52 protein-coding genes, 1 tRNA gene and 1 pseudogene (2 of these 54 cut by a window edge) are annotated in these 57671 nt (G+C 56.6%); 17 read left to right on the forward strand and 37 right to left on the reverse strand.

What is annotated here, in order from left to right; translation table 11 throughout:
- The 13 genes and pseudogenes from ACO08A_RS00335 to ACO08A_RS00395 form a co-directional block, all read right to left on the reverse strand.
- A protein-coding gene (locus ACO08A_RS00335) for a LamG-like jellyroll fold domain-containing protein (protein WP_422039306.1) crosses the window boundary here: on the reverse strand, window positions 1–1065 show its start. It extends 1923 nt beyond the left edge of the window; the window shows 1065 of its 2988 coding nt (coding positions 1–1065); its start codon is at window positions 1063–1065; its stop codon lies beyond the left edge, outside the window.
- 1105 nt (window positions 1066–2170) lie between these two features.
- Complete coding sequence (locus tag ACO08A_RS00340; protein ID WP_422039307.1) at window positions 2171–3541, reverse strand: O-antigen ligase family protein; 1371 nt, start codon at window positions 3539–3541, stop codon at window positions 2171–2173.
- The gene (locus ACO08A_RS00345; protein ID WP_422039308.1) at window positions 3538–4245 is read right to left on the reverse strand and encodes a sulfotransferase family 2 domain-containing protein; all 708 of its coding nucleotides are present in this window, start codon (window positions 4243–4245) and stop codon (window positions 3538–3540) included. Before ACO08A_RS00345 ends, ACO08A_RS00340 begins: the two co-directional genes overlap by 4 nt.
- A gap of 72 nt (window positions 4246–4317) precedes the next feature.
- Window positions 4318–4941 carry a sulfotransferase family protein gene (locus ACO08A_RS00350; protein ID WP_422039309.1) on the reverse strand — a complete coding sequence of 208 codons (624 nt, stop codon included), beginning with the start codon at window positions 4939–4941 and terminating at the stop codon, window positions 4318–4320.
- Window positions 4942–4945: 4 nt separating this feature from the next.
- The gene (locus ACO08A_RS00355; RefSeq protein ID WP_422039310.1) at window positions 4946–6526 is read right to left on the reverse strand and encodes an oligosaccharide flippase family protein; all 1581 of its coding nucleotides are present in this window, start codon (window positions 6524–6526) and stop codon (window positions 4946–4948) included.
- Between the two features lie 3 nt (window positions 6527–6529).
- A complete protein-coding gene (locus tag ACO08A_RS00360) occupies window positions 6530–7495 on the reverse strand; it encodes a glycosyltransferase family 2 protein (protein ID WP_422039311.1) in 966 nt (321 codons plus the stop codon).
- Window positions 7496–7580: 85 nt separating this feature from the next.
- Window positions 7581–8075: an acyltransferase gene (locus ACO08A_RS00365; RefSeq protein ID WP_422039312.1), complete on the reverse strand. Its 495-nt coding sequence runs from the start codon at window positions 8073–8075 to the stop codon at window positions 7581–7583.
- A 7-nt stretch (window positions 8076–8082) separates the two neighbouring features.
- Complete coding sequence (locus ACO08A_RS00370; RefSeq protein WP_422039313.1) at window positions 8083–8856, reverse strand: SGNH/GDSL hydrolase family protein; 774 nt, start codon at window positions 8854–8856, stop codon at window positions 8083–8085.
- Window positions 8828–9697: a glucose-1-phosphate thymidylyltransferase RfbA gene (gene rfbA, locus ACO08A_RS00375; RefSeq protein WP_422039314.1), complete on the reverse strand. Its 870-nt coding sequence runs from the start codon at window positions 9695–9697 to the stop codon at window positions 8828–8830. The genes ACO08A_RS00370 and rfbA overlap by 29 nt, the downstream gene beginning before the upstream one ends.
- Window positions 9694–10542: a dTDP-4-dehydrorhamnose reductase gene (rfbD, locus tag ACO08A_RS00380; RefSeq protein ID WP_422039315.1), complete on the reverse strand. Its 849-nt coding sequence runs from the start codon at window positions 10540–10542 to the stop codon at window positions 9694–9696. The genes rfbA and rfbD overlap by 4 nt, the downstream gene beginning before the upstream one ends.
- Window positions 10539–11594 (reverse strand): annotated as a pseudogene (rfbB, locus tag ACO08A_RS00385) (dTDP-glucose 4,6-dehydratase). Before rfbB ends, rfbD begins: the two are co-directional and overlap by 4 nt.
- 8 nt (window positions 11595–11602) lie before the next feature.
- Window positions 11603–12154, reverse strand: coding sequence for a dTDP-4-dehydrorhamnose 3,5-epimerase (gene rfbC / locus ACO08A_RS00390; RefSeq protein WP_422039316.1), 552 nt, complete (start codon window positions 12152–12154; stop codon window positions 11603–11605).
- Complete coding sequence (locus ACO08A_RS00395; protein ID WP_422039317.1) at window positions 12151–12543, reverse strand: hypothetical protein; 393 nt, start codon at window positions 12541–12543, stop codon at window positions 12151–12153. Before ACO08A_RS00395 ends, rfbC begins: the two co-directional genes overlap by 4 nt.
- Window positions 12544–12924: 381 nt before the next feature.
- Here ACO08A_RS00395 and ACO08A_RS00400 point away from each other — a divergent pair, with 381 nt between their 5' ends.
- The 3 genes from ACO08A_RS00400 to ACO08A_RS00410 all read left to right on the forward strand — a co-directional run bounded on the left by ACO08A_RS00400 (window position 12925) and on the right by ACO08A_RS00410 (window position 16537).
- Window positions 12925–13599 carry a sugar transferase gene (locus ACO08A_RS00400; protein ID WP_422039318.1) on the forward strand — a complete coding sequence of 225 codons (675 nt, stop codon included), beginning with the start codon at window positions 12925–12927 and terminating at the stop codon, window positions 13597–13599.
- A gap of 575 nt (window positions 13600–14174) precedes the next feature.
- Window positions 14175–14834: a hypothetical protein gene (locus tag ACO08A_RS00405; protein WP_422039319.1), complete on the forward strand. Its 660-nt coding sequence runs from the start codon at window positions 14175–14177 to the stop codon at window positions 14832–14834.
- Window positions 14835–15214: 380 nt separating this feature from the next.
- A complete protein-coding gene (locus ACO08A_RS00410) occupies window positions 15215–16537 on the forward strand; it encodes a S8 family serine peptidase (RefSeq protein ID WP_422039320.1) in 1323 nt (440 codons plus the stop codon).
- Between the two features lie 4 nt (window positions 16538–16541).
- On the opposite strand, the gene ACO08A_RS00415 is transcribed toward ACO08A_RS00410, so the two are convergent.
- The gene (locus ACO08A_RS00415; RefSeq protein ID WP_422039321.1) at window positions 16542–18584 is read right to left on the reverse strand and encodes a trypsin-like peptidase domain-containing protein; all 2043 of its coding nucleotides are present in this window, start codon (window positions 18582–18584) and stop codon (window positions 16542–16544) included.
- Between the two features lie 29 nt (window positions 18585–18613).
- The gene (locus ACO08A_RS00420) at window positions 18614–18991 is read right to left on the reverse strand and encodes a YybH family protein (RefSeq protein ID WP_422039322.1); all 378 of its coding nucleotides are present in this window, start codon (window positions 18989–18991) and stop codon (window positions 18614–18616) included.
- 480 nt (window positions 18992–19471) lie between these two features.
- Between ACO08A_RS00420 and ACO08A_RS00425 the strand changes: the two genes are divergently transcribed.
- The 6 genes from ACO08A_RS00425 (at window position 19472) to ACO08A_RS00450 (ending at window position 28317) form a co-directional block, all read left to right on the forward strand.
- Window positions 19472–20215 (forward strand): sulfotransferase family 2 domain-containing protein, encoded by a 744-nt coding sequence (locus ACO08A_RS00425; RefSeq protein WP_422039323.1) that lies wholly within the window; start codon window positions 19472–19474, stop codon window positions 20213–20215.
- Between the two features lie 748 nt (window positions 20216–20963).
- On the forward strand, window positions 20964–23204 hold the full coding sequence (locus ACO08A_RS00430) for a WD40 repeat domain-containing protein (RefSeq protein ID WP_422039324.1): 2241 nt from the start codon (window positions 20964–20966) through the stop codon (window positions 23202–23204).
- A complete protein-coding gene (locus tag ACO08A_RS00435; protein ID WP_422039325.1) occupies window positions 23197–23523 on the forward strand; it encodes a CU044_2847 family protein in 327 nt (108 codons plus the stop codon). The genes ACO08A_RS00430 and ACO08A_RS00435 overlap by 8 nt, the downstream gene beginning before the upstream one ends.
- Window positions 23524–23525: 2 nt before the next feature.
- Window positions 23526–25484 (forward strand): NB-ARC domain-containing protein, encoded by a 1959-nt coding sequence (locus ACO08A_RS00440; RefSeq protein ID WP_422039326.1) that lies wholly within the window; start codon window positions 23526–23528, stop codon window positions 25482–25484.
- Complete coding sequence (locus ACO08A_RS00445) at window positions 25474–27672, forward strand: WD40 repeat domain-containing protein (RefSeq protein ID WP_422039327.1); 2199 nt, start codon at window positions 25474–25476, stop codon at window positions 27670–27672. The genes ACO08A_RS00440 and ACO08A_RS00445 overlap by 11 nt, the downstream gene beginning before the upstream one ends.
- A gap of 399 nt (window positions 27673–28071) precedes the next feature.
- Window positions 28072–28317: a hypothetical protein gene (locus ACO08A_RS00450; protein ID WP_422039328.1), complete on the forward strand. Its 246-nt coding sequence runs from the start codon at window positions 28072–28074 to the stop codon at window positions 28315–28317.
- A gap of 32 nt (window positions 28318–28349) precedes the next feature.
- On the opposite strand, the gene ACO08A_RS00455 is transcribed toward ACO08A_RS00450, so the two are convergent.
- From ACO08A_RS00455 to ACO08A_RS00465, 3 genes are all read right to left on the reverse strand, one after another.
- Window positions 28350–28670 (reverse strand): hypothetical protein, encoded by a 321-nt coding sequence (locus tag ACO08A_RS00455; RefSeq protein WP_422039329.1) that lies wholly within the window; start codon window positions 28668–28670, stop codon window positions 28350–28352.
- A 609-nt stretch (window positions 28671–29279) separates the two neighbouring features.
- Window positions 29280–31073, reverse strand: coding sequence for a DUF6538 domain-containing protein (locus tag ACO08A_RS00460; protein ID WP_422039330.1), 1794 nt, complete (start codon window positions 31071–31073; stop codon window positions 29280–29282).
- A gap of 79 nt (window positions 31074–31152) precedes the next feature.
- Window positions 31153–31242, reverse strand: a tRNA-Ser gene (locus ACO08A_RS00465).
- A 477-nt stretch (window positions 31243–31719) separates the two neighbouring features.
- Here ACO08A_RS00465 and ACO08A_RS00470 point away from each other — a divergent pair.
- Together ACO08A_RS00470 and ACO08A_RS00475 are read left to right on the forward strand one after the other, a co-directional pair.
- Entirely contained in the window at window positions 31720–32031 is a 312-nt protein-coding gene (locus tag ACO08A_RS00470; protein ID WP_422039331.1) for a hypothetical protein, read from the forward strand.
- Entirely contained in the window at window positions 32028–32207 is a 180-nt protein-coding gene (locus ACO08A_RS00475) for a hypothetical protein (RefSeq protein ID WP_422039332.1), read from the forward strand. The genes ACO08A_RS00470 and ACO08A_RS00475 overlap by 4 nt, the downstream gene beginning before the upstream one ends.
- 550 nt (window positions 32208–32757) lie before the next feature.
- Here ACO08A_RS00475 and ACO08A_RS00480 read toward each other — a convergent pair.
- The 4 genes from ACO08A_RS00480 to ACO08A_RS00495 are packed head-to-tail and all read right to left on the reverse strand — an operon-like array spanning window position 32758 to window position 38741.
- Window positions 32758–33732 (reverse strand): TAXI family TRAP transporter solute-binding subunit, encoded by a 975-nt coding sequence (locus ACO08A_RS00480; protein ID WP_422039333.1) that lies wholly within the window; start codon window positions 33730–33732, stop codon window positions 32758–32760.
- 36 nt (window positions 33733–33768) lie between these two features.
- Window positions 33769–35850, reverse strand: coding sequence for a TRAP transporter permease (locus ACO08A_RS00485; RefSeq protein WP_422039334.1), 2082 nt, complete (start codon window positions 35848–35850; stop codon window positions 33769–33771).
- Entirely contained in the window at window positions 35847–37115 is a 1269-nt protein-coding gene (locus tag ACO08A_RS00490; protein WP_422039335.1) for an alkyl sulfatase dimerization domain-containing protein, read from the reverse strand. Before ACO08A_RS00490 ends, ACO08A_RS00485 begins: the two co-directional genes overlap by 4 nt.
- Window positions 37116–38741, reverse strand: coding sequence for a sulfatase-like hydrolase/transferase (locus tag ACO08A_RS00495; protein WP_422041835.1), 1626 nt, complete (start codon window positions 38739–38741; stop codon window positions 37116–37118).
- Between the two features lie 153 nt (window positions 38742–38894).
- Here ACO08A_RS00495 and ACO08A_RS00500 point away from each other — a divergent pair, with 153 nt between their 5' ends.
- Window positions 38895–39731 (forward strand): helix-turn-helix domain-containing protein, encoded by an 837-nt coding sequence (locus ACO08A_RS00500; RefSeq protein ID WP_422039336.1) that lies wholly within the window; start codon window positions 38895–38897, stop codon window positions 39729–39731.
- Between the two features lie 425 nt (window positions 39732–40156).
- On the opposite strand, the gene ACO08A_RS00505 is transcribed toward ACO08A_RS00500, so the two are convergent.
- Genes ACO08A_RS00505 through ACO08A_RS00540 form a run of 8 tightly spaced genes read right to left on the reverse strand, consistent with a single transcriptional unit; the run spans window position 40157 to window position 48301 of the window.
- Window positions 40157–40921 carry an SDR family oxidoreductase gene (locus tag ACO08A_RS00505; protein WP_422039337.1) on the reverse strand — a complete coding sequence of 255 codons (765 nt, stop codon included), beginning with the start codon at window positions 40919–40921 and terminating at the stop codon, window positions 40157–40159.
- A 55-nt stretch (window positions 40922–40976) separates the two neighbouring features.
- On the reverse strand, window positions 40977–42158 hold the full coding sequence (locus tag ACO08A_RS00510; RefSeq protein ID WP_422039338.1) for an OsmC family protein: 1182 nt from the start codon (window positions 42156–42158) through the stop codon (window positions 40977–40979).
- 53 nt (window positions 42159–42211) lie between these two features.
- On the reverse strand, window positions 42212–43723 hold the full coding sequence (locus ACO08A_RS00515) for an aldehyde dehydrogenase family protein (RefSeq protein ID WP_422039339.1): 1512 nt from the start codon (window positions 43721–43723) through the stop codon (window positions 42212–42214).
- A 10-nt stretch (window positions 43724–43733) separates the two neighbouring features.
- Window positions 43734–44528, reverse strand: a complete 795-nt coding sequence (locus tag ACO08A_RS00520) for a nuclear transport factor 2 family protein (RefSeq protein WP_422039340.1) — start codon at window positions 44526–44528, stop codon at window positions 43734–43736.
- An 11-nt stretch (window positions 44529–44539) separates the two neighbouring features.
- A complete protein-coding gene (locus tag ACO08A_RS00525) occupies window positions 44540–45322 on the reverse strand; it encodes a coniferyl-alcohol dehydrogenase (RefSeq protein ID WP_422039341.1) in 783 nt (260 codons plus the stop codon).
- Between the two features lie 16 nt (window positions 45323–45338).
- Window positions 45339–46715 (reverse strand): TRAP transporter large permease, encoded by a 1377-nt coding sequence (locus ACO08A_RS00530; protein WP_422041836.1) that lies wholly within the window; start codon window positions 46713–46715, stop codon window positions 45339–45341.
- A 5-nt stretch (window positions 46716–46720) separates the two neighbouring features.
- Entirely contained in the window at window positions 46721–47245 is a 525-nt protein-coding gene (locus ACO08A_RS00535; RefSeq protein WP_422039342.1) for a TRAP transporter small permease, read from the reverse strand.
- A gap of 45 nt (window positions 47246–47290) precedes the next feature.
- Window positions 47291–48301 carry a TRAP transporter substrate-binding protein gene (locus ACO08A_RS00540; protein ID WP_422039343.1) on the reverse strand — a complete coding sequence of 337 codons (1011 nt, stop codon included), beginning with the start codon at window positions 48299–48301 and terminating at the stop codon, window positions 47291–47293.
- Between the two features lie 76 nt (window positions 48302–48377).
- Here ACO08A_RS00540 and ACO08A_RS00545 point away from each other — a divergent pair, with 76 nt between their 5' ends.
- Together ACO08A_RS00545 and ACO08A_RS00550 are read left to right on the forward strand one after the other, a co-directional pair.
- The gene (locus ACO08A_RS00545; protein WP_422039344.1) at window positions 48378–49280 is read left to right on the forward strand and encodes a LysR family transcriptional regulator; all 903 of its coding nucleotides are present in this window, start codon (window positions 48378–48380) and stop codon (window positions 49278–49280) included.
- Between the two features lie 149 nt (window positions 49281–49429).
- Window positions 49430–50122, forward strand: coding sequence for a DUF930 domain-containing protein (locus tag ACO08A_RS00550; protein ID WP_422039345.1), 693 nt, complete (start codon window positions 49430–49432; stop codon window positions 50120–50122).
- Between the two features lie 115 nt (window positions 50123–50237).
- On the opposite strand, the gene ACO08A_RS00555 is transcribed toward ACO08A_RS00550, so the two are convergent.
- Window positions 50238–50507 carry a hypothetical protein gene (locus ACO08A_RS00555; protein WP_306143150.1) on the reverse strand — a complete coding sequence of 90 codons (270 nt, stop codon included), beginning with the start codon at window positions 50505–50507 and terminating at the stop codon, window positions 50238–50240.
- A 325-nt stretch (window positions 50508–50832) separates the two neighbouring features.
- Between ACO08A_RS00555 and ACO08A_RS00560 the strand changes: the two genes are divergently transcribed.
- Window positions 50833–51600, forward strand: a complete 768-nt coding sequence (locus tag ACO08A_RS00560) for an alpha/beta hydrolase (RefSeq protein WP_422039346.1) — start codon at window positions 50833–50835, stop codon at window positions 51598–51600.
- Window positions 51601–51751: 151 nt separating this feature from the next.
- The gene (locus tag ACO08A_RS00565; RefSeq protein ID WP_422039347.1) at window positions 51752–52174 is read left to right on the forward strand and encodes a DUF2147 domain-containing protein; all 423 of its coding nucleotides are present in this window, start codon (window positions 51752–51754) and stop codon (window positions 52172–52174) included.
- A gap of 157 nt (window positions 52175–52331) precedes the next feature.
- Here ACO08A_RS00565 and ACO08A_RS00570 read toward each other — a convergent pair whose 3' ends face one another.
- Window positions 52332–52796, reverse strand: a complete 465-nt coding sequence (locus tag ACO08A_RS00570) for a GNAT family N-acetyltransferase (protein WP_422039348.1) — start codon at window positions 52794–52796, stop codon at window positions 52332–52334.
- Window positions 52797–53009: 213 nt separating this feature from the next.
- Here ACO08A_RS00570 and ACO08A_RS00575 point away from each other — a divergent pair, with 213 nt between their 5' ends.
- Window positions 53010–53531 carry a hypothetical protein gene (locus tag ACO08A_RS00575; protein ID WP_422039349.1) on the forward strand — a complete coding sequence of 174 codons (522 nt, stop codon included), beginning with the start codon at window positions 53010–53012 and terminating at the stop codon, window positions 53529–53531.
- 9 nt (window positions 53532–53540) lie between these two features.
- Here the strand turns inward: ACO08A_RS00575 and ACO08A_RS00580 are convergent, their stop codons facing one another.
- The 5 genes from ACO08A_RS00580 to ACO08A_RS00600 all read right to left on the reverse strand — a co-directional run.
- Window positions 53541–55085: an ArnT family glycosyltransferase gene (locus ACO08A_RS00580; protein ID WP_422039350.1), complete on the reverse strand. Its 1545-nt coding sequence runs from the start codon at window positions 55083–55085 to the stop codon at window positions 53541–53543.
- Between the two features lie 104 nt (window positions 55086–55189).
- Complete coding sequence (locus tag ACO08A_RS00585) at window positions 55190–55978, reverse strand: transporter substrate-binding domain-containing protein (protein ID WP_421982301.1); 789 nt, start codon at window positions 55976–55978, stop codon at window positions 55190–55192.
- A gap of 38 nt (window positions 55979–56016) precedes the next feature.
- Window positions 56017–56727 (reverse strand): amino acid ABC transporter permease, encoded by a 711-nt coding sequence (locus ACO08A_RS00590; RefSeq protein WP_422039351.1) that lies wholly within the window; start codon window positions 56725–56727, stop codon window positions 56017–56019.
- Window positions 56724–57404 (reverse strand): amino acid ABC transporter permease, encoded by a 681-nt coding sequence (locus tag ACO08A_RS00595; protein ID WP_422039352.1) that lies wholly within the window; start codon window positions 57402–57404, stop codon window positions 56724–56726. The genes ACO08A_RS00590 and ACO08A_RS00595 overlap by 4 nt, the downstream gene beginning before the upstream one ends.
- A 230-nt stretch (window positions 57405–57634) precedes the next feature.
- Window positions 57635–57671 carry the end of a GFA family protein gene (locus ACO08A_RS00600; RefSeq protein ID WP_422039353.1) on the reverse strand. The gene runs 359 nt beyond the window's last position, so 37 of the gene's 396 nt are visible here — the last part of the coding sequence; its start codon lies off the right edge, out of view; it ends in the stop codon at window positions 57635–57637.

Here is a 57671-nt window from a genome sequence, read left to right on the forward strand (position 1 = left end):
CGGGTCATCCCGCTGGACCAGCAGGTTGTCGCTTACCGACCAGTTTTCAGCCCCTTCCGGAATTGGCGAAACACCGGCGGTGATGTTGCCGCTGATCGTTACATCGGTGGAGGTTTCGGCGACCTTAATCGCCGGCGCGGTCTCGTTCTCGCGTTCCCCGGCTCCGAGGTTCTGCAACAGGGTGTTGTTCTCGATGATTACGCCGTTGGCTTCACCGACCGAGATACCGTGCTTGTGGTTGTTGTAGATGACATTGTCGGTGATGGTGATGTTTTCATAGAACATCTCCGGACCGGCCTTGCCCTGATCGACAAGTTCATTCCGCATCCAGATCGTCTGGGTGGCGTCACTATCGCCAGAATCGAACTGATTGCCTGTGATCGTGATGTCGGATGACGGATGGCTCGTATTTGTCGTCCACATCTGGATCATGTCCTGATGCTCGTTCGGATTCGGATTGTCCGTCGGCGAATGGTAGTGGTTGCCGGAGATCTCCACATCCGCCATTTCCACGATGCGCGTGAAGTCCATGCGCACGTCGTGGATCTCCGAATTGGTCAGGCTGGCATTGTCGCCCCGGCTGAAAACGACGCCGACACGCAGGTCGGACAACTCGACATTGTCGATCGAGACATTTGTGCTGTAGACGCTCACGATGCCCGTCAGGGTCGGTTGACCATCCTGCTCGTGATCCGGGTTCTCGATATAGTCACCCTTGACCGTCGAGTTCGTGACGGAGATGTTCGAACACTCAGCGAGATAGATCGCCTTTTCCTTGTCGAGAGCGCTCGGATTCGAATGATCTTCGATGGTGTACTCGACAGCGATCCCGTCAAATGTGAGGTTCGCGCATTTCCGCAGGTCGATAGTGTTGAACGTTGCAACGTTGTCCGGGTCCTGCGACGTGATCGTCACGGTCGACTCGGCGTTGAATTCGCGCATGAAGAAGTCGCCGTAGTCCCCAGGCGCAAGTTCAATATAGGTATGCCCCGCTTCCAGGGCATTCTCCAACTCTTCTGCCGTATGTACCAATATTCCAGAGTTGGCGTTGTTCGAACCTGACATCTGAGTACTCCAAAATGGTAACTTGGAGGCAGATGGAACCACAGGAATTGTTCGAAATTCTTCATAGTCCGGGGCCGATTTAAGATAAAATTGAAGTAATTTTGAATCGGAGCTTAAATCATCGTTGAGCGCGGGAGACTCATTGCAGCACTTACGCCCCTCTCGGTCCACTAGTGCTTTGTCTTTCAAGACTTTTTTAGTGCGCGAGCGCTGCATTTTCCGCAGAGATGCGGTGACAGATACGGACGTTGCAGACTCGAGTTCGGTGGCGTGATATTCGTTTTTATTGTTTATGAATTCTTTATTTCTTTCATCGAATTCGATCGCGAAACTTTCAACACTGTTCAAAAATAGTATTGAAGAAAGTACTACGAGTAAGGTCTTCATGCAAACCTCTCCAAACAGGTCTGAGCGACTCTTGCATTGTGCAAGGCTAGGTTCCGTTGTTCGTTCTCGTCAACATTTCTGTGTTTCAGACCCTTGATTGGCTCACTAACTCAAGCCCCTCGTGATCATCGCGGGACCTGATCTGCATGATTTCAAGCTTGATTTTCACTGTCTATGTGTCAGTCGGAATAAGGCAGCGAATACGCTTCCATGCGGGCACGGAACATTGGTTCAAACCGATATGCAGATCGCTTTGAGTTCAGCAATCGCACACTTAAGCGATCGGGCTGCGGCGAGGTATTCCGTGTAAGGGTTGCCACGGCCAAACACCTCATCCGCCAACATATGCTCGGGCACAAATGTCCCGTCGGGGTCATCGATGATCTGAGCCATTGTGATCTTGCTTTTCACTATGCAAATACATTGGAAGGAGTATTGTCGGCTATTTTGTCCTCCTTTTGATCGCACCTTCCAGTACAAGACCTGTGTCATCGATCAGAATCAGAGGTCGGACGTCAAAGGCTCTGCAAACGTCGAAGTGTGCAATGGTCGACAAAGCGCTGATCGCCGGCGTCAAGTCACCGGTCAGATGCGACACCTACCGCGTTGAAGCGCGGATGTCCGCAAGACGGAGGCGAAAGCGTGCCGGCTGGAGACGAACAGCGATATTTGTGTCCGTTCCCATCGCAATGGCAAATGTAAAGACACTCTCGTTCCGCTACGAGTTCACCCTTCCACGTGCACGCTTGCGCGTTCGCAGCAGCGATCTTTCGGAGCCGGTGCCGGCCTCAGCTTCCGGACTTGCCTTGCTCTCAGACGCTGTTTCCACCATCCGTGAAATTGCTGCTGCAAGCCCCAACTGGAACGCAAACAACACTTCCATCTTGCCGAAGAAATGAACCGTTGTCCCACTGATGGAAAGCCCGACCAGCGTGAAACATGCAGCTATTCTCAACTGCTGAAGTTTTGGCGGTATGCTGTCTGCAGGGGCTTTGAAAAGCCGTCGGATAATGAGCAGCAAAGTCAGCAAGAGCAGCACGAGACCCGGAAACCCGAAACGTCCCGTCACCATTAGCCAGAAATTGTCGACAGACGACGTCATCCAGTGCAAACGCGTCCACGTTTCGATGCGAAAGCCGAATATCGGATTTCGCAAGATGTCGTCGCTCATATGTTCAAAGATCAGCAACCGGTAATAGGCCGTCCAGGAATCGAGTGTAAACCGGCTCAGGAGCACCTGGATCAGCGGACCTTTGGATGCGATTTCCAGAACGACCAGCAGAACGGCAATGGAGATCATCACCACGGTTCCCCTGTTCGGCAGCCAGCGTGTCATCCGCTCGACAAAGATCAAGCCGATTTGGACAAGGGCCGCCAGCAGAGGACCTGATGAAAGGGCAAGAAATACGCACATAAAGGTCATTGCGACCTTGAAGATGCCGCTCGCATTCGAGCGCGCACAGTACCAGACGTAGCTTATGATCGATGCGCAAAACAGTCCGTAGTTGATCGGATGCACAAAAACCGTTTTGGCGCGCAACAACCCAAGCCGTTCCACGTATTTTCCCCGGTCCGGTATGCCGGAGATCTGTGCGAAAAAGTCAGGAATATACCGTGTTTTGAGTACAGCTTCAGGGATGGCCAACGCACCAAACACAACAACAAGTAAAAAAAACAAACCCGCAGTTTTAGCAACATCTTCCGGCTTCACAATGTACATTTGCGCAAAGAAATAACAGGCAAAATACGTTATGAAAATAAATACATTAAGTCCTATATTTTCAAACCCGTAGTGTAAAAAGAAGCAAAACATTGCCCAGCTGATAAAGAGCAACAAGAAGATATCTGCAGAAATGAACCTGTACCCGGACAGCAGGCGGAGACCGCAGGCCACCGCCATGGTGAGCAGAACGATCCTTTGAGGCGTCAGAAAAACATCGGCAATGAAAAAGCCGGCGGTGCGCGGGAAAATGAAACTCAGAATGAACAGCACCAGAAGCAAAGGTATCGAAGTACGTTCGATTGAACGTCTTCGCTCGCCTCGTCCGGCAATACTATTGTCTCGAATGGTTTGTGATGATTGTCTCAAAAGCTGTAACCAAACTTTTCGATCTCGTTGTGGCAGAGTATCTCGATCAGTGCTTTTGATCGCTCATCAAGGAGTTCCTGATACTTTGCGCTTCGCGGACGTTGCGACGTCTTCATGGATTGCCCGGTTATCAAACCAACCGCGTCCTCCGACAGTCCGAGGCGTTGAACGATGCGTGTGGTATCTTCTTCGAGATGCTCCAGTCGTATATAGTCGTCAAGCAGCCAAGAACCATCTGAACTGCACAGCTGCCACGTTTGATTTATTTGCCACGGCTTTTCCACCATCCACTCAAAAACGCTCGGTCTTTCCTGCTCGCTCTTGTGACGGTTATCCCAAAAATACATGCTAACCACTTGGTCAAAGGGATTACGAACCACCGTGAAGGTGAAGTATGCATCCCAGAGTTCTTGCCCTAGCAAAGACCTCACGCGCGATGCCGAGTCGTGGTTACCGAACTTCTGCTTGGCATGCCGATTGTAGGCCAAGGAAAAGAAATCCCGAAGGCCATGCTCGGACAGCTTGAGGCGATAGTTCTGTCCCGGACGCTCTATTGAACCCTCTTTGATTTTCGACCCGTCGGAGTAAATCGGTGTCACGATATCTTCCGGACCGGTCAATTTGGCCAGCCCGATCTCCAAGGTGGTGCTGGCGGTTTTCTTTGTTTTTATGAAAATGAAGCGGTGTTTGTGTGAACAGATCATTTGGTGTTTTCCATCTTGGACTGACAAGCTTTTCACAGATCACGCGACCAGATCGGTTCCGGCTAGAGCTTTCTACCTTGATAGCTTGTTGAACAAATAATTCAGATTGCGGATGTACATTCTGCGCAGGTTGCGCCTGATTCCCGGTGACTGTTTCGGTTGATTGGACGTCGGAAATGGTTGGTCCGGAACATCACACCCCAGAAACGAACACAAATTGTCCCAATCAACCGGTTTGGAAAAGTTCATCACCAACAGGTCGTCAGGTCTGTCCTTGAAGTAGTCCAGAACGGCTTGATTGTGGTTCCGATAAACAGATCGATAGTGATCTTCGTTTCCAAAGGGCGCACCGGCATCTTCGCCATAGGTGAGCTGTTGAAGGATCGCCGGATTGTTTCCAAAGTGCCCGAGGATGCTCGCCCACCAGCTGTCCTCATCACGAAGTGTCAGAAGGAACTTCGAACCCGGGAACGCTTTATCGAGTTCGCGAAACAAAAGTGGCCACGGCATGTCCTGCACGGCATCATATTCGGTCGCGATCTTCAGACCTTCTTCGACGTAAGTTGACCTCAAGGTTTCTATCGGGGTCGTCTTGCCAAAAATGCTTGTGACCCGGTAACCCAGAATTCCCAGTGCGGTTTCCATGGATGTGGTTCCGGTCTTCTGGAAACCAACACAAAACACCTTCGTTTTCATTGATCTAGTTACCTTCGCCTTGCTTAGTGAATTTTTTGGGTGCCATGCGTATGAGCGAGATCAGGTGTCTTTCCAATCCATCAGGTTTTCCCGTTGCGAACCACGTCAAAAGGCTCGTGCAGGTATAGATCGCTCCACCGGTCAACAGATAGCAGGCAATCATTATGCAAGAATGAAGGAACGGGGTCTCTGCCGTCGTCTCAGGGACCTGGCTCTTGAACAGGACCAACCCTGCGGCCATCAGCACCGATGACAAGAGATACCGCCACGCACGGATGAACGGAGAGAACAGCGACGTCCCCGTGCTTCGGGCCGCGATCATCAGCGTCATGAAAATATATGCGCAGTTGGCAAACAAACTTGCCAAGATCACACCCAAGAAACCACCCAAGTGTATCCCCACAAGTATCGCTGGCAAAGTGATCGACAGGGCAATCAGATCCCGCGTGAACAGTTTCCAGGTTTCGTTTTCAATGAATACGAGCGCTTTGATGCCCGCATTGATCGTCATGATCGCCCAAATCGGGGCCAGGAACGTCACCACTGTGGCGGCATCCAACCATTGGGGACCCATCACGACGCGCAACAGGTCGCTTGCCCCCACGGACAAGAAAACGCCGACCGGCGTCACGATCCCCAGTGTCATGACCTGCAGCTTCAAATATGCCGAAGCCAGCTTTTCCGGATCGTTGCTGATCGAGGCTAGGCCAGGAAAAATAACGCGGTTGATAGGCCGCACAAGATGGACGGTCGACAGTTCTGAAAGATCCCTCCCCACGCGATAGAGACCTGCAGTGGTCAACCCCAACCCAGGAGCGATCAGTATCTGGTCCACGCGTCTGTTTACGTATCCAATCAAGTTGACCGCGATTATCCACCTGGTCAGCTTGTAGAAGTAGCGCCATTCGGAAAACTCCAGCCTGGAAACTGCAGGCGTACGTATGTAGCTGATCAGCGAGCGCGAAAGCTCAGAAAGCACATAACCGGCGACAAGCGCCCAGTATGATTGCCAGTATATCGCCAGGGAGATCGCAACAGCATTAAACGTTAGCCTTGGAACAATGTCTTGCAGGGCTTCTGGCCCAAAACGCAACTTCTTTGCGTAGAGCACGTAGGCTGGATTGAAAAAACCGTTCACCAGCGGACAAAGAGAAATCACCTTCAAAACGCTGGCGAGTTCATTCGCTTTGGTCCAAGCCGCCACCGGTTCTGCAAGTAAGTAGAGAACAATCGCACAAAATGCGCCAAAAATCACCCGCATGGTGAACACGGTGGAAAGATGCCCGTCGGTAACGTCTTGAAGGCGGATGAGTCCTATGTCGAACGGACGAATGATGATTGCTGCAAACAATCCGGTGGCGAACAGACAATACGCACCGATTGCCAGGTCCGCCGGCGTCAGGACCCGGCCCAGGATCGCGAGCGCGATTATGCCCACGATCTTCAGAAAAAAACCTGAAGCTGCGAATATGAGCGTGCCGACCGACAAGTCTTTGCGCAATCCACCGCGATTTGGGACGTCTCTTCCGTCGGAAGCGTCACCGCTTTGCGACGCAACAGACGGTTCCATGCGATCATGTGCCATCGTCTACTTTTCCACCGGTTCGGCAGATGTCCTCGACCGGTGCAACACGGAAAAGACCATGCTTTGTAGATATCCGACCACTGGTTTAGGTGCCTTGGGATGCGCCAGAATCGCGCGACGCATGCAGATTGATGCCGCTTTGTACTTTCCACATTTATGCAAGTACCGGCCCGCACTGAACAGGCGAGCGGCATAGATTGAGGGATAGCGTTCGAAAGACTTTTTATGCTTCTTCAATATCACCAGAAAAGAAATCGCCTTGCTACGCAATTTGCGATGGATACTGTCAGATTGGATGTACGCGACGACAACAGGTTCCGGAGTGAAGAGTATCGACGTCACCTGGGACAACCTGATCATGTATTCCCAATCATTGTTGCAAGGTAAGCGGACGTCGAAGAACCCGATTTTCTGCGCTTCATTTCGCCGAATGAGCAAGGTCTGCGGACTTATCAGGTTACCGTCTAGCATGTCCTTGCTAAGGTCGCCGCTCACAACCGTGCGATGGGTTTCCGGTGCGATGGCGACATGGCCATCGCCATAGCGGTAATTCAGGTCGTGACCGTAGATCAACTTGGAGCCAAAAGTCGCGCCATATTCGGTGCCGCTGTTCTTCAACTCGCGCACTTGACGCTCGAGCTTGTCGAGCAACCATTCGTCATCACTATCCTGGAAAGCTATCAGGCTGCCTTGTGCCTTCTCAAGGCCGGCATTTCTGGCCGCAGAAGCGCCCTGATTGTGTTCTTGCGGAACGTAGACGATACGCGCATCATCTTGTTGCCATCGGCGCACAATTTCACCGGTATTGTCAGTCGAGCAGTCGTCAACGATGATCAACTCGAGGTTCTTGTAGGTCTGAGCGAGCACACTGCGCATGGCCCTTTCGATGCAATGCGCACGATTATAAGTCGGGATAATTACGCTAACCAATTCGTCTTCAAACGCTTTGGGCTGGTGATTTTCAGACATAAGGAACCCCATTTAGACTTGTTCGAAAACTTGAATTCAAAAGCTTAAAATTTCAGATAGATACGCTGAATTGGCAGTAGAAACGTCACTCGTTCTCATTGAAATCGTCTTGCTTTTCCTCTGTTGATCGAGAGTTCGCCTGTTGATCAGGCGAAATGAGAACACCGTATTCTCCTGTCTGTATCCCGGTCTTTACGACCCGAGCAGGATTGCCAACTGCCACACTATGATCCGGAATGTCCTTGGTAACGATGCTGCCTGTTCCGACAATGCAGTGATTTCCCACGCGCACACCGGGCAAAATCACCGAGTTCGCTCCAATGAAAGTGTAGTCCCCTATGTAAGTATCCAAATGCAGGCGATTGACGAAATCATGTGTGAGTACCGCAACACCAAAAGTGATCTGCGTATGCGATCCTATGTTTATTCCCTTTGGATTGGTTTTATCCAACTTGGCGTGCACCGAAATACGCGTGTTGCTGCCGATCTTCATGCCGTACAGATTGCGGTAAAGCATACTGAGCAGCAGAGTTCGATAATGATAAAGGTTGTTTCTTACCTTGTGTATTGGGTACTTCATGGCACACCTAGTCTTTGCCGCTTGGCAAAAGTTTCTCTAAATGACTGTTTAAGAGCTCGTAGGCTTCCGGTTCAAAATGCAGGGTATCTTTTGCAAATTTCGCGGGAAGCGTCTCATTTCCGCTCGACAACAACGCGTCTGCGTCGAAAACCGTTACATGGTTGAAGCGCGCGAGACTTTTTACAAAGGCATTTGCATCATCGAGATGATCAAAGATCGCATCCGACCATACGACCCTTCGTAAGAAAGACGGTTTGGACGGTCTGACAATCGTCATCACTATGAGTTTTGTTCCATTCGCTTCCAGTTCCTGAACAATTTCTAAGAGTCTGGATTTGAAGTTATCGATGATCTCCGTCGACCTTTCGGGAAACAAGCTTGCAACAACAAGGTCGTTAATTCCGGCCTGGATCACAACGAGCGCTGGTTCATGTACCTTTACATCTTGCTCAAACCGGAGGCCAATCTGCTGTATCGTGTCGCCGCCGCGACCACTGGTCGCGATGGTGGCGCCTGGCAAGACCGGCAAGGGTTTCCATCGCGCTACTCGCGAGTCTCCCAGAAATATCGCCAGGTCCTGACCGGCGTTGGGTTTGATCAGACCTTTGCTCTTTTCCACCGGGGATGCAGTGTCAGGAAATGCGGTCTTAAGCTTTCTCTCCTTGTATGACGAGAGCGTCCCTTGAACCGCGAAAATCCCAGCGGATCCAATGGCAATCATCAAGCTTGCCGCAATTGCCCATTTGCGCCGCTTAGTCCAGGTTCTGGAGATACTTTCCATAAGCTGTTTGTCCGAAGATTTCCGCATGTTCGAGCAACCTGTTCCGGTCGATCCATCCGTTCGCATAGGAGATCTCCTCCGGACAGCCCGATTGCATGCCCTGCCTCACGGAGAGTGTTCTGACGAAATTTCCCGCATCCAGCAATGACTCGTGCGTGCCGGTGTCGAGCCATGCAAAGCCGCGGCCCATGCGTTCGACGTTCAAGGCCCCTTCCCGCAGATACATTTCCAGCAACGTGACGATTTCCAGCTCGCCGCGCGGCGATGGCTTCACTTCATGCGCCCTGCGCGGTGCGTCGCCATCCAGAAAATAGAGACCGGTGACTGCATAATTGGACGGAGGCACCGCCGGTTTTTCAATGATCTCTTCGGCCAGACCGGCGTCATCGAACTTCACGACACCATAACGCTCCGGGTCCGCTACATGGTAGCCGAAAACAGTTCCTCCCCGTTCACGGGCGTCGGCGGCACCGAGAACCTCGGGAAGTCCGTGACCGAAGAAGATATTGTCTCCAAGCACCATTGTGGACGGCGCACCGTCCAGGAAGTCCTCGGCGAGGATATAGGCCTGCGCCAGTCCATCCGGCGATGGCTGGACGATGTATTCGAAGCGCATGCCCCACTGGCTGCCGTCCCGGAGAAGGCGTCTGAATTGCGGCTGGTCCTCGGGCGTCGTGATGATCGCAACTTCACGGATCCCGGTCAGCATCAGAACAGACAGCGGATAATAGATCATCGGCTTGTCGTAGATCGGCATCAGCTGTTTCGAGACGGCCATTGTCAGAGGGAAAAGCCGTGTGCCGGATCCTCCAGCGAGGATAATGCCCTTGCGATTTGTCATGAAGTCACACCCAGTTTTGCCAAAGTGTCTGCCACGCCGTCTTTCCAGTCAGGGCGGTTCAGTTCGAATGCGGCCAGTGACCTGCAGTCCAGACGCGAGTTGAGAGGCCGTTTCGCCGGTGTCGGATAGGCTGATGTTGGAATATCCTCGACGGCGACCGATCGGCCCGCCTGCCTGAAGATCTCGCGCGCAAAGTCTGCCCAGCTTACCTCCGGCACACCGGAAAAATGGTAGGTTCCGGCTTTCGAAGGGTCCGCTGCCAGGGATCGGGCAATTTTGACACAGGCTTCCGCGATTGCAGATGCCGGTGTCGGACCTCCAATCTGATCGGCAACGATCGTCAGATGATCCCGTGTTTCCGAAAGACGCAGCATTGTCTTCAGGAAATTCGCGCCATGGGCAGAAAACACCCAGCTGGTGCGCAGGATGGCATAGACCGGCGCTGCGGCCACGATTGCCTGCTCGCCTTTCAGCTTGGTGCGTCCATAGGCTCCGAGTGGTGCGGTTCCCGCATCAGGTGCAAACGCCGTTTCACCACTGCCGTCGAACACATAGTCGGTCGAAATGTGAACCAGCGGGATGCTCAGCCTGGCTGCTGCCTTCGCCATCTCGGCGGGCGCCTGCGCATTCAGCTTCAGCGCCAGAGCTTCTTCTTCTTCGGCTTTGTCTACCGCCGTATAGGCCGCCGCGTTGATAATCGCCGCCGGGCCTATTTCCTCGATGATCCCACCAATATTCGTGTGCACCGACAGATCCGCCTCCTCCCGTCCGAGAAAGACGGCGTCAGGCAATCTTTCCCGGAGTTCGGTTGCCACCTGCCCGGAGGAACCAAAAACAAGCATCATGCCCTGGCACCTGCGGCGACACCGAGCCGTTCGCCGACACCCTTGCGGTCCTGCAAGGCACGCCACCAGCTTTCGTTGTCGAGATACCACTGCACGGTTTTTTCCAGCCCCTCCTCGACATTGACACTTGGTTTCCAGCCGAGTTCTTCGCGAATGCGGGCCGGGTCGATCGCATAGCGCATATCGTGACCGGGTCTGTCAGTCACAAAGGTTATCAGTTCGGAATAAGAGCCTTGCGACCTCGGACGTTTTTGATCGAGCAGGCTGCAGATGGTTCTTACGAGATCGATATTCCTGCGTTCGTTTTCACCGCCAACATTGTAGCTGCGGCCGGGAGCACCCTTCTGCAGGACGAGGAGAAGCGCATCGGCGTGATCCTCGACGTAGAGCCAGTCGCGCACGTTTTCGCCCTTGCCGTAGACGGGGATCGGCTTGCCGGCGAGCGCGTTGAGAATGACAACGGGGATGAGTTTTTCGGGGAAGTGTTACGGACCGTAGTTGTTCGAGCAATTGGTCAGGACGATCGGAAGCCCGTAGGTTTCGTGCCATGCCCGCACGAGGTGATCAGACGCCGCCTTCGACGCCGAATAAGGACTGCGCGGATCATAGGCCGTTGTCTCGGTGAACAGACCTGTCTCGCCAAGCGAGCCGAAGACTTCATCGGTCGAAATCTGGTGGAACCGGAACGATTCTGGTTTACCGGCCTCCTGCCAATATGTCCGCGATGCCTCAAGCATGTTGAAGGTGCCGGTGATATTGGTTTCGATGAAGTCGGAAGGACCGTCGATGGACCTGTCCACGTGGCTCTCGGCGGCAAGGTGCATGACCGCGTCGGGACGGTGCTCGGCGAAGATCCGCCTCAGGGCCTGCCTGTCGCGAATATCGGCCTGTTCGAAGGCATAAAGAGGGCTGTCGGCAACAGAGGCGACATTGTCGAGACACGCAGCGTAGGTAAGGGCGTCCAGGTTGACGACGCTCAGACCGCGCTGGACGGCAAGCCGGATTACAGCCGAGCCAATGAAGCCCGCTCCGCCCGTAACAAGAATCTTCATCCAATCCCTCAATATTCAAATGGTGTTTCAAATGCAGCAAGCGCTGGCGCTGCGGCGTCCTTTTCGGACAGAACCGGTTCGATGTCTGCCAGCGGCCAGTCAATCCCGCAACTGTCCCAACGGACAGCGCCGTCGCAGTCAGGCGCATAAAAGTCGGAGCACTTGTACACGATCTCGCTGTCCGGTTCGAGTGTCATGAACCCGTGCAGGAACCCGGCCGGTACGAACAATTGCCTGCCGTTTTTGAAACTGAGTTCCGTTCCAAACCAGTTTCCGTAGGTTGGCGAGCCTCGGCGGATGTCGACCGCGACATCGAAAATCCGGCCACGTCCGCACCTGACGAGTTTTGCCTGCGCATGGGGCGGGGCTTGAAAATGAAGCCCCCTCACAGTTCCTGTTGTAGCGCTGAGGGAATGGTTGTCCTGTACGAATTCGATATTGATACCCGTGTCTGCAAACGCGCGTTTACTCCAGCTTTCGGAAAAAAAACCGCGGTCGTCACCAAACCGCTTGGGTGTAATCAACAAAACACCGGACAGTCCGGTTTTTTCGACAATCATTTCAACCTCAAAACAGACTTTTCGGAGCAAATACCAATGCTCAATGCATGCTCCTGGAGACGCTCAATTCTAACGGGGTCAACCAGATCGGATATGGCAAGCCGCGCGACCGGTTTGAGCCAGCCCTTCAATCGACCTTCGTCGCGGCGACTATAGCCATATCGACAAAAGAAAACACAAGCTTTCTTTGGCCCTTTGGGTTTTTGGTAAATTTGAAGAAAATCCGATCTAATTGCTTTGACAGGCCTTGCTTCCAAAGCCTGATTTCGCATTCCATCGCAGTTGGCGCGGGATTGTTGCGTCGCGCAAATCGCAACGGTCAGGCTGTGTCTGCCCGCAATATTCCGATCACCGAACAACACTCGACTGTCAAAGATGGTGCCGGGCAAGTACTTGCTTCGTGATCCCTGTATGCGGCTGACAAATTCCCCTGTTGGCCAGTGGAATGCGTTACGCGTTCATCGAACCGGCTGAGATTTAAGCAGCCCGTTCATGAAGCGATGATCCTTAAATCAGAAGTAACAGCGCCTCGGAATTTCTTTCAATGTCAAATGATGATGCGCTCTAGCTCTCTGATTAATCGCGCAAAATTTAGTTTCCTGCTCAACCAGTAGCAAAATTGAAGTTGCATCGCGCAGAGCAATCGATTAACGTTCAATTAACTAAATTTATGGGTACCACGTTTTTTTTTAGTGGTGGGCAGCTTTCAGACAATGCCTGATGCGCGCGTTTTTAGCGAGCATTTGCAATAAAAAGTATGAGTTTTGAGAATGACTGACAATGTTTATGGATTTCATAATACGGATTTGGGTCATGCGAATGATCCCGCTGAATCTTCTCAGACTTCCAGCTCCTTGAAGCGCGGACTGGACCTTTTCGGTGCAGTAAGCGGGCTTTTGCTCTTAACGCCACTTTTCGTCATCCTCGCGGCTGTGATCAAGGTGACGAGCAAGGGGCCTGTCCTTTTCAAACAGGACCGTCATGGTCTCGATGGAAAGACGTTCAAGGCCTACAAGTTCAGGTCGATGTATATTGATCAGTGCGATCAATCGGGAGTCCGGCAGACCGTCAAAGACGATCCGAGGATCACTCCGATCGGGCGCTTCCTGCGCAAGAGCAATTTCGACGAACTGCCGCAATTGCTGAATGTTATCAAGGGCGAGATGTCGCTTGTGGGGCCACGCCCTCACGTACCCGGGATGCTTGCCAATGGCGTCCCCTACGAGCAGTTCGATCCGCGCTACCAGACCCGCCATCGCGTAAAACCGGGAATCACCGGTCTGGCTCAAGTCAATGGTTTTCGAGGAGAGACAAAAACCGCTCACGCAGCGTCCATGCGTCTCTATTACGATCTTAAATATATCGAAGTGCGGTCAATTTTTCTGGACGTGAAGATTATCGTGAACACAGTGGTTCAGGAATTCTTTGGCGGCAAAGGATACTGAAGCCGGGTATTGAAAGCGTCACCGGAATATTCTGGATGAGTTTGAAATGAGTGAAAGGGAGAGTGAAAAGGTCGTAATCTGACAACACCTGAAATAACTTTTGGCAAGATTAAATTTCCAAAACCTGCTTACACGATTGCCATAAATCGCATCTTTACACCCATAACTTGCCCGACTTAAACAAAATATCTGAGATTTCCTTGACTGTCGCTTAATACAACTAGAAATTCACACCCTCGCTACCCAGGTTGCATCTCAGTGAATTTTGTTTTGCGCATCTATTTTTTGTTTTTTTGGATTTTAACTTAATTTTTTGTCAAAATTTATAAAAAATTACACTAATTTTCTTGACCTCGTTTGCGGCGGGTTGCAGACTAGGTTGCAGAGATCCATTCAGGCGGATCTTAAAAAGGCGCTTCGATGTTTGATGCAAGCCTTAGGTTTTGAAATCAAAGTTCAAGGTGCAAGGCTAAAACCAAAAAATGAACAATGCCTGGAATTGCATACTTCAGCAGCGCCAAAGGGCGTTTGCCTTGTTTCAATCACTGTGTGCTTAACAGCAAAGGAAGCGTATGATGAAAAAACTACTGGTTGGCGCAATCGCACTTGCCTGCGCCTCCGGCGTTGCTCATGCAGCTCCGGTAGCCGGGTTTGACGATTTTCACACGTCTGGTGGCAACATGTGGAACTTTGTGTTCGACGGATTGCCAGCAGACGTCGATGGCAAAGACGGTGGCGGCAATCCTGTCGGCATCATCTTCACCGAGGGTAGTCTGACAGTAACTGCAACCGGCTCATCAGGCGGCTCCGATCGTGTCGTCCGTCAAGACCACCCCGCAGATGGTGGTCTCGGTGTGCTGGGGTCTCCGAACGGTGACAACCTCGGTATCGGCGAAATACTGACGCTGACATTCTCCAGAGCCGTCGATATTTTGGGCTTCACGCTCAACGACGGACATACGGACGCGGCAACAGGCGGCTTTACGTTTGGTCCCCTGTCGTCCACGGCAGACCTTTTTGACGGGGTCGGAAGCGAAGGCGCGGGTCAAGGTGACCTTTGTTCTTCCTATGCCGGGTTCTGTGGTGTCACTTCGATCTCCTTGTCCTCGACAGGTTTCACCGGATATCTGGAGTCGATCAAGGTGCAAGCAGTTCCGCTACCAGCACCACTCGGACTGCTGCTCGTGGGTGCCGCCGGCCTTGGTCTCGCAGCCAGGAAGCGTCGCGGCGCATAAGGGAGCGTTTGAGCTTGGTCAGCTAAGCCAATCCACCTGGGTGTAGATTCAGGTGGCCGAAAACAGAAGCGGGCTGGTTATCCCAGCCCGCTTTTTCGTGTGGAAGCGTGCGACGTGCCGTCAAGCGCAGAATTCCAGATGATCTCCCCTCCCCAAAGCGGCAAACAAAACCTCACTTGCCCCTCTTGTGGCGGGAGCTTTTCCGGCGAAACCAACTTTCTCCAGCATGGCTCAAGGACCGGAAATTGCCAATCTCTGCCGCATTGCTACGTGGACCAGGAGCCTGCACCACCCTAGATTAAGTCAGCATGTTTCTCACCAACGCGACAGGCCGGGAGCTTTCGGACCGCGTGCCTATTTTGTCGAATTCACGATGCTTCATGATCGCGGTCATAGCATTGTTGCCGCTGCGCGGTCGCGCTTTCCAAGGCGTTTTGCTGCTGCTTGTTTGCTGCCTCGCGCTGTCAGCCCCCTCTCCCGTCCTCGCGGCCTCCCGGACACAGGTGCGCGACTGGATTACCCTCGCTATCGAACACGCCTGCGCCAATCCGGACATGCCCGGGTTTGACATTCAAAACGCGCTGCCCGGCAGCTGGTTGCTGGAAGAGGTGCGCCAACCATCGCCGGAGAACCCGGCTCGGGTGACCATGCGCTTCGCGCTGCCGGGCGGCGACGAACTCGTTCTTGAATCGCGCCTTGCGAACGGCGTCCTGCGGCAGTTCCGCGCGTCGGTGGCGGTGCAGACCGGTCAGACACTCAGGCCGCGCTTCCTGGCAATCGCCGATGGCAGTTGCACGGTGCGCTCGGCACGTGAAATCCGCGACGGCGACGATCCCTGGATTTTCCTCGATCAACTCGATGGAGACCTCCAGACTCTGCGATGGACGGAAACGCTGCAGGCGCCATGGCCGTCCGGTCAAGATGCCGGCGGTGTGCGCATCGGGCTGGTGGATTCAGGTCTGGCCTACGATCTGCCCCTCTTCCGAGACCGGCTTGCGCGCGACCCGGACGGTGTACCGTTTGGATATGATTTCTGGGATCTGGATCCCTTTCCTTATGACGGCGACACGTCACGCGGGGCTTTTCTGCCGATCCGTCACGGAACTGCAGTCGCGTCGATCATTGCCCGCGAAGCCCCCGGCGCAGCTCTTGTTCCCTATCGCTATCCGAGACCCGACATGAGCCGAATGGAAGAGCTTGTGAAGCATGCTCTCAAAAACGATATCAAGATCCTGGCGATGCCGCTTGGCAGCCGGAAACCGGCCGATTGGGAGGCTTTTGCCGCAGCGCTCAAGGACCAGGATATCCTGGCGATCGTGTCTGCGGGAAATGACGGACGCGACATAGACGCCGATCCTGTCTATCCGGCAGGCCTCGACCTCGACAACATACTCACGGTGACGTCGGCAGACGCGTTCGGGCGCCTGGCGCGCGGGTCCAACTGGGGTGCCAAGAGCGTCGACCTGATGCTGCCTGCAGAAAACATGGACGTAACAGATTTTCGCGGTGCATCAGGCGTTGCTTCCGGCTCCAGCTATGCCGTGCCGCGTCTCGCTGCCCTCGCCGCCCGTCTGCTGGCAGAGGATCCGGATCTGACGGCGTTGCAGTTGAAAGCCAGGATCCTCGAACGTGCGGTCCCCTCACCGTTCCAGAAAGACAGGCTCGTGTCATCCGGGTGGATTCCCGACCCAGAAGCTGACTGACCCGTCAGCGGCGCTCCGGTCTGGGCGGCGCGGCATCAATGAAACGCCTTGCGGCCTGCGCCTGCCGGGGATCCGCCTTCAGGAGGGCCTGGTATCCCGCCTCGGCAAGTGCAGGATCACCGCCCCAGACACCGGACTGGATGGCAAAACGCAGCGCTTGCGGATCGTCAGGCGCGGCCTCCATCAACCACCGGGCATGTTCTGTCATCTCTTCAAACCGTGCGCCCAGTTGCAGGGAAACAAGCAGGGACACTCTTGAATTGATCGAGTTGGGCACCTGTTCGACCGCCTGCCGGTGCAGTGCCGCCGCCGCGTCGAACTCACCGGACTGGGCCAGCAAGCGCCCGGCTTCCAGAAGTTGGCCATGATTTGAAGACCGCGCGCAGGCTTGCGGCAGTTGATCCGCCTGTTCACTGGCGCTTTGAGCGTCTTCCGTGCCCGCGATCGCCGCGTCACAAGCGGCGAAGTTGATCCCGAGCCGTCTGGTAATCCGCTCCGCCTCGGGATCATCGCGCTGCCTCAACAGCTCTTCGACAGCAGAAACCGGGATCGCTTCGAAGCGTCCTTCGCCCCCGCCGACGGCGATCCCCCTCAGGCGCCCGTCTTCATCCACAAGAGCGCCGCCACTCACACCGGGCTGCATGTGCGCCCTCACGTGCAAGCGCCCGAGCTCCGCCCCTTCCGCAGGGAGCATGATCAGCTCACCCGGTTCGAACACCCGGATCTCGCGGCGCGCGACATCCGCACCGACCGCATAAAAAAGATCCGCCTCGGCCCCAATTGCGGCGGGTTCAAGCACCGCGCCATCGCCGGGCAAACCCTCCACCTTCAGCAAAACGAGATCGCCGCCATAGGCAGAGGGCACGACGTTCGCCGTCCTGGGGCCAGAAGGCGTGTGGACCGTCGCCTCCTGCCGGTCCCCGACCACATGCCTGTTGGTGACAAGAAGGTCACTTGCAATCCGTGTCGCGCTCGCGACCGGATCGAAGGAAGAGACGGGGAAAACGGCCTGGCGCTGCCGGCAGACGGGCTCTGGATGCGGACACTCCGGATCGGGCGCATCGGAAATAGACATGTCAGCGTCCGGCTTGGCGCCGAACGACAGACTGACGGTGAGCCGGCCCCCTCTCCTCTGCAGAACCACAGGAACGCTCAAAGTATCAGCGGGAAGCAGCGCCAAAGCGGTAACGGCGTCCCGGGGCGTGCGTGTATGCCGCTCACCGATCTGCAGGATGAGATCGCCGGCCTCGATGCCCGCCGAGGCCGCAGCCCCGCCCGGCTGGACTAACTGCACTTCCGGCGCCGCGACCGCGGCCAGCCGGGCACGGTCGGCAAGTCCGAGACGCCATCCCGCCTTCACGTAGTCAACCGATCCCGACGAAAGCAGTGCATCCGTCACACGAAGGAGCAACGCGTTGGAAACGGCAAAATTGACACCGATATTCGCGTCCGCTCCGGAGGCGAAAATGGCGGACACGAGACCAATCAGCCGCCCGTCCGGATCGATCAAGGCACCGCCCGAGGCTCCCGGATTGATCGCTGCATCCGTCTGAATGAAGTCCTCCACGGCGTTGAAGCCCGCATTGGTCACCGCCTTTGCCGAAACGACACCGCATGTGATCGAGAGCCCGAGACCGAACGCGTTGCCGATCGCGCAGGCAGGCTGCGCCAGGCCGGGGTTCGGACCGAATTCGATCGGCGCGAGGCCGGCGTCCACGCTCAGAAGCGCGATGTCACTCGCCGCGTCGCCGGCGATGAGCCGCGCCGGCAGTATCCGGCCGTCGGACAGGCGTACATCGATACGCTCTGCCGGTTCAACGACATGAAAGGCGGTCGCGATCACGTCCGGCCGGATGACCACGCCACTGCCTTCAGGCGCGGCCCCGGGGCGCGTACCGGCTCCGCCCTGCGGCTTGCCAGGCCATACGGGAAGGACCGAAACGACATGGTCAAACGCTTCTTCCGGCGATGCCATTACCGGGAGGGAGCCTGCGACCACCATGGCCACCAGGCCGGCGAGTGTCGAAAGACGGCAGATCAGTTTCATCGGTTTGTTCCGCACTTGACGTTTCGCGTTCAGGACGCAGTCGGCCCCGCAACCGGGATTTCATTCAGACTGCAGCGCAGGATCAACCAGTTTCCGCCGGCCTGGCGCTGCAGCACATTCAAGGACGTGCCCTGGCCTTCGTCCCCTTCGCTGTAGAGGGCAAGACACCAGCCAAGGTCGCCCGACCTGCCGGCTCCCCTCACCTCGATCTTCTTGTTGACGGCGTCCTCGTCAAACCACTCCAGATGCGCAGCTTCGATCGCCGCCCGCCCGACCGCCGGTGGACCATAGGGGGAGAAAAGTTCCGCGTCGTGTGAAAACAGGGCCGCACATCCGGCAGCATCTGCGGAACGATAGCAGCCGACATAGGCGTCGAACACTGACTGGAATTCCTGTTCGTCGGACATCTCGCCTCCCCTGGTCTGTGCCAGGAGACTATCGCGGTTCACGCAAGCCGCCGCAAGGCTCGGTAGCTTTCTCAAGGAGGCAAAGAACCTCGACCGTTTCTGACACGGGAAAACCCGCTCTGGCACCCACCGATTTTCGTGACGTGGGCAGAGCCTTCAGCAAGACGCCCAATCTGAAACTGGCGTCAAACTGGTTTCCCGCAAAACAGCCCCCGGCCAACGCCGGCATCACAACATTCCACGTCCTGTTGGCAACCAAACCGGTGCGATGCCCGGGTGCCGGACGACGCGGTCGCGGACCCGGGGTCACGGGCGCTTTCGTTCCAACTCATGGCCGACTGAAACGCACATGATCTTGCGGAGCAGAGTTTTCGCTGTGCGCATAACCGTGTTTCGCAGACGCAAATATTGTCACACAGATCTCAATCAGAGCGTGCGTCTCAGGCGCAAAATATGCGAAACATCGGACTTCTGTGACTTATGCTTCCAATTTCCATTGGGCCCAGGATCATTTATTTTCACATCCCCAAATGTGCCGGCAGCACCGTGTTCAAACACATAAGGGGTAAGGTGCCATTGGGAAAACTGGACAAGTTCCTGAAGCGAAAAAGGCACACGATTGTCCACACCGAATACCATCACGCAAGAATCGACGCCGCCATATCTGAAGCGAAAAAATCAAAATTTATTTCCGGACATTTTGATACGCCGACCCTGAGCGAAATCGGCAGAAAACCGGACGATTTCGTGTTCACTTTCTTAAGGGCACCGAAGGAACGTTTGCGTAGCGCTTATCGTTACTTCGTGAGTGAACAAGGATGGCGATGGATGGACCTGCCGGGAAGCTGGACGGACTATTCGTACGAAGATTTCCTGCGGATCGAGACGCGGAGCATGGTTGCGCTGACGGACAATGCCATGGTTCGACACCTCGGAGGTGATTTGCTTGAAACGGTGGAAACAGAATCCGGGTGGCGTGAATGGACCGATAAAGCAATCTCGGAACTTGCGGAGATGGACTTCGTGGGATTTCAGAACAATTTTTATGAGGACATGAACATCTTGTGTCGTCGCCTGTCGATCGCGCCATATTTCGGGTTGAAGGCCAATGTAAGCGAAAATCGAGGCGAGTTTCCTATTTCCGATTTCGCAGCAGATATTGAGAGACGCAAAACACAATGGGACGAGATCATTTATCGAAAGTCTCTGGAACTCGTCAGATAGTGAATGCGCGCTTCCATGCGCTCAATTGACCAGTTACAGGTCACGCACAATCCGAACATTTCCAACGTTTTCTGTCGTCTGGCTGCGTGCAGCCAATGACGGCTTTACAGGAAGGTGCCGGGATTTGAGACAGGTTTTTGCTCGCTCCCTTCTCACATCGGATGGCATCGGCAAGTGCAAAGACGTTGCGGCCAGGTGAATATGAGCTGGCTTTCATTCAGGTCTGAAACGCGAAAGCCTTGTATGACGATGTGGCTACCTTCATCCAATCGTATCGTCATATCGCTTCCGTCATCGTGCATAAGCGCGGCCAATTTGACGCCATTCGAGATGCTTGTTTCCGAATGATGGGCGAAGTTACGGGCAGAAAGTCAGACGCACCGACTTCTCTATACTTTTCAGCTTCTTGAAAGAAAGGGTGGCGGAGAGGAAGGGACTCTCTCCCATTTTCTCCGTAAGTAATTGATTTTACATCGAGGCGATTCCTCAGATGGGTACGTAGCTGGGTACAATTGAACGTCAAAAATGTCAACAATTCAGAAATTGATGCAATGCGTGCTTTTTCATTCCGTTACAATTGTCAGGAAACCGGCCTTCTCTTCGTTTCTGGTTGTAATTCAGCCTGTTGCTCTCTTGCCAACCCATGCCTAATGAGTTGTATTTATCCAAACAACTATCTTTAATGGTTCTTCCGCATTACGGGCTAAAATATTGTCATCGGTTTTTTCTTCGACTTAGCAGGCAGACAATGTCTCAATCAATCAATGGATCCAAAGCACAGAAAAAAATAACTGCAAAGATGCTCCGCGACTTCTTTTCCAGGTATTCAGACATCTTCGAATCGACAGGCGGCACCCAACTCGCCACCCAAGTCTGGGGACGCCTTCCTACGGGTGACAAAAATAGTAATGAGTTTGCCGCGCGGTGCAGAGAAGCCTGCGACAACGAGGCCGGTCTCTACGTAAATCGCGGCGATCTTGCGCGATCTACAAGCTGCCGAAAACTGTTCCGCGGCCACTCCTCTACGGTCAATCACGTAGCCGTTATTGGCCCGCACCGCGCCATCTCCGCGTCCAGGGACAGCACTCTAATACTTTGGGATCTTGCCACTGGAGAGACACTTAAGGTCCTGGAAGGACATACCGATGACGTCATCCACGTTACCATCATCGACCAAGACCGCGCCCTCACCGCGTCGAGAGACAAAACCCTCAGGATCTGGGATCTCAAGACGGGCGAGACACTCAAGGTTCTGGAAGGCCATTCCAGTGCCGTCACTCGGCTTGTTGTCATCGGCAAGGACCGCGCCCTGTCGGCATCATATGACAAATCCCTAAGGCTGTGGAATCTCACAACAGGCGAGACACTCAAGGTGCTGGAAGGGCATTTTGGTTTGATCAACCATGTTGATGTAATTGGCCAGAACCGCGCCATCTCTGGGTCAAATGACCAAACCCTTAGGCTATGGGATCTCACAACAGGCGAGACTCTCAAAGTTCTGAAAGGTCATTCCCGCGCGATCTCGCAGGTTTTCTTCATTGGCCAGGATCGAGCTATCTCCGCGTCCGAAGATCAAACACTCAGGCTGTGGGATCTCAATACCGGAGAAACAATAAAGATCCTGGAAGGCCATTCCAGCGCGATTGCGGGAGTTGCTGTAATCTGCCACGACCGCGCCGTTTCCGCGTCCAATGACCGAACCCTTAGGCTGTGGGATCTCGACACAGGAGAGACACTCAAAGTTTTTGAGGGACATTCTACTTCGATCAAAAGTGTCAACGTCATTGACCAAGACCGAGTAATCTCGGCATCCGATGACAAGACTCTTAGGCTATGGAATCTCCAAACCGGAAAAGAAATCACGGTCTTTCAGGGGCATTCCCGTGAAATCACGCATCTTGCCGTCATCGGCAAGCATGGTGCCATCTCAGCCTCAAAGGACAAAACTCTTAGGCTGTGGGATCTCAAAACAGGTCAGAAACATAAGGTTCAGGAAGGTCATACCCGGGCGGTTACATCAATTGCCATTGTCTGCCAGGAAAGCGTTATCACGGCATCCGATGACAAGACGCTTAGGCTATGGGATCTCAAAACAGGTAAAACACGCAAGGTCCTTGAAAGTCATTCTGGAGCAGTAACTCATGTTGCCGTTGTCAGCCAGGACCGCGCCATCTCGGCATCACGGGACAACACTCTCAGATTGTGGGATCTCACCACAGGAAAGACCCTAAAGACCCTGGTTGGACATTCCGATCGGGTCAACCATGTTTCCGTCATCGGCCAGGACCGCGCCATCTCGGCGTCAAAGGATGACACCCTAAGGCTGTGGGATCTCGCAACAGGAAAGACACTTAGGATCCTGCATGGTCATTCCAGTGCAATCACTCAAGCTGTCGTCATCGGCCAAGACCGTATTGTCTCGGCGTCCCATGACAAAACCCTTAGGCTATGGGATCTCGACACAGGAAAGACACTCAAGGTACTGGATGGACATTCCGACACGATCACCCACCTAGCCATGGTTGGTCAGAACCGCGCCATCTCAGCCTCAAGGGACAATACCCTGAGGCTATGGGATCTCACCACGGGTGAGACACTCAAGGTTCTGGAAGGTCATTCCGATTTAGTCAGTCATGCTGCTGTCATCAGTCAGGACCGCGTCCTCTCCGCGTCCCGAGATGAGACCCTAAGGTTGTGGGATCTCAACACAGGAAGGGCCCTCAAAATCGAGGAAGGCCATTCCGGTGGTGCCAACCAAGTTGCCGTCATCGATCAGGACTGCGCCATTTCCGCGTCCGATGAGGGAGAATTAGTTCTTTGGAACACCAACCACGGGGTTTTGCTGTCCGCATTGCAATTAGATGAAACTGTGACGGCTTTAGCTTCTACAGCCGCCCCAAATAGCGTTGTGGTCGCCGGAACAGCCGCCGGGAAAGTATTGTTTCTTCGTGCTCAGTCTACAAAAAAGGACCAACCAGAAAATGAGTGAAATCGCAAAATTAGATGTCGGAGACGGCAAATTCATCCTTGTAGAGGCTGACGATATTGCGGAAGAACAGCCAAAAGGTCGTGCTCCTGCAAGTCCAGTTTCCGAGATGGCAGGAACTTTGGCATCCTCTTTCGACCAGTTTCGCGCCATTTTCGAAATTGCTCAACATTCTTTGGATGGTGTGATTGGAATGGCAGAAGAACTCAAAATCGAGATGGCTGCGAAACTGACGACGTCCGGCAATCTAGTCATAGTCAAAGGGACTGGTGAAGCTTCGATAAAAGTAACCCTGACATGGAAGGGCGGGGCTTCAGGTTAAAGATGTCATCAAAGTGGATTCAACACGCTATTCTGGACTCCAATGGAATTCCGGTCGGCTCCGGAATTCTGATTGACGACCGGCACATTCTGACCTGCGCCCATGTTCTGAACGCAGCCATGGGTCGAGCATTGGAAACAACGGCAATCCCGTCCGGCGAGTATGAGTTCACCTGCCGCCGCATTCCCTGGTCTGAATCTGCGCTCCAAATAGCAAAACTCATTGATGGATCCTGGCGCCCGCTTACTGCTCCTCATGGCACGTCCATAAAAGACATGGCCATATTGAAGTTGTCTGATCCGGATGACCAAACAAGTGTTTCGATCTATCCTGGGCGGCACTTCGATAGAGGAGATATCGACTTCTTCGGGTTTCCGAAAGAACACCCTGATGGTGTGACGACAACGATTCGACTCTCGGGGCCACTTGGTGACAGTTGGTATCAGGCTGACAATAGTCCGGGATCTGAACAACGTGTTAGGCCAGGTTTCAGTGGCAGCCCAATTCTGGACAAGCCTTCAGGCCTTAAAGCGGGGCAGCGGCTCTTGGGCTATTTATCCTGCACAGACCAGGGTGACGCCCGGAGTGGTTTTTTCATTCCAGGTTTTCTCATACTCGATTATCTGGAAGAGCTCGGCTTCGACCGAAACATGTTCGCGTCCCTTGGCCCGCTGAACAATCCCATACCTCTTCCTACCGTGCTCGAAACACGCGAAGTGTTGCTTGATCAGCTTACGAGTAATCTGGTGAGGGAAAGCGGCCAGGTGGGGTTGCTTGGTCTCCACGGCATAGGTGGCGTCGGCAAGTCGGTCATAGCAAGCCTTGCTTCCCGCCATGAGCTTATCCGGCAGCATTTTCATGACGGGATTTATGGAATTACGATCGGTCAAGATCGCACATCAAACGATCTGGCGGCGCTACAGATCGATTTAGCAGCCGCTCTTGGTGTTTCAGCGGACGGCTCAGTCAGTCTGACTGACAGATGCGCCCGCATAAGCGCAGCCTTGTCTGACCGTCAGATACTGTTCATCATCGACGACGTGTGGGATCGATTTGCGGTAGATGCCTTTAACATACAGGCACCAAACTGCTCCGTATTGTTTACCAGCCGCCGGGCGTCGTGCTTTGAACACGAAGGCATCAAGACGCAGCTCGTGGATCTTCTTGATGAGGGAGAAGCTGAGGCTCTGTTTCGCCATCGCTCTGGTATTAGGTCTGATACGCCGCTTGATGAAATCCAGCAAGCCATCCTTCGCCACTGTGGGTGCCATGCGCTGGCAATTGTAATTGCCGCCTCAATGGTCAAAAAACATCCGAGCCGGCAGGCGCTCATTCTTGATCGATTTCGCAAATCGAATGTTCAGAGCCTGATCGCTGATATCCCTGAATACCGACGTTCCGATCAATACCCGACGCAAGAGACCTCCATCTACAGCATCGTTAACGCCTCCTACGAGTTTTTGTCGTCTGAAGACCAACTGTTGCTGAAATGTTTCACGATATTTCCTGAAGATGTAGCTGTTCCGATTTCAGTTATTGAACTGTTTTCAGCTTTTTTGAAACAGGACGAACTGGAAATCGATCTGGCGCTGGATCGACTGAGTGACCTTGGCCTGATCAACCGTCGAAAGGCATCGGGAATTGCAGATGATTCCGGATTTGTCGACCTGCACGACATTCAGCTTGATTTCGTGCGAAGTCTTGACGGTGACATTTCTGAGATCGCCGAAAGTTTGGTCGCGGCGTGGTCCGAAAAGGAAGGCACACGATTTTACGATCCCGACGATCAAGGGGAAAACAACTACCTGCGGCTTCATGGCCCCTTGCACCTGAAACAAAGTGGAAGGGAAACCGAAGTACTTGAGCTGCTCAATGATCCACTCTGGATTGCGCTCAAACTGCGCCTTGACGGCGTGCATAATCTAATCTCGATATATGACCAGGCGCTCCATGATATTTGAATCTGGATCAGAGCGCCTGAAAAAACTTCGCACCAGTGCGTGTGCGCTGAAAACCTGCATGGAACGGTACTCGGATGTGTTCCAGGCATTCCCCGAATACGGTCTTGAAAACTTGCTCCCCCGGCTTGATCGGAATGACGGGGTGAGTTCCGAAACTATCGCTGCGATCGAGGCATTGTTGAGAGGCGAAGAGCGCTTGACTCTGCTTTCCGGTTCAATAGAGCGGGGAAAGCCGGTTCTCAAGACGTTCCGCGACTCCGATTGTGTCAATCATTTTGCCGTCATCGGCCAGGACCGCGCCCTATCCGCGTCTGATGACAAAACCCTCAAGCTGTGGGACCTCACAACAGGAGAGACACTCAAGGTCCTGGAAGGCCATTCCTATGCGGTCAAGCAAGTTGCCGTCATCGGCGAGGACCGCGCTATCTCCGCGTCTTGGGATAACACCATCAGGCTCTGGGAGCTCACAACAGGCAAGACACTCAAGGTGCTGAAAAGTTTTTCCAAAATAGTCTACCACATCGTCGTCATCGGCCAAAACCGTGCCCTATCCGCGTCTGATGACAACACCCTCAGGCTGTGGGATCTCACGACGGGAGAGACACTCAAAGCCCTGGAAGGCCACTCCGCAAAAGTCACCCAAATTACTGACTTAGGAAACGACCGCGCCATCTCCGCGTCCCATGACAAAACCCTCAGGCTATGGAATCTCACAACCGGAGAGACGCTCAAGGTGCTGGAAGGCCATTCCGATTGGGTCAACCAAGTTGCCGTCATAGGTGAGGACCGCGCTATCTCCGCGTCCCATGACAAAACCCTCAGGCTATGGGATCTCTCAACTGGGGGGACACTCAAGGTCCTGGAAGGCCATTCCGATTGGGTCAACCAAGTTGCCGTTGTAGGTGAGGACCGCGCTATTTCCGCGTCCCATGACAAAACCCTCAGGCTATGGGATCTCTTAACTGGGGAGACACTCAAGGTGCTGGAAGGCCATTACGATGCGGTTTTTCAGGTCGCCGCTGCCGGTCAGAACTGCGCCATCTCTGCGTCTGATGACGCCACCCTGAGGCTGTGGGATCTCACAACGGGAGAGACGCTCAAGGTGTTAGAGGGTCATACCAGTTTGATCACCCATATTGACGTCATCGGCGAAGATCGTGCCCTTTCCGCGTCCGGGGACAAAACTCTCAGGCTGTGGGATCTCACAACAGGAGAGACACTCAAGGCTACGGAAGGCCATTCTGAACGGGTCAACCATATTGACGTCATCGGCGAAGATCGTGCCCTCTCCGCGTCTCTAGACAACACTCTCAGGCTATGGGATCTCACAACAGGAGAGACGCTCAAAGTCCTGGCAGGTCATTCGCACTGGGTCAACCATGTTGCCATCATAGGTGAAGACCGCGCCCTCTCCGCGTCTCAAGACAACACTCTCAGGCTATGGGATCTCACAACAGGAGAGACACTCAAGATCCTGGAAGGCCATTCCAAGGGCGTCGGCCATGTTGCTGTCGTAAGCCAGCATCGCGCACTCTCCGCGTCTCAAGACAACACTCTCAGGCTGTGGGATCTCACAACAGGAGAGACGCTCAAGGTGCTGGAAGGCCATTCTGAACCGGTCAACCATGTTGCCATCATCGGCGAAGATCGCGCCCTTTCCGCGTCCTGGGACAAAATGCTCAGGCTATGGGATCTCACGACAGGAGAGACACTCAAGGTGCTGGAAGGCCATTCTGAACCGGTCAACCATGTTGCCATCATAAGTGAAAACCGAGCGATCTCCGCTTCCTGGGACAATACTCTCAGGCTGTGGGATCTCACGACGGGAGGGACACTCAAGGTATTGGAAGGCCATTCCAAAAATGTCTACCAGGTCGCCATTTTAGGCCAGGACCGCGCCCTTTCCGCGTCCTGGGACAAAACGCTCAGGCTGTGGGATCTCAAGACTGGAGAAACACTCAAAATCCTGAAAGGCCACTTCGGTGCGGTCTACCAAGTTGCCATAATTGGCCATAACCACGCCCTCTCCGCGTCTGAGGATAACACCCTTAGGCTATGGGATCTAACATCGGGAGAAACAGTGTCTTTGGTGTTTACGGAGTTTGGTGACCATACTGCACTGGGTAAAAATGATAATTTTATTGTTGCGGCGGGTATGCGAAACCGAGTTCTTAAGATCGTCGTGTAGTGTCCTGCTTCACTAGAATATCATCAGGCCTGTAAGCATACTGAAACCCTGGGAGTTACCTCGATCACGCATCGAGCAGTGATTAAATAACTTGACTCTTTTTCGACAACGAGGATGTGGGGATTTTCACCCATTTTCGCCATAAGCCATTGAATTTACGTCGAGGTGATCTCTCGTTTAGGTACCTATGCGGGTACAATTGAACAGCAGCATTATCAACATTTTTGGCCATCACAAGTACCAGCAGTCCCTCAATCAATCGGACCATCACCACCCCGTGTTCGGGCTGTTGAATCACCTTTTGTGTTTCATTTTCAGCGCTTTGTGTTTCAAAAAATGGGGCTCCAATTGCATCGATATCGTCATACCGTCACGCGGCAACAAACACGGAGAGTGGTCATGAAAATCAAGTTTGAAAACTGGCACTACGAGCCGAAACTGAAAAGTCACGTGCTGTATGGCAATTGGAAACAAGGAAAAACTGTCGATGGAATCGAGATTGTCGTAACGCCTACCAAGTTTGGCACAATAGAGATTGACGTCGTTTACGGGGCCGACATTTTGTTCCGCAGCCAAGAGGCTATGAGTCTAAACCAAGCAAAGAGGTTTGCGAAAAGAGCCGCTGTTAATTCAATGGCAGCCTAAGTCTACGGGGCTGGACATCGTTCGGCCCCCAATCATATGACAAATGCCCTAATATGCATTTGTTCGATATGTTCAACGGCCTCTGCCACGCCTCGCCTTGCAACAATTTCGCCTACGATTTCGGCTTCACGTCCCATAATTTCACTAAATGTTTGCTCGACTTCCTGCCTTAAGTCGTCGATTTTTTGATCAAGAATTTCTGAAACACGATCCGACGAGACAAAATCCGCCCTTTCCCTCCAGTAGTCAAAATGTGCGCAGTCATCTCCCGGACAACGAAGGTCTTGGATTTCGTTTTTCTGAAATATCTGATGCTCGAGATACCCGTGTAGATCTAAGGGGGTGCGTGCCAACAATTCTCGGAACGTTCGGTTCTGTGGGGAAAAATTTGGGTTTCTCTCTTCTCGACGGAGCCGCTTCAGGAGCTGGGAAATAGGCTGGCTTATCATTTGAATCCCTTTCTGGATATCGGAGTGAATACGCTGGATCTCGGCGATTAAAAATCAAAAACATCCGTGACAATAAACTTGAAACCAACAGTACGTTGAGGAACCAAAGCCACTTCGCTTTAGTTCTACGCCTTTTCAATGAGGCGAAGCGCCAACGATCAATGCAATCGCGTTTTCGCTTCCTGGCCCTTCGTCTCGTGTCGTGTTCCATCACTCAACGATGCCAGAAAAAATGGCCGGCGATAGTGCGCGGCAAAAAACACCGCCCTTCACCAAAGTAGCTTCCCCCTAAGAAGAATATGTTCTCCGGAGCCGCCATCGCAAGGAGCGGGCTACCGGGGCGTGGCGTGCGTTGCAAGAGCAGAAGCGTAGCGTCTCTTGCAATGTACGACAGGCGCTGGCAGATCCGTGCCTCAGATGGAGGTGAGGAAGAGCATGTTCTTTGGTGAGCCCAGATCAAGAAACACCCTTAGCAGCAGCGACTGCACCAAAAGTACTGTGCAACGGCCAGTCTCAAGGCTTTGGATCAAAGCCGATCTTTGATCGCTGGTCGAATTCTCGCTCTAGGTCTCGTCTAAAATCTTTCAGCTCCAGCGCCTGATTGGCGACACCAAGAAGCGCTTCAAACTTGAGATTGGCTCGGCCGGGATTGTCTTTCACAAGTCTGCGGACTTCATGCAGAAGCGCAAGGCTTCGGCGCGCTTCAGAGCACGCTGCTTTGCTGGACTTTTCAGTCAGTCGTCGCTTTGGATCGTTACGCCAAGCTGTTTTCAGAAGTTCTAACTTAGTCCGCGCATCGACTTGTGAAGACGTCGCAGAATTCCTGGTCACAGCTGCTTTGTTGCGAAGATCAGTCAACCGTGCCCGGTGCGCCTTCCAAGTTCTCCAAGCGTTCATGCGCAGCCAGGAGGGCTTGTTTTGATAGTGCTCATCAAGACGCTTTTGCGCAATCGTCAGCGCTGCATCTGCTTTGCCGCGCGCAACGTTAGTAGCAGAAGCGGCATGACGCGCATTCAATAGTTCTTTGGGCTCAGCTTTGCTGTTCTGAATAACAGCTTCTGCCGCTGCAATTTTTTTATCGAGCATGCGCTCGAAGTTCATGCGTCGGCTTCTAAAAAGCGCAGCGACCCGCTCCCGGAAAGATAGAGCATCGATCTTTCGGAGCCTAGCGATAGAGATCTGTCGCTGTACAAAGCGCTGCCGTGCTTTGTATGCGGCGAAATCTTTGATCTTCATAATATCTGCGGGCGTAGTGTGACGGCGTAGCCGCCCTTCAGCGATGTGATTTTTTGAAGGGCTCCAACGTTTTTCATGCCCCTTGGTGACCATATGACTCCGGATTTTAGCTCCGGTCAGTCGATTCCGTGCTGCTCGTTTTGAAGTCCGAGATGTTCTTTGATCATCTGAACGCCGTTTCTGATCTCGGCCATCAGCTCCAACATCTGATCGATCGGATCCCGTTCGTCGCGGGCTTCCTGTGGATCTAGCAGGCTCATCAACTCGCTCAGGTCGGACTTGATTACCCCGCTTCGTTTGTGGCAAACTTAGCCAATTTGCCGGAACACGCCCAAGCAAATTTGAATATTCTTGGAAAACCAGAAACTTGTAATCATTGAGTGGACGATCGCCGGCAAAATCGATGAAATTTTTTATTCGATTGATCTGTCCATTAACATTCTTTCGCGCGACGCCTTGAGAAATTTTAGTTTCACTCCACTTGGCTAGAACCGATGAGAGCATCGGCTTAGGAGGGCTGCCAGAGATCAACGATGAAATCATTGTTTCCAGATGGTTTAACCTATGCTCAAGAGGTGACAACTCTCGGCCAGCCGAAACCGCTTTCTGCCCAAGGCCTACTTTAAGCTCGCCAGCAGTTTTTTTGAGTTGTTGGATGGCTTCTCCAAGCGGGGACAGCTTCTCGCTCATAGCGCGTTGTTGTTCGAGCTCAGACGTCCGGAACCTCAGCGACTGCGCTTTTAATTCTAGTTGCCGTCGTTCTTCCGCCATTTCGAGAGCCGCCTCTGCGTCTGACATGACGGTGACAAGCATCTGCTGAAGTTCAGAAATGAGCTGGTCGCGTTCATCTATTTCTGAAGTATGTTGGGCGCTCATGGTTTTCCGCAATCTAGTTCTTGAAAAGGCCTCTTCCGAACGCCCCAATAGAAGACGACTTAGTCTACGCGCGTTCATTCTTGGAATCAGTCCAAGCGAAATTCGGATAGGTGTTTTGCCATAAATGCTTTCAAGATCACAGGGAATCCGGACCTGGAAGCGAAAGCCACTTGAGCGTTGGGTGAGGTACCGCATTGACGAGTTCCCGGGTACAAATGTGGGTACAAACCCGCCCGAAAAGACGTCTTATTCAATAAAATCAATAACTTATGAGTGGCGGAGAGGAAGGGATTCGAACCCTCGATACCGTTCCCGGTATACTCCCTTAGCAGGGGAGCGCCTTCAGCCACTCGGCCACCTCTCCGTTCCGCCCTTTTCCTTGATTTCTGAGGGTATTGCAAGATCAATTTTCGGTCGTATCAGGCTGTTTCAACAAGGTTCGATCGAGAACGGGTTGTGCTCCCACGGTTTGGCGAAAGAAAATTCGAGGTAAGCCGATTCACGTCCGCACAACGTTTCACAAGCCGGAGCGTCGCTGCCGGATAACGCTCCTAAAGCCAGCCGCGTTTGACGCAAATCGCATAACCGCGCGTTTTCTGGGGTGACATTGCAGGTAGCCAGGAACCGTTGCGCCGGGAAAGCAACTGGACGATTTTCTCAGGCTAATCGGCAACCAAAGCGCTGACGAAAGGCGGCTGAAAGGAATGACGCGTTGGTGTGGATCGCTGCGGCTCAAGGGAACCAGCACCGAGGCCACTTCTGCGCAATCTGTATAACTGCAACGTAAGGTGAGGTCTAGCCTTAACAAGGAAGTCAGTTGATCCTTTCTTTAGGCGAACCCATGTCCAAACAGGATTTTTTTCTCACCGATGATGCCGGGCCAGCCGCACGCATCTACACAAGCCGAACGCAGGTTCACGTCCCTTTTTCGTGCTCGATCACGCGCACTGACGACCCGAGGTTTGACCCTGTTGCAAACCTGATCAGCGTGCCGGACGGTTCCTGTAAAAGCATGCCGCGCCGACGCCTGCCGGGTCAGGCAAAGGCAGTTTTCCGGTCAGAAAATGCCATTCGAAATGTTCGCGAAAAAGAGCCATGCCACGCCGGGATCGCCGTTCCGCATGAACGTGTGTCAGACAGGAAAGACCCATGAAGATCAGACTGGAAATCGACCTTAGAAATCTGCCTGCAGATACGGCCGAGAAACATGCCTTCACCAAGAAAACGCAGCAGGACATTACGAGAGCGATTGCGGTCGCTCTCACGCAAAACGGTGCCGACGGCAGGATCGTGAACGTGGCCACACACATGCCCAAACCGGTCGGCTGAATATTCCAACCAGCTTAACGGACAAGGCAGTTCGATGCGGGATTTGTCGTTTGATCGGTCAATCTCAGGCAGCGCCCATTCGCCCAACGCCACTTTGCGTTACCACCCTCTGCGGTCCCGATTAACCCGAAGTGGATCTGGTAAGGCGATCACCAATCAATGATCTTGCCATTCCGGTTGAAGCGCAGCGGAAGACCGGAACCCAGTAACCACTGGCTTTTCCTTCATTTTATTCTCCGACCACAAGGGATACTGGTTCCCGGTCTTGCCGCTTTTGCGGCAAACCGGGACGACAATTCTTTATGATGACTTTGCGCCGGACGGAATAATGCAGTCTTCTCAAAAGCATATGTTCGGCAGTGTTTTAAAGAGCGGACGGCAGGGGTTAGTCCCACCTTTGCAAGCGCCCGCTGTCCATTCGGTGCCAAAGCAGGACCTTATGCCGAAAGGAGTTCGAAGGCGAGCCTGGCGACCGGCAGGCAACTGCTGCTTCGCTTCTGTAGGCACGAAACGCGGGAGACCCTTTTCCCCCGCGCGCCGTCCCTTCCGGTCACTCCGTTGCGCCGACTTCGCGGTAGTAGCGCTCCGCGCCGGGGTGCAGTTCCATCAGGCCGCGCTTGGATGCCGCGAACTTCACGTCCAGCGCCTTGGCCCACGGGGCCTCGGAAGTCACCTGTTCCAGATTGTCCCAGAAGGTCTTGGTGATCTTGTAGACGGTTTCGTCGTCCAGATCGGCGCGTACACCGATGCCGACGGCGGTGTCAAAGGACATCACAGGCCCCTCGTTGGTCTGGCCGTCATACATGCCTGCAGGCACTTCGGCACGGTAGCGCCACTTGCCGAGCCACGTGTCGACCTCCTCGCCCTCATCGCTCTCCGGACCGATGAAGCGCAGGTTTTCCGTCTCCGTGAACTGGATGAACTGGCCGCACGGGTCGAGGCAACCGTTCACGTAAACGTCGATCTTGCCGTCGAGAAACGCCTGGAACCCGGTTTGCCAGTTGGCCTTGATGGCGTCGTAGTCCTCGCCGACGACGAGGCCGGTGGTGGCCTCAATCCAGCCGCGCGCGGCGTTGTAGGCGCCGCCGCCCTGGGGCCCGAGAAACACGGACGCACCCTCGATGTCGTCCAGCACCTGGATGTCACTGTCGCCCCGCACTGCGAAATGATACTGACCATAGGGGAACCACATCAACAGCCGGTAGTTCTTGGCAAGTTCGGGTGCGTCCGGCTCCTTGGCATACATCGCCTTGCCGGCAGACATGAGGTTGTAGATCACCGGGCTGGTCATCGACATGTCGAGATTGCCGCGCGCCACTTCCATCATGTGCAGCGTGGCCGCGCCGCCGCCGGAGACCTCGATTTCGACATCATCGAGATTGTCGGTGACGATGTTGGCGAAGGTCGCCATGGTAATCGCCTGACCGAGGCTCGGCGCGATCGTTGCCATCTTGAGTGTGTCCTGAGCCTGGGCCGATGCCGCCCAGATCATGGCTGCACTTGCAGCCAGTGCCAGTTTCCGCATGCGATTTCCTCCCTTAAAAAAAAGCAGTTCATGTGTTCAGGCCGATTTTGCATCGACCGGTGACGGATCTCCCCCCAGGAACCTGTGTCCGACGACAAGCCCGATCCCGGCGGCAAGCGCGGGACCCGCGATCGCCAGGTCCGGGATCAGAAGCGCACCTCCCGCCGCGACCCTCAGGACGCGCTCGATCATGTTGAGCCTGTTCTTCTCAAAGCCGGTCAGGGCCGAGGTCAGGAGCCACATGGAAAGGGTGAAGGCCATCACGATCCAGCCGAGGTCGAACCAGCTCACCGTCGCGATATCGATCATGGCCTTCGATGTCGGCACCTCGCCGCCAAACCAGCCGAACAGCACCTGGAGCTTGTAGAGAACAGCCGGGTGATAGACGAAGACGAAGGGAATGATGAAGCCCGCCAGGGCAAGCCGCGCGGCCTGAAATCCCGTGCGCACCGGGTCTGCCCCTGCAATCGGTGCCGCCGCAAAGGCAGCCAGCGCCACCGGCGGCGTCACGGTCGAAATCACGGCAAAGAACACGACGAAGAGATGCAGGGTCAGGGGCGCGATACCGACGGCATCGATGCCGGAACTAAGCGCAATGACGATGATGAAATAGGTCGCTCCCGGCGGCAGTCCCATGCCGAGGACGATCGCGCCAAGAGCGACGACAACCAGCGTCGCGAACAAGGGGCCTCCGGCGAGCTGCGCCAGAAGAAGCGACAGGCGACCGCTGAAACCGGATACCTGGATCAGGCCGACAATCAGACCGATTGCGGTGACGATCACGATGATCGACGCGGACATGCGCCCGGCACTGACAAAGGCCTTGTAGAGCTTTTCCGGCGACCGGAAACCGCGGAACAGAACGAGGGCACTGACAAGGGCAACGATGAAGCCGTAGAAGCCCGCCTTCGGCACCGAAGGCTGGGCAAACAGGAAGTAACTCAGTACGCCCAGCGGCAGAACAAAAACAAGGCATTGCACCCGTTCAATACCCGTCAGGGCCGGACGTTCTTCTGCCGGAAGCGGTCCGACGCCCTGGCGGCGCGCCTCGAAATAGACCGTCAGGAACGTGCCGAGATAGAAGAAGATCGCCGGAATGATCGCTGCTATGACGATGTAGCGGTATTCCAGGCCGATCTGACCGGCCACGAAGAAGGCAACGACACCCATTACCGGCGGCATCACCTGCCCGCCGGTGGAGGCGGCCGCTTCCACCGCCGCGGCGAACGCGGGCCGGAAACCGGAGCGTTTTATGACCGGAATGGTCATGACGCCGGTCGAGACAACATTGGAGATCGCCGCCCCGCTCAGCGTCCCGAACAGCGCGGAACTGGCGACGGCTGCATGGGCGGCGCCTCCGGTCAGCCCTCCGGTCAGCCTGTTGGCGATCTTCATCAGGAGATCCCCTGCCCCGCTCGCCATGAGCACGGCGCCAAACACGATGAAGATCAAGACGTTGCCCGAGACGACCTGAAGAGGCTGACCGAACATGCCGCCCGTCTGCGACCAGAAATTCAGAACCATGGAACGCATGCTCTGCGCCAGTGTCGCCTCGGAGCCGGCAAGAATGCCGGTCCAGTCCGGCAGCCAGCCGCGGACGAAGAAATAGATGATCCAGAAGAGGCAGAACCCGACGATGAAACCGCCGAAGCCGCGCCATGTCAGATAGAGAACAAGGGCGGTCGCGATCGGGAAAAGTACGAAGTCGAGCGGCTGTGCCGACGGCAGGGCGCCGCCGTCAACGGCAAACAGGTTCGCGACCCAGATGCAGAACACAACCGTCGACAGCGCTGCCAGCGCCCATCTCAGCCAGGACCGCGTTCCAGGCAGATTGAGAAAGGAGACCGCGAAGGAGAACAGGATCGGCAGCCCCAGGATCAGACCCGTGGGCAGGAGAAACGTCCGCTCGAACGACCTGAAGGAGCCCCCGAGCCAGTGCTCTCGCATCAAGAGCCGTTGCTGGCGCCGTGACAGTTCGTCAAAGCCGGGTGTCGTGGCCTCGATGACCCAGCGCACGAATTCGGACAGCGGTCCGGATGCGGCGTAGACAAGAATAATCATGGCAAACAGGAAGGCCAGGAGATCGGCGACGCGCCGCTCGAACCGGACCGGTGTCATCTGGCCGCCTCCCCGTTCCTCAAGCGCCGGGCATGCCAGAGATAGGTGTTGCGGGCCGTCGCGTTGATCTCATACTCGGCGAGGTTTTCCAGGGCCTCGGCCTTCAGCGCTTCAGCCGGTTCGCCAAGAGCGATCAGGTGATCGCAAAGCTCAAGCCGCCACTGCAGATCGTCGGTGGTTCGCGCCGCCGCCATCAGGGCTCCGGGCCCGCCGGCGAGCTCCGCCACATGCGCGGCCCTTTGGGCGGAAGACAGGGTTCCGAGATGGGTCGGGTTGCCGTCGTACCAGCCGAGTGTGCCGGTGGCAAAGGCCCTGGCGGACCAGCCAGCCTTGCCGTAGTACTCGCCGAGCCAGGGCTTGTCGGCGATGTCGTCCGGTAGTTGCAAGGTGGCGGCGATGTCGTCCAGGGAAAGGCCCGCGTTCATGCCGTCAGCGGTGTGTCGCATCACGTGACGGATGGCCTGCCGTGTGGTGGTCAGGACTTCGCTGACCTTGTCCCGGCCAAAGACCGGCATGGTATGGCCGGGTGCCAGCACAGCGGCGCCGAGACCTTCCAGCAGCGCCAGGCTGTCTGCCCAGGCGGCGAAGTCGCGATAGGGCGTGCCGCGAATGGCGTAAAGGTTCGGAAAGGCGTGGTACCAGTTGTCGCCGGGGATGAGAACGCCGGCATCCTTCAGCCAGACGGCCATGTGATCCTCGGTCTCACCGGGGGCCATGATCAGCCGCGCCCGGACGCCGTCAAGATCGACCTCACGGTCCTCGCCGACGAAGAGAGTCGGTGGAAGGAACCCCGCGCCCAGACCCTCCATCGGTCGATCGCCGGGACCACAGCCGAGCGACACGCGTTCTTCCGGGGAAAGACCGATGCCGAACTGCGCCGCGGTCCGGCGGTTCAAGGCCTGATGGGGCGCAATCTCATCCGCGTCCTGGCCGACAAGATCCGATTTGAACCTTGCATTCGCGATCACCGGAATGTCGCGCCCTTCAGCAAAGACGGCGGCGCCGGAAATGTGATCCCTGTGGCTGTGGGTGTAGATGATCCGTCCGACCGGCTTGTCCGTCAGCTTGCGGATTTCCGCGAGCACGTTTCCAGCGGCGCCGGTGCTTTCCGACGTATCGACGACGGTCAGCGACGTCTCGCCCTCGATCACGTGCTGTGTCGATGCCGCAAAACCGACAGCCGTCCATAGTCCGGGCGCCAGTTCCACGATCGACTTGCGGAACTGGGTTTCATTGTGATGGAGGAGTGCGGCATTGGGCATCATTCAGTCTCCCGTGTGCCTTTGCAGCGCCGGGCCGCGATATTTCTCGGTCAGTTCCTCCGGCACTTCCGAGCCGTCGACCAGGAAGGGCAGAATGCCCCTGCGGAGCGAGCGTCCGTGCATGCCCCGGATGTCGTCGTCCGAACGCGTGACCCGCTGCGCACAGCGCCTGCCCCATTCGGCGAGCGCGATGTAGAGCCTGTCGATTTCGTTTTTGTGCGACGTGCCCTTTGCCAGGTCGTGGAATTCCTCCGGATCTTCCTGAAGGTCAAAGAGCATCGGGCGGAAACCGCCCTCGGCATGCATCAGCTTGTAGCGTCCGTCAAACACCATGAAGAGGCGGCAGTCCTTGGGGTCGAGCCCCAGTTTCACGGCCTGCTGGGTCGGCGAATAATCGAATTCGGAAATTGCATACGCGCGCCAGTCCGGAGACTCGCCCCGCAGCCAGGGCAAGAGCGACCGGCCCTCCAGGATATGATCGGCAACCTTGCCGCCGGCGGCCTCGACGAATGTCGGTGCGAGATCGATGGATTCCACAAGGGCATCGCAGGTCGTGCCGCGGGTCGCGTCCGCCTCGGGTCGCGGGTCATAGACGATCATCGGGATCTTGACGGACGGATCGTGGAAGAGGTCCTTTTCCCCGAGCCAGTGATCGCCGAGATAATCGCCGTGATCGGAGGTCAGGACAATCATTGTGTCCTTCATCCGGCCTGTTCTCTCCAGATAATCGAGCAGAACGCCAAGCTGATCGTCGCATTGCTTGATCAGGCCCATATAGGCGGGAATGACCTTCCGGCGGACCTCTTCCTGTTGGAAGGCTGCCGCGATCTTGTTTTCCATATAGGCAGCAAAAACCGGATGGGCGTCCTCACGTTCCACCTCGTGACGGCAGGCAGCCGGCACGTGGTTCAGACCGAACATGTCGTGATAGGGCGCAGGCACGATGTAGGGCCAATGCGGCTTGATGTAGCTGACATGAGCGCACCAGGGCGTTGTCTGCTCCTCGATGAAATCGATGGTGCGGGCGGTCAGCCAGGGCGTCTCGCTGTCCTTTTCGGAAATGTTGGCGGGCTTGTCGGCATTGGCGAACATCCAACCGGAGGCGACCCCGCCGTCTTCGTCGATCCCGGCATTGGCGAAATCCGCCCAGGGGTTCTCGCCGGCATATCCCTTCGACTTCAGGTACTCGTTATAGGGCGACCGTTTCTCGTCGTAGAAGCCGTCGGGGCCATAGCCCCAAAGGCCGTCATCACGTATCCAGACATCGAAGCCGCATTCGGCCTGGCGGGCGCCGATCATGCTGTCCGGCGACAGGCCGAGCCGCTTCATGCCGTCCTTGTCGGCCTTCATGTGGGTCTTGCCGATCAGCCAGCAATCCATGCCCGCCGCACGCATGTGGTCGCCGAGCGTCAACTCGCCGACACGCAGGGGAAAGCCGTTCCAGGCCGCGCCGTGCGAGGAAACATACCGGCCCGTGTAAAAGCTCATCCGGCTTGCCCCACAGATCGGCGACTGGACATAGGCATTGGTAAAGCGGACGCCCTTGGCGGCGACGCGGTCGAAATGCGGGGTTTCCAGATGCGGGTGCCCGGCGCAGCCGAGATAGTCAAATCGCAGCTGGTCATACATGATGAACAGAATATTCAAGCGCGGATTTCTCCACTTTTTTGCCGGCCTTCAAAGCCGGTTTCCTCCCTCGGGCAAGGCCCGTTTGTGAAAGAAGTATTGCCCTTCTTTTCCGGCCTGTCTAATCTTCAGTCCGCTAGGCGGACCGATTGAACGATGACGGAAAACCCTCAAAACGAACGGGTCAGATCCCTTGAGCGCGGGCTCGAAATCATCGAATTTCTGTCGCGTCACACACGCTCGTCCCTCGCCGATCTGCGCCGCGCGACAGGCTATTCCAACGCGACGCTGCTGCGGCTTCTGGCCAGTCTTCAGCACAGGGGCTGGGTCCGCCGAAACATTGTCGAGGGCCAGTACGAACTCTCCCATTCGATTGGAAAGGTGCTGGGGGAAAAAGCCCGCGCCCATCCGCTTGCGGAACTGGCCGCGCCCATTCTCCTCGATCTCAAGGGACGGCAGACCGGATTGCCCTCCGACCTCAATGCAGTGACCGGTCCGGGGCGCATCGAGATCATCGAAAGCACGCGTCTGCGCGGCCCCATGGCGCCGACCCGCACGGCCCTCGGCATCCGGCCCTCCATGGTGCTGTCCGCGCACGGACGCGCCATTCTTGCCTTCTCGCCGGAACCCGTTGCGCAGAAACATCTTGAAAGCCTCCGCAAGATCGCCAGCAAGGAAGAACTGCGCCTGATCGAGAGCGGTTTCCTGGCAACCGAGATCGCCGAGACGCGCGCACGCGGCTTCGGCCTCAGGGAGGCCGCCTACTGGCAGGCCCCGTTCGACCCTGGCCCGGAACTCGGCGCCATGGCGGTCCCGATCATCTCGAAGTCGGGCGTGCACGGGTCCATCAGTATCCTTTGGATGGTCGATGACATGCGCATCGACGAGGTGCTGGCCTTCGGCTGCCTGGACGATCTTCAAAAGGCGGCCAAACGCGTTGCGGACGTGCTTGACCGGGAACGCATCCGGGCGCCTGATATTCTGTCGTTGTAACTTTTCTTGCTATGACAGTGTTTTACTTCGAAGATCGCCTTGTTTTCAGCGCCCTCAGCTTTTCCAGTACCTTATATGCCGAGCATTTTGCCCTGATCAAAACGCACGACAGTAATCCCAAAAAAAGAAAGGTGTGCAAAGTATTGTATATGTACCAACCGAGCGGCTTTGGGATAGTTATCGCTACTATAATCATTACTGAAAATGCCGGCACAATGACGATATAAAAATATTTTCTTTTCGGATCTGAGTATTTGAGCGCAATTTCCTCAATAGACGTGAAGTATGCTTTTATGGAGTTCATCGCGCGCTTCCCTGCCACCACCGCACCAATTTGATATTAGCGCTTGCAAGGGCGACACCCAAGCCACGGACGACCGCAAACAATGGATCTGTAGTCGAAGGTTGAAACACGTTCCGCTCGTTCAAAGCTCCAGCTTGTCGCTCACCGACATGGCGCTCATGCCACCGTCAATCGTGATGTCCTGACCTTTGATCCAGCCGCTTTCGGGAGAGGCGAGGAAGATGATCACGTCGGCGACTTCTTCCGGCAGGCCCGGACGGCCCGCACGCGCCACGTTTCTCGCCATCCGGTCGCCGAAGGCAGCGGCGAAATCCTTCAGGATCCCGGTACTGACGGCAGCGGGGCTGACGGAATTCATACGCAAGTCCCGGGCGACCATGCTTTCCGTTTCCGCCATCGTCATGACGATAACCGCTTCCTTGGAGAGATTGTAGGCCCTCGTCGCATCGATGCCGCGCTGCTGAATGAAATCGGCAAGCCCGTCCGGTTCGAGCGCCATCAGGGCCCTGACCTCGTCAAGGTTCTCCCGCCACATCGCGCCGGCGCGCGATGCCGTGTTGACGATGGCGCTGCCGGGTTCAAGCTTGTCTAGCATGCCGGCCATGAAGCTGCGCAAACCGAACCAGTTCACCTTGAGAACAAGTTCTTCCAGCCCGTCGCGCGGCGGCAGGCCGGCATTGTTGAGGAGCGCATCGAAACGGCCGGCTGCTGCCTCGATGGCAAAGCGGATCGAGGCCGGATCGCTCAGATCCGTCTCGATCCAGCGTGAGACGGGAACCTGCGGTTCGGAGATATCGAATGCCGTGACCTCATGCCCGAGTTCCGTCAGTTTCCGGGCGACTTCAGCCCCGATCCCCGATGAGCCGCCTGTCAACGCCACGCGCATGTCGATCCTCCCAAACCTGTTTCGTTGCGGATCTTCCGCCCAAGGGCTCTTCCCGTCAAATCCGCACGACCTTCAGCCTGGTCTTCAGGTCGGTGCGGCAGAAGGCGTGGAGGAAACAGGTCTGTTCTGAAATGTCGAGCATCTCCTGGGCCGTTTCATCGCTCTCGGACGTCTCGAGATAGACGTGGGTCTCGATCGGATCGGCCGTGCCGGCCTTGCCGGTTCCGCCTGAGGCCCCACCGAGTGAAAAGTGGGTGTCCTGCACGATGCGATAGTCAGGCAGGTTCAGCTTGAGCATGGAGACGAACCGCCCGAACTGGGTCATGAAACAGAAACCGATACCCGCGCTGATCAATGTGTCGGCATCCGGTGCCCGGCCGTCTTCGGAACTCAGGAAGCGGAAACTTGTGCCGTGAGGCGAATAGAGCATTTGCTGGATGTCCTTGATGCCATCCGGCCTGAGCTCAGCGATCGCGCCCGGGTTCAGCCGTCGGTCCTGTTCATCGGCAAGACTGGAGGCGGCGGCTGCCGTTCCAAGCGCAACCTCCTTTTTCGGCGTCATTCCGACCGGCTCGACGAGCGTCAGATCAGACGCCTGGTCCCGCGCTTTTGCGAAGTGGTTTCCCGGATCGGGGAAGAGACTTCCTTCCAGTTCGGCAACCTTTGCGGTCGGCAGTTCGGTTCCGTTCTTGCCGAGCTTGAAGAGGCTTTCCAGCTTGCCGCGCATCAGGCCGTTCAACGGCGATGCGTGGACGGCATTCATAAGGAACGAATTGAGCGCCCCGTCGTCCAGATCGCAATCGATCTCCACGGTCAGTTCGACCGGTTCGGCGCCGCCCACCATGGTGCGCTTGGGCATTGAGCCTTTCATCGTGTAATAGTTGTCCTGGATCAGCCTCAGCTTGCGGATCCTGATATCCTGAATGTCGGCCAGGGCGAGGATCTCGTTCATGTAGCTGGCAATCATGCCGGTCGTCAGGAAGGCGAGCGGACAGGGCGCCGCGTCATGTCCGTTGAGGTAAGGCCCCTCGTCGGACACCAGCCGCCAGGTGTCTCCGGTCCTCGCCGACCTGACCAGAGCTTCCTTCTGAAAGCCGGACAGGGACCGGACCCAGGTCCGTAGAGCGTCACCCTTGCGGTTCTCAGGTGCGCTTATGCCGACCTCATCGGCATTCGACACCTTGAAAAACGGCGCAAGGCTGCTTTCCCCGATGATGTTTTCGCCCAGCTTCGCCATTGCTTTCGTCTCCCGGAATTCTGATTGTCGCGACCGGTAAAAGGTCGCCGGATCTATTGTTTCGAACCGAGCAGGAACCCTGCCGGCGCGGATATGGAATGCGGTTCGGCGAATGCCAGAACGCCATCATATCCAAGGTTGCGGCCAATGCCGGATTGCTTGAAACCGCCGAATGGACCCCGGCCGTCCTGCGCCATCGGCCCGTGGCCGTTCAGGTAGGTGTAGCCTGCCTCCAGGCGGCGCGCGATGCGCACCGCGCGTTCGGCATCGGTTGTCCAGACCGAGGAACACAGGCCGAAATCGCTGTCATTGGCCTTTTCAACGGCCTCTTCCTCGGTGCGGAATTTCATGATCGGCAGGCATGGTCCGAACTGCTCCTCGCGCACCATCTTCAAGGACGGATCGGCATCATAGACAAGGGCCGGTTTCTGGAAGTAACCGCCACCCCGATATAGGTCCTCATCGGGCACCTGACCGCACTCCTTCAGATCCGCGCCTTGCGCCTTCGCCTCGGCGATCATATCGCGGACGACTTTCAGCTGCCGCGGATTGTTCACCGGGCCCATGGTGGTTTCGGGCAAAAGCCCGTCGCCGACGACAGCCCGCTCGCAGGCTGCGGTGAAACCGTCGATGACTTCGTCATAGCGGCTTTCATGCACATACATGCGCTTGAGCGCCATGCAGATCTGGCCGGAGGAACCGAAGGCGCCCCAATACATCTTGTTGAAGGCTTCGTCATTCAGCTCGGCGTCCCGAAGGATCAGCGCCGCGTCGTTGCCGCCGAGCTCCAGGGTCACGGGCGTGATGTTCTCCGCCGCCACCTTCATCACGTGACGGCCGACACCGACCGAGCCGGTGAAATTGACCATTCGCACCAGGGGATGACCCGTCAGCGTATCGCCGATCTGCTTTGCATCGCCCGTCACGATGTTGACGACGCCCGGCGGAAGCAGCCGGGCGATGATCTGAAGGGTCAGCACCGGCGCCATGGCGCTGTCCTCTGAAGGCTTCACCACAACGGTGTTGCCGGTAACGAGCGCCTGCGGCAGTTTCGCGCCGAGAATGGACAAAGGCCAGTTCCAGGGAACGATCAGGGCGGTGACCCCGCGCGGCTGACGGGTGATGATCGTGTCGAACCTCGGACCGACCTCTGCCGGCCCGAGTTCCTCGTCAACCGCCATGCGCTCGCCGTAAGCAGCGGCCTGCAGGAAACGGTCGCCCAACCGGCTCATTTCCAGGAGCGTCTCGCGCGCGATCTTGCCGTGCTCCCGGGTAAAGAGCCGGGAGCGGTACTTGACGTCTTCCTCGTCAGCCACCAGAGCGGCTGCAATCTCGCGCAGCTTGCGTGCCCGCTCCTGAAACCCGAGCGCCGCCCACGCCGGAAACGCCGCGTGAGCCGCCTCCACGGCTGCGTTCATGTCCTCCCGGCTCGCCGCCGCCGCATGGCCGACGAGTTCCGATGGCCTTGCCGGATTGTAGAGGTCGTAAACCGCATTGCCGGTCGCCGGACGCCCCTCCCCGTTGATGAAGATGTCCGTGGTGATCGCTTGATCCATGTTGGTCATGCTCGTGTCCTCAGAACTTGCCCTGGTTGTTCCATTCCTCGGGGGGAAGGATCTTTTCAGTGACATCCCAGTGTTCGTCGATCCGTCCATCCTTCAGCCGGAAGATGTCGAAGACGCAATAATGGCTCCGGCCCATCTGCACATGGCTGAGGGTGACGACAAAATTGCCCTGGCCGATCAGCTTGTGCACCTTCCAGTAGCGCATCGCCTCGCCGCGATCGGCCAGTTCGCCCGCATAGGCTGCAAATCCCGCCAGGCCGTCATCGGCATGCGGATTGTGCTGCTGGTAGGTACCCGAAATGAACTCCGGCGCGCGCTCGAACGCCCCGCCGACAAGGCATGTTTCGCAGAATTCCCGCACCAGCGCCTTGTTGGCATCGGTCTTGTCGAGATCCTCGATCTCCGTGGCACCATCCGTCATCGAGCGGCCTGACTTCGTGGCTGGCTCGAAGGCCTGGATGACATCCCAGTGCTCGATCACCCTGTCGTTTTCATCCGTGTCGAAGAGATCGCCGGTGACCCACCTGCACTCGCCGCCATTGAGGCTTTGAAAGACATGCAGGAAAACGTATGGGCCGTCCTCGATGGCGCGGACCACCTCTATCTGGCGCTCCGGGTTGCGCTCCAGGAACGGTCCGAAGAAGTCGGCAAAGCCCTGCTGTCCGTCGCCGACGCCCGTCGAGTGCTGGGTATACCGGTCGCCGGTATGCGCGTTCAGCGCTTCCCAAATCCTGCCGTCGCGGATGCCTTCAAGGTAAAGCCCCCTGGCGTGGTGTAACTTGTTGGTGCCGGTCTGCGATTGCATCTCATGCCGCCTCAAAGCTGGTGAATATTGCTCAGGATGTGGCCGGACATGCCGCCGTCGACCGTAAGGTTTGCTCCCCGGAACCATTTCGCATGCTCGCTCAGGGCAAAGGCGACGACCGGCGCCACATCCTGCGGGGTTCCCGGCCGGTCCATGTGTTTGCGGTCCTCCTCGGCCCGCTTGCCCAGGGTCTGCAGGAAATCGCCGAGAATGGGCGTATCGACAGGCCCGGGACTGATGCAGTTCATGGTGATGTCGCGCTCCCGCCAGGTCCAGCGGTTCTGGAGCGTCCAGACGATCAGCGCCTCCTTGGAGAGAAAGTAAGATCGCCCGCCTTCGGCCGCGTTGAGCCCTTCCTTCTCGCAAAAGGATGCCACGTCATCCTCGAGCGACAGGTCCATGGTGCGCTTGACCTGATCGACAGCATTGGGCCAGCCGAAACCAGCCAGGGACGCCAGATTTGCGATCGAAGCGCCGTCCGCCAGTTTCGGAACCAGACCGAATGTCAGCCGCTGCAGGCCATAGAGGTTGACCTTCAGGACCGTTTCTGCCGCCATCGTCGGCGGCACACCGGCAATGTTGGCAAGGCCGTCCGCGCCTTCGGGCAGTTGCGCCACAAGGGCGTCGATGGACGCGGGATCGCCGAGGTCCGCCCTGAAGAATTGATCCGCGTTGCCGGTCTCGTTGCGGTCGACACCGATGACGGTCGCCCCCTGTTCCTTGAGCAGACGGCAGGTTTCGGCCCCGATGCCGGATGCCGCGCCCGTCACGATGAATGTCTTGCCGTTGTTCATGAAAACTCTCCCAAGGTCAGCCCACCATCGTCTGTGGCAGGAAAATTGCGATTTGCGGAAACAGCGTGAGCAGCAGCAGCATGAAAGCCATGGCGAACCAGAACGGCCAGATGCCCCGGAAGATCTGCCCCATGGGCACGCCCGGCGCGATGGATTTCACGACAAAGACGTTGAGGCCGACCGGCGGCGAGATCATGCCCATTTCGAGCACGATCACGACGACGATCCCGAACCAGATCATCTTCATGTCCGCCATGGACGGGTCGAAGCCGAAATCGAGCGCCGCGATGATCGGAAGCACCACCGGGATGGTCAGGACCAGCATGGCGATCCCCTCCAGGAACATGCCCAGGAACATGTAGATCAGGATGATGATCAGCAGGATGCCATAGTCGCCGATCGGCAGAGAGGTCATCAGGCTGACGAGTTGTCCGGGCAACTCGGTGATCGACATGAACGGAATGAAGATGAATGCGCCGATGATGATCAGAAAGACCGTCGCCGATGCCTTCACGGTCTGAAGGATCACCTCGCGCAGCGCCCTGAAGGCCAGCGACCGGCGCCAGAGGGCGACCAGAAGCGTCAGGAACGCGCCGACGGACGAGGCTTCGACAGGCGTGAAGAAACCGGTATACATGCCGCCGATCGTCAGCCCGACAACGGCAACGAAAGGCAGCGCGGCGAGCGTTGCCGACCTACGCTCAGGCCAGCTTGCGCGCGGCCCGGGCGGCCCGGCATCCGGCCGGCGCAGGACGGTCAGATAGATCGCGGCCATGAACAGGAGCGTCATCAGGATGCCCGGAATGACCCCGGCCATGAACAGGCGCCCGATGCTCTGTTCGGTCAGCACGGCGTAGATGATCATGCCGCCGGAGGGCGGGATCAGAAATCCGAGCGTACCGCCAGCGGCAACGGATCCCGTCGCGAGGCTGTCCGCATACTTGAACTTTTTCATTTCCGGCAGCGCGACCCGGCCCATGGTGATGGCGGCGGCAAGAGAGGAGCCCGACAGGGCGGCGAAGCCGGCACAGGCCGCGATCGTGGCAGAGGCAAGCCCGCCCTTCATGTGGCCCATCCAGCGATAGGCTGCCGTGAACAGATCCGCGGACATGCCCGACACGCCGGCGAGATTGCCCATCAGGACGAACATCGGAATGACCAGAAGATTGTAGTTGGAGGCGGCTTCGAAAGTTTCGCCGGAGAGGTTCGACATCGCGGTTTTCAGGCCACGCGCCCATGCCTGCTCCGAACTCATGCCGAGCAGCAGAAAGCGATTGGCGGTCGCAACGATCGTCCCGACAACGCCGATCAGGATCATGGCCAGCGCGACCGGAAACCGCAGCGCCAGAAGCAGGAAGAGACACAGAAGGCCGAGTACCCCGAGGGCGGTCATGCTGATCACGACATCTCTCCCAGGCTGAGCTGGCTGATCCTGCCGCGCAGTATCAGTTGCACGGCGTCGCTCGCCAGAACGAGGGCATAAACGGCAACGCAAAGCGCGAGCAGGAAATAGAAGGGTTCATAGGAGATCAGCAGCTGCTGGGTCGTCTCGCCGAACTTGGTCGCCTTTTTGCCGGCCTCGACAAGTTCGTAGGCCATGAGGAGCATCAAGCCACCGCCGACGAGGCGCAGCGCGAACATCGACCAGCGTGCGAAACCCGGAGACATACGGCTTTCCATCACCTCGATCTCGATATGCGCGCCGCATCGCCCGCCAAACGGAATGGCAATGGCGACAAGGACCACCAGGGACAGGATCATGAGATCCTCGGCACCCCTGACCGGCGCATTAAGAACCTTGCGCATGACGAGCACGTTCCAGGTGCCGAACAGCGTCATGAAGGCCAGCATGGTGCCGCCCACACCAAAGGCGGTCCATGTCAGCAGCCTGTCCAACGCCTTGATCCACAAATGACCGGACACGGTGATCCTCCTTGAAAACCGGGCGGTGAGTGACCGCCCGATCCCTCACTTGTTGATCGCGTTGTAGATGTCTTCGGCATTTTCGATGCCGCGCTCGGCGTAATCCGCGAAGATGGCTTTCATGCCCTCGGCGACCGCCGCGTCCATCCTGGCGCGCTCGTCATCGGACACCTTGACCCAACTGACCTTTTCCATCTGCGGTGCGCTTTTCATGGCCTCGAGCGAGCGCTCATCCGCTCCGTGGAAACTCTGCGCGCCCATCATGGAGAAGGTTTCACCGGCAAGGTCATCGATGATCGCCCGGTGCTCGTCGGAAAGCTCCAGATACCGCTCCTTGTTCATCGCAACGAAGAACACGGCGAACTGGACCGGCACGTTCTCGATGAAGTGGCTCGACACGTCCCAGAAGTTCCAGGGTGGCGTCATGTTGTTGTAGGTGGCCGTCGTGCTGTCGATGGTTCCGGTGCTGAGGCCGGTATACATCTCCGTGACGGGCATTTGCACCGGGACGGCTCCGAGAGCCTCGACGAGCGGCGTCGTCATGGCGGCATAGGGCACCATTTTCGTGCCCTTGAGGGAATCCAGCGTGGAATAGTCCCCGGTTGCCGCCCAGGCATTGCCGGCAACGGTGAACACACCGAGCAGCTTCACGTCTTCGTATTCGTCGGCCAGGTGATCGTCATAGACCGAGAGAAGCCGTTCGGTCGCTTCCAGGGCCGTGGTTGCCTTGCCCGGCGGGATGATCAGCATCGTCTTCGGGAAGATCGCGGGCGTATAGGCCTGGAGTCCGAAGGTGATGTCGGCGACACCCTCCACGGCCCGCTTGTATTGCTGAACCGGCCCGGCCCCGAGCTGGCCAGCCGGGTAGACCTTGATCGTCAGGGATCCGCCGGAGCGTTTCTCGACTTCTTCACCGAACCATTTGAACAGGACCGAGTTGGTGTGATGCTGTGGCGGCACGAAATTCGCGACGGAAAGTTCTTCCGCGGAAAGCGTGAGCGGCATCATCGACGCGAGCACAAAGGCGGCCGCGCCAAACAGCGATTTCGATTTCATGGTTTCCTCCCAGAATGTCGACGAGACACTACGCAGAGATGGACATCGAAACCATTCATGCTTATTCATAATAGATATGAGCAAGATCGATTTTTTGAATCTGGACGGCCAGATCCTGCGTACCTTCCTGGTGATCCTTGAAGAATCTTCGGTCTCGCGCGCGGCGGAACGCCTGGAAGTGACCCAGTCCGCCGTCAGTCACACGCTTGCAAAGCTTCGGCAGATCCTGGGAGATCCGCTCTTCGTCAGATCCGGACAAGGACTGACCCCCACCGAAACGGCGCTGTCGCTGAAAGCTCCGGTGCTTCAGGTTCTGGACGGCCTGAAAGCCCTGACGGAGCAGCGCCCGTTCGATCCCAGATCCGAAGACATGCATTTCGTGGTCGCTGCCAATGACATGCAGCGGGACCTGCTTTTTCCGCAGTTGGTCCGGCAGTCGCTTCGGGACGGCGTGAACCTGACGCTGGAGTTCAAGCCCTCCGGTGTCCCGAGCGTATCCCTCCTGCGAGATGCCCGTTGCGACCTGCTGCTGACGCCGCTCCCGCCCGATGCACCGGACATGATCCAGTACAAGCTTTTCTCGGGTGAAATGATGTGCTTCTACGATCGCGCCTGCACGCAGCCGCCCGCATCCGTCGAGGATTACCTGTCGGCTCACCATGTCACGGTTCAGTTCGTCCTGGGCGGCGGGTCGAACGATGTCCTGAAAGCCCCCGACCTGCCCTACATCCCCAAGCCAACCGTGACAGTCTCGAATTTCTCCGGGATCACGCCGTTCGTTCGCGGAACGGAAATGCTTGCGACCGAAATCGAGTTCATGCACCGGACCTCGCTGCGCGGCCTGGACATGGCACCACTCCCCTTCGAGGCTGAAACGCTCAACGTCTTCATGGTCTGGCACGAAAGGTCGACCAACGACCCGGCCCACCGGTGGCTGCGGGACGCGGTCACCGACTGCTCACGTGCTCTGGTGCTTTGAGCTGCAAGACACGATTGTCCGCTCTGAAAGACACAAATGTGGAAATCGACCGCCGCGGCTTTCGCGGATTGCGCTATTCCCGATTTTGGTCATTTTCATCGGATCGTTATGCCATCCTGAGTTGAAGCCGGGATGAGGCGCACCGCGCAATGAGCGTTGTCGAACAGCAGGGCATACATCGTCTGGTGGCGGAGCGGTTTTCCTGGCTCGTTGCCGTCTGGGTTCACGTTCTGCTTTTTGCCGTCCTGGCGGGATCCGATTTCAGGACACACCACGGCACACCTGTTTCCGTCCCGCTCGCCGTCGAAATTCTGCCCTTCCGGGACTTCCTGCGCCCCGTCGTGCCCGCGCCTTTGCCTCAACCGGACACCAAGCCAGATGCGGCAGCTGATCCTGCGTCGCGACCTGATGCAGAAGTGCCGCTTCCAGGGAGCGCTGTCGCCAGGTCAAGAACGGACTGGCAACGGGCGACGTCGTTCTACGCCGCGGACGTACTCAGCGATCCGCGGTCGACGCAGGCACGTCTGGCGCTGGCCACACTGGTAAGCGGTGACAGGATCGAACAGCTTTGTGCGCTGGAGGCCATGGAGCAGCTCAGGCATGCAGATCCGCAATTCCGGCCGACACGGCTGGCTCCGCACGCGTTCCGGAATTCCGTTCAACGGGACACTGAAATCGTTGCCTCCGCTGCGGCGGTCAGAAGCAACAGAACGTGGTACGGCATCGCCTACAGGTGCCGTCTCTCGGCCAGCGGCAACGCGGTCATCGAATTCGAATTCGCACTGGGAGATCCGATAGACCGTTCGCTCTGGGACGAACACGGTCTTGCGCCAGTCCATTGAGACCCGAACCGCCTCTCGAGCAACGCCCAAAACAAAACGCGGCAGAAACACTTTCTGCCGCGTCAGAAAAATATATCAGGTTCAGGTGCCGTTTGGCCGGCAGCCTTCCGCGTGATCAATGCATTGACAGCCATTCACGCGCGGAGCGCTGCGCTTCGGCAATCTGAGACGGGCTCATTTCACCGGAGATTTCCTTGCGGTACTGAACGGCGTCCTTGTTGCCTTTCAAGGCAGCGATGTTGAACCACTTGTGCGCGGTGACCAGATCGGTTTCGCCATTGCGGCCGCACGCGCTGTCCAGACCCATCTGGAAAAGAATGTCGGCAGTTACGGGCTTTTCGCCCATGGCGGCCATATCCGCCGAATGCATTTCAAAACGAGCCATGATGCTCCCCTTTTTGTCCTCTGTTCAGACTTCCCCGAAACGCAAGTATTTGCGAATTTTTCCCCGGCGTTTCTTGAGGTCTACTTCAGCAGGAGCAGTTAAATGGCTCGTAAAAAAACAGGTTTAACGCAAACAGAACAAAAGTTTAAACAAGTCTGAAATTTACCCGCCGGTAATCATGCACAGCCGATTCCGTGTTATTTTTCAACGAATTTACCCCCGAAATTCAGAAGTCGCATAAACTCTCTGTTCACCACGCTTCGAGTTTGGGTATTTTTCTGATCCGCTCGAAGCGTCAACCACCGCCAAAGGGAACCGGGATCTCATGTCAGAGCCGACAATCGTCTTTCTTCACGGCACAAATGCATCTCCCTGGACGATGGAGCCCTTCCGACGCTTCTTCGAGGAAAAGGGCTATACCTGCCATTCGCCAACCTATCGCCATCACGATCTGCCGGACGGAGAGGAGCGCACCGAAGCGCTGCGGGGCGCGAGCATTGCCGATTATGTTGCGGACATTGCCGGCTTCCTCGCTACGCTGGATACGAGGCCCGTGGTCATCGGCCACTCGCTCGGCGGCTTGATCGCACAGCTTCTTGCCGCACGCGGACTGATCGCGGCGGGTGTGTTGATCAACAGCAGCATAATCAGCGGCACCGTGCCGACCACCGAAATGGAACGCGCGCTCGGCAAGATGTTCATGGGTGCCGGTCCATTCTGGAACGAAGTCCCGGGGCAGGACTTCGATCTTCTGGCAACCTACGGTCTGAACACGATGCCGGTCGGGCAGCAACACGAGATCTGCGACCGCCTGAGCACGGAGTCCGGCCAGGTGCTGTTCGAGCTGTTTTTCTGGATGTATGACGTCAACCAGACCACCTGGATTGATTTCAACCGCGTCAACACACCCCTCCTGTTCCTGTCAGGGTCGGAAGACAAGGTCGTTCCTCCATCCACCGCGAAAACGATGGCAGACCGGTACGGCCCGTTCGCGACCTTCATCGAAGTGCCCGGCCGGTGCCACTACATGCAGCTCGAAGACGGCCACGAGACGCTCGCCCAGCGCTGCCTCGACTGGATCCGCAGCGTGTGAGACGCGCCTCAGGTGCGTCGGCGACCGCACACGATGCCTGCCCCTCCGGCAAAAAAGTTGCTGACATGACCTTGGGTGACGGGTTTTCAACCCGAACTCAAGCCGCTACCTTCCGTTTTCGTAAACGGAAGGTATAATCTGGGGAGGAATGATGCCGAAGTCCATTTTGACCGCTGCGCTGTGCGCCGCGGGAATAGTCTCGATGAGTGCGGTGGCCTCGCTCGCGGGCGATGCCGAGGGTGACTGGGTCAGACCCAACGGCGCGTCCAAGATCCGCATCACGTCATGCGGGAATGCGCTTTGTGGCAAACTGATCTGGCTGAAGACGCCCAGAAACGATACGGCCAATCCCGATGCCTCCAAACGTGACCGTCCGCTTGTCGGGGTCCAGATCGTGCAGTCGATGAAGCCGACCAAAAAGGCCGATCAATGGAAGGGCAAGGTCTACAATGCGGAAGACGGCAAGACTTACACGGGCTTGATCGAGCTGACATCGGCCAACAAGCTCAAGCTCGAAGGCTGTGTCATGGGCGGCCTTATCTGCAAGGGCGAAACCTGGACGCGAAGCAACTAGAGCTCTTCTGACCCCAGTCAGTCAGCATGCAGGAGCAGATTGCCAGATCTCCGTGATCTGGCTGCCCCGCCATCTCATTTTTCCGACTGTGTGGCGCATCGGAGCAAGTGGCATGGCGGGGCCGAATGCAACAGGCGGCGCGCGCCCAGCGTGGACGTCAGATCAGCATCTTCTTATAACCGAGATGGCTCTGGTCATAACCGAGCCGGCGATAGAAGTGATGAGATCCCTCGCGCTCCCGATTGGACGTGAGTTGGACCATACAGACCTTTTGTGCACGCGCCAGATCTTCGGCATGCGCCATCATCAGGCGGCCAACGCCCTTGCCCCGCTGATCGGACCGCACGTGCACCGATTCAAGTTCGGCCCTCGGGCGTCCCCGGAAAGCAAGACCTTTCAGGAAGTGGATCTGGTAGGTGCCGACCACCTCGCCCGCACCATTCAGGGCAACATAGATATCAACCTCGGGAGCTGCGACGAGCGCGTCGAATGCCGGCCGGTAGTCCTGCCAGCCTTCGAATTCCTTGTCCCGACGGATGCTCGTTGCACCGGCATTGATGATGGCGACGATGGCCTGCAGATGGTCGGGCTCCGCCTTCTCGATCTTTATGTCTGTATCCACTTTCCTCGTGTCTCCGATGACGTCCGGCAAAGATCCGGCAGGCGTTTCACGGGCCGGATACACCGCCGTGCCTCTTCGCTAAGATTTGAATCAAATTCGTCCTACCTGATGTACCAAGATTTAAAGCCGCATCCATAGTGTTTCATCGCAACAAGCCGGATCGCAGGAGACAAGACCCGGCTATTGGAACCTTTCACGAGGATATGGCCTCACATGTTTGACTTGGGCGGTTGGGCAATACCTGTCGGAAGCGGTGTGGTGAGCGCGGCCTCCGTCTGGGGCCTGTCCGCAGTCGCGCGCCCGGACGGACACACCAGGGGCCATGTCTGCTTTCTCACCTACAGCCTTGCCAGCAAGTGGATTGCAGCCGCGCTCGTGCCGCTGTCGCTGCTTGTTGTTTACGCCATGGCACACGCGCCGGCCAAACACATCGCCCTGGCCTTCGTCGTCACCACGGTGTTTCTCGCCTTGACGCTGTTTGTCGTCTATCAGGTGTTCTTCGTCCGCTTCGGATATGACAGGAACGCGATCTACTTCGACAGCCCGTTCATGCGGAACAAGAAGGTCAGCTGGGACGACCTCGAACATGTCGGGCATTCAAACGCCTTTCAGGTCAATTTTCTCGAAGTTTCCGGGATCGGCCGCATCTGGTGTTCCAGTTTCCAGAACGGTCACAAGGATCTCGGCCGGTTCCTCGACATGAAGGCCGAAATGCTTCTGGTCAAGCAAAACTGACGCCCGGGACTACCGGCAGAGCGGTTCCTGCGGGTCCAGTTCGGCAACGCCCCACCAGGTGGTGCGCCATCCGTTCTCCTTCCAAAGATGTGGCCAGGAGCCCGTCAGGTAAGTCGCAGAAACGGGTGCCCCGGGACTACCGAAGGCGATTTCGGCAAAACGTTGATCTGCAGGTGTCTCCGGCTCCCGGTCGCCATGTTCCCAGACAAAGAAGCATTTTTCGCGCGGCGGCACGCGCGCAGGGATCGCCGCGGTGACGACGCGGGCATCCGGAAAGAGCACCCGAAGATTGCCGCCCGTGTAGCCGTTGTCCGCAACAAGCGTCGCTCTGTCCGCGCCAAGCCCGGCCAGCGGCTGCCTGATATCGGCATAGGGCTTCATGTGCCGGCACTTGCCGCCGCACCAGAACCGGTCGGGCGCGACAAGGCCGGGAATGCGGGCAAGAAACACGACGGCAACCGTCACGGCAGCGATGGTTGCCAGCCAGCGCCACTGCCGCTGGAATCCGAACCGCTCAAGATCCGCGAACAGATAGATCGGCAACAGCAGCATCAGGGGATGCATGTGCCGTTCCTTTACGTAGGTTGCACCGGTGACGGTGATCATGACCGCGGTCAGCAGGATCATGGCGACAACAGTGCGCCCGCAAAGCCGGGCCACGTCATTCACCGCCGGTGATGCGGCCTCCATCCTTCCCAGATAGCGCGGCCAAAAAAGCAGCAACAAAACGGGCACAAGGAGCACGGAAAAGCCAATGAGGCCGAACGCAAGCTTACCAAGGCCTTCGCCGGCCCGTGCCACATGCGATGTCTCGGAGGCAACGCCCATCGTCTTGGAGACCGAAGCAAAGAGTTGCAGGCCTTCCGTCAGGATCCAGAACGCATAGGGGCTGTAAACGATTGCCGCGGCGACGGGCACAAGCACCAGACCCGAGAGGCGGATCTGGGGACGCCAGGCGCTGTCGCTGACGGCAGCCAGTAGAAGGGCGAGCGCAAATATCGGATAGGAATGCTTGCCGATCAGCCCGGCCCCGGCCGCCACGCCGAACAGCACGTAGAATAACAGGCGGCCGGTCTCCAGCGCCCTGATAAAGAAATAGGCGCTTGCCGCGCAGGCCGTCGTCAGCACCACCGTGTGCGTGACACCTTCATGCAGGTTCCAGCCGAACTGATAGTAGAGCGAATAGCAAAAGGCACACAGAGCAGCCAGGCGCGGTGCCCGGATCGCCTTGCGGGCGATCAGGAAGAGAAACAGGGCGGCGACGGAAATCAGGCTGTACTTGACGAAAAGCGCGGCCCAGATGGTCGGGCCGAATACTTGTTGCGCAGACCAGAGGAGCCATTCGTAGAGCGGCGGCTGGCGCAGCATGTAGCCGGGTTCAAGCGTTTGAACGAGGACGTTTTCAAACATGTCGTCGGTGCCGAGAACCGGCGTCGACACAGCCCGCAACAGGAGATGCAGGGCACCCCACAAGGCGACGATGCCCCAGACGCCGAGCGGCGTCGCGTAGAAGGGGATGTCGGTCTCGCGATGAGAGGATTGCAATACGGTCATGGCAAGCGGGATACATGATTTCCGATTGCCTGTAACCCTTCAAACGGATCTGAAGGCCGGAGGGCGCGGGCGAAAACCGCGCTCTCCGTCGTCTTCACTTGGCGTCAGAGCGCGGGCAGCGGCGGCAGGGGTGTCTTCAGCCACTTTTTGGAAAGCTCGTCGAGCTTGCCGTTGAGCTTCTTGTGCAGAACGAACACGTTCACCCACTGCAGGAGGTCGATGTTTCCGGTCTTCACCCCGATATAGGACGGGGAGTTCGCGATGATGAACTTGGTCTGGAGATTGAAATCCGGATTGTCATTCGCAATTCCGAGCGCGACCATGTTGCCCGTCACGATGACGTCGGCCTGGCCTGACACGTAGGCGGCGATGGTCGCGGCGTTGTCACCGAAACGAATGATTTCAGACCCTTCCGGCGCATCCTCGGTGATCGCAAGATCTTCCAGCGTGCCGCCGGTGACGGCAATCTTCTTGCCGGCAAAGTCGGCTATCGATGCAACGGAAACATCCGGCTTTGCGAAGGCACCGGAGAAGAACGGCGCATAGGCATGCGAGAACCAGATGGACTTGGCCCGTTCCGGATTGGCGCCGAGGGTCGAGATCACGAGATCGACCCGGTCGGTCTCAAGGAACGGTATCCTCTGCTTCGAGGTCACCGGCACCAGTTCAAGCTCGACACCCAGGTCTTCCGCGATCATCTTGGCGACGTCGATGTCGTATCCCTCGTATTCGCCGTCCGCGCCGAGCGACCCGAATGGCGGGAAGTTTTCCGGTGTTGCGATCTTGATCGTTCCGGACTGCAGAATGTCCTTCAGCTCAGCCGTTGCCGGACTGGCGAAGACCAGAGCAGCCGACAGAAGGGCTCCTCCAAGACCAGTTAGTTTCTTCCACATTTCGCGACCCTCCTTTTTGGTTGAACAAGCGCGATTTTTCAGGCGGCGGCATTGCCCCCGCTCTTTGAAGATGCCGAGCCGAGCCGCCTTTCCAGGCGGCGCGACCAGACGGACAACGGAAAACAGAGACTGAAATAGATGATTGCCATCAGCGGGTAGATGACGAATGGCTGCGTGCCCGGCACGGGCGAATTCGCCCAGCGTTTGCCAACCGTCATCAGGTCATGAAAGCCGATGATATAGGCCAGCGACGTGCCCTTGATGATCTGCACCATGAAACCGATCGTCGGCGCGATCGCCAGGCGGACGGCCTGCGGCAGGATAATGAGGATCATGATCTGGAACAGCGTCAGGCCGAGCGCCTTGCCGCCCTCGTGCTGCGAGCCGGGAACCGCGAAGATGGCACCGCACCAGACCTCTGCCAGATAGGCGCTGGTATAAAGCGTCAGCGCCACTCCGGCAGCGGTCCAGGGGTCGATCCTGAGAGAAAAAAGATGCGGAACGCCGAGCCCCAATAGAAACAGGAGCATCAGCAACGGAACGGATTGAAACAGCCAGGTGTAGGCCGTCGACAGCCCGGACAGAAAGCGACCGGGTGCGACCCGCGCGGCGGTGATGATCATGGCGATGGCACCACCGCCCAGGAAGGCGATCAGCGAAAGGTAGATGGTGAACTGGGTCGCATCCAACAGCTGGTAGAGGACGATCCCGAACGGTTTTCCCAAGACCTCGGCAAACAGGTCCTTCATCGCACCACCTTCCACTTGAACAGACGGTCATGCATGAGACGCAGCGCGGTTTTGAACATCAGCGACATGAGCACGTAGATCACGGTCAGGGTGAAGAAGACCTCGAACGAGCGGAAGCTGCGGCTGTCGATGAAGACACCGGCCCAGGTCAGGTCGGTCACACCGATTTCCGAAATCACGCCCGTCGTCAGGAACAGGAAGATGAACTGGCTGTTGAGCGACGGATACATGGCTGCCACGGCCTGCGGCAGGCTGACCTTGATGAAGCTCAGCCATCTCGGTATGCCGAGCGAGTCGGCAGCTTCCCCCTGCCCGGCATCGACCGATGCCAGCCCGGCCCGCAGGATTTCGGCGAAATAGGCGGAGAAGTTCACGGACAGCGCCAGCAGGGCATGTCCCCAGAAGGGCCACTGGTAGCCGAACAGGAGCGGCAATCCGAACGCGATGAAAAACATCTGAACGATGAGCGGGGTGTTGCGGATGAACTCGACCCATGCCGTTGCCAACTGCATCAGGACCGGGATCCGGTAATGCCGGCATGCGGCGAGAAGAAGCGCGGCAATGAAGCCGAAAAGTCCTCCGCCGATTGTCAGAAGCCCACTGACCAGTGCGCCCTGAAAGAGCAGCCAGAGATATTCCGGATTCCGATAGATCTCAAAAAATCTCAGATCGGCCACTGCGACCGGTCCGGCAATTCGTATGTCTTCAAGGACGCCCCCAACCCACTATGGTTTTGGGGTTGCGTTGCAACGCGCATGCCAAACAGGAAAGAGAGTGGTCTGCGCCGCTAAACGTCTATCCGAGGCGATCTCAGCTGCTACATCGCTCAGAAAAAGGGCAGCCAGCTAAACAATTAGCCAAGTTTTTGACATATGCGTTGGTGTTTGACGACCGGTTCGAAGCTGTTTCAGTCCAGAAACGACCATGTTTCCGCGCCATCGAAA

This window comes from Roseibium sp. (assembly GCF_965232425.1).
Taxonomy (GTDB): Bacteria; Pseudomonadota; Alphaproteobacteria; order Rhizobiales; family Stappiaceae; genus Roseibium.

Coding starts and splice junctions, on each gene's coding strand:
- rfbC (WP_422039316.1), bottom strand. CDS start 12,154: ATGATTGTCGAAAAAACCGGACTGTCCGGTGTTTTGTTGATTACACCC.
- ACO08A_RS00415 (WP_422039321.1), bottom strand. CDS start 18,584: ATGAAACTGATCTGCCGTCTTTCGACACTCGCCGGCCTGGTGGCCATG.
- ACO08A_RS00480 (WP_422039333.1), bottom strand. CDS start 33,732: ATGCGGAAACTGGCACTGGCTGCAAGTGCAGCCATGATCTGGGCGGCA.
- ACO08A_RS00495 (WP_422041835.1), bottom strand. CDS start 38,741: ATGTATGACCAGCTGCGATTTGACTATCTCGGCTGCGCCGGGCACCCG.
- ACO08A_RS00550 (WP_422039345.1), top strand. CDS start 49,430: ATGAGCGTTGTCGAACAGCAGGGCATACATCGTCTGGTGGCGGAGCGG.
- ACO08A_RS00575 (WP_422039349.1), top strand. CDS start 53,010: ATGTTTGACTTGGGCGGTTGGGCAATACCTGTCGGAAGCGGTGTGGTG.
- ACO08A_RS00525 (WP_422039341.1), bottom strand. CDS start 45,322: ATGAACAACGGCAAGACATTCATCGTGACGGGCGCGGCATCCGGCATC.
- ACO08A_RS00500 (WP_422039336.1), top strand. CDS start 38,895: ATGACGGAAAACCCTCAAAACGAACGGGTCAGATCCCTTGAGCGCGGG.
- ACO08A_RS00435 (WP_422039325.1), top strand. CDS start 23,197: ATGAGTGAAATCGCAAAATTAGATGTCGGAGACGGCAAATTCATCCTT.
- ACO08A_RS00445 (WP_422039327.1), top strand. CDS start 25,474: ATGATATTTGAATCTGGATCAGAGCGCCTGAAAAAACTTCGCACCAGT.
- ACO08A_RS00350 (WP_422039309.1), bottom strand. CDS start 4,941: ATGAAAACGAAGGTGTTTTGTGTTGGTTTCCAGAAGACCGGAACCACA.
- ACO08A_RS00420 (WP_422039322.1), bottom strand. CDS start 18,991: ATGTCCGACGAACAGGAATTCCAGTCAGTGTTCGACGCCTATGTCGGC.
- ACO08A_RS00505 (WP_422039337.1), bottom strand. CDS start 40,921: ATGCGCGTGGCGTTGACAGGCGGCTCATCGGGGATCGGGGCTGAAGTC.
- rfbD (WP_422039315.1), bottom strand. CDS start 10,542: ATGATGCTTGTTTTTGGTTCCTCCGGGCAGGTGGCAACCGAACTCCGG.
- ACO08A_RS00430 (WP_422039324.1), top strand. CDS start 20,964: ATGTCTCAATCAATCAATGGATCCAAAGCACAGAAAAAAATAACTGCA.
- ACO08A_RS00345 (WP_422039308.1), bottom strand. CDS start 4,245: ATGATCTGTTCACACAAACACCGCTTCATTTTCATAAAAACAAAGAAA.
- ACO08A_RS00515 (WP_422039339.1), bottom strand. CDS start 43,723: ATGACCAACATGGATCAAGCGATCACCACGGACATCTTCATCAACGGG.
- ACO08A_RS00355 (WP_422039310.1), bottom strand. CDS start 6,526: ATGGCACATGATCGCATGGAACCGTCTGTTGCGTCGCAAAGCGGTGAC.
- ACO08A_RS00565 (WP_422039347.1), top strand. CDS start 51,752: ATGCCGAAGTCCATTTTGACCGCTGCGCTGTGCGCCGCGGGAATAGTC.
- ACO08A_RS00360 (WP_422039311.1), bottom strand. CDS start 7,495: ATGTCTGAAAATCACCAGCCCAAAGCGTTTGAAGACGAATTGGTTAGC.
- ACO08A_RS00590 (WP_422039351.1), bottom strand. CDS start 56,727: ATGAAGGACCTGTTTGCCGAGGTCTTGGGAAAACCGTTCGGGATCGTC.
- ACO08A_RS00580 (WP_422039350.1), bottom strand. CDS start 55,085: ATGACCGTATTGCAATCCTCTCATCGCGAGACCGACATCCCCTTCTAC.
- ACO08A_RS00440 (WP_422039326.1), top strand. CDS start 23,526: ATGTCATCAAAGTGGATTCAACACGCTATTCTGGACTCCAATGGAATT.
- ACO08A_RS00470 (WP_422039331.1), top strand. CDS start 31,720: ATGTCCAAACAGGATTTTTTTCTCACCGATGATGCCGGGCCAGCCGCA.
- ACO08A_RS00530 (WP_422041836.1), bottom strand. CDS start 46,715: ATGACCGCCCTCGGGGTACTCGGCCTTCTGTGTCTCTTCCTGCTTCTG.
- ACO08A_RS00585 (WP_421982301.1), bottom strand. CDS start 55,978: ATGTGGAAGAAACTAACTGGTCTTGGAGGAGCCCTTCTGTCGGCTGCT.
- ACO08A_RS00520 (WP_422039340.1), bottom strand. CDS start 44,528: ATGCAATCGCAGACCGGCACCAACAAGTTACACCACGCCAGGGGGCTT.
- ACO08A_RS00510 (WP_422039338.1), bottom strand. CDS start 42,158: ATGGCGAAGCTGGGCGAAAACATCATCGGGGAAAGCAGCCTTGCGCCG.
- ACO08A_RS00400 (WP_422039318.1), top strand. CDS start 12,925: ATGACTGACAATGTTTATGGATTTCATAATACGGATTTGGGTCATGCG.
- ACO08A_RS00370 (WP_422039313.1), bottom strand. CDS start 8,856: ATGGAAAGTATCTCCAGAACCTGGACTAAGCGGCGCAAATGGGCAATT.
- ACO08A_RS00450 (WP_422039328.1), top strand. CDS start 28,072: ATGAAAATCAAGTTTGAAAACTGGCACTACGAGCCGAAACTGAAAAGT.
- ACO08A_RS00425 (WP_422039323.1), top strand. CDS start 19,472: ATGCTTCCAATTTCCATTGGGCCCAGGATCATTTATTTTCACATCCCC.
- ACO08A_RS00365 (WP_422039312.1), bottom strand. CDS start 8,075: ATGAAGTACCCAATACACAAGGTAAGAAACAACCTTTATCATTATCGA.
- ACO08A_RS00405 (WP_422039319.1), top strand. CDS start 14,175: ATGAAAAAACTACTGGTTGGCGCAATCGCACTTGCCTGCGCCTCCGGC.
- ACO08A_RS00410 (WP_422039320.1), top strand. CDS start 15,215: ATGATCGCGGTCATAGCATTGTTGCCGCTGCGCGGTCGCGCTTTCCAA.
- ACO08A_RS00560 (WP_422039346.1), top strand. CDS start 50,833: ATGTCAGAGCCGACAATCGTCTTTCTTCACGGCACAAATGCATCTCCC.
- ACO08A_RS00540 (WP_422039343.1), bottom strand. CDS start 48,301: ATGAAATCGAAATCGCTGTTTGGCGCGGCCGCCTTTGTGCTCGCGTCG.
- ACO08A_RS00475 (WP_422039332.1), top strand. CDS start 32,028: ATGAAGATCAGACTGGAAATCGACCTTAGAAATCTGCCTGCAGATACG.
- ACO08A_RS00490 (WP_422039335.1), bottom strand. CDS start 37,115: ATGATGCCCAATGCCGCACTCCTCCATCACAATGAAACCCAGTTCCGC.
- ACO08A_RS00545 (WP_422039344.1), top strand. CDS start 48,378: ATGAGCAAGATCGATTTTTTGAATCTGGACGGCCAGATCCTGCGTACC.
- ACO08A_RS00485 (WP_422039334.1), bottom strand. CDS start 35,850: ATGACACCGGTCCGGTTCGAGCGGCGCGTCGCCGATCTCCTGGCCTTC.
- ACO08A_RS00460 (WP_422039330.1), bottom strand. CDS start 31,073: ATGCGGTACCTCACCCAACGCTCAAGTGGCTTTCGCTTCCAGGTCCGG.
- ACO08A_RS00555 (WP_306143150.1), bottom strand. CDS start 50,507: ATGGCTCGTTTTGAAATGCATTCGGCGGATATGGCCGCCATGGGCGAA.
- rfbA (WP_422039314.1), bottom strand. CDS start 9,697: ATGACAAATCGCAAGGGCATTATCCTCGCTGGAGGATCCGGCACACGG.